Source organism: Kitasatospora sp. NPDC033851 (assembly GCF_055576085.1).
Genome location: NZ_JBVIRL010000003.1, coordinates 425,054 through 479,764 on the forward strand (window position 1 = coordinate 425,054; position 54,711 = coordinate 479,764).

Sequence of the window (54,711 nt, forward strand, 5' to 3'; positions counted from 1 at the left end):
CCCGGCGGGCCCAGCCCACCGCAACCCCGGGGGGGACCCCCCACGGGATGAGGGGGGGGTCCCCCCCACGGCATTACGGGGGGGGGGCCCGCTGGTGCCCCGGGCGCCCCCCCCCTCCGGGTCGGTGCCCGGACCTGTCCGCCTTACCTGCCGGAGGCCGGGACGGTGCCGAGGCGGCCGGCCTGGAAGTCCTCCATGGCCTGCTGGAGTTCGCGGTGGCTGTTCATCACGAACGGTCCGTACCAGGCGACCGGCTCGCGGATCGGCAGGCCGCCGAGCAGTACGACCTCGAAGTTGGGGTTGCGGGAGTCCTGGTTCTCGTCGGCGCGCAGGGTGATCGAGTCGCCGTCGCCGAACAGGACCGCCTGGCCCCTGTGGAACGGGCGCCGCTCCTGGCCGGCCGAGCCCTTGCCCGCCAGGCCGTAGGCGAGGGCGTTGAAGTCGGAGCGCCAGGGCAGGGTGACCTGGGCGCCGGGGCTCACCGAGGCGTGGATCATGGTGATCGGCGTGTGGGTGGCACCGGGTCCCTGGTGGCCGTCGAGCTCGCCGGCGATCACCCGGAGCAGGGCGCCGCCGTCCTCGGTGCTGAGGAGCTTGACGCTGCCGCCGCGGATGTCCTGGTACTTCGGGGCGATCATCTTGTCCGAGGCGGGCAGGTTCACCCACAGCTGGAGGCCGTGGAAGAGGCCGCCGGACATCACCAGCGACTCCGGCGGGGTCTCGATGTGCAGCAGGCCGGAGCCGGCCGTCATCCACTGGGTGTCGCCGTCGGTGATGACGCCGCCGCCGCCGTGCGAGTCCTGGTGCACGAAGGTTCCGTCGATGATGTAGGTGACGGTCTCGAAGCCGCGGTGCGGGTGCCAGGGGGTGCCCTTGGGCTCGCCGGCCGCGTAGTCCACCTCGCCCATCTGATCCATCATGATGAACGGGTCGAGGTACTTGGTGTCGATCTTGGCGAAGGCGCGGCGGACGGGGAAGCCCTCGCCCTCGAAGCCCTCGGGGGCGGTGACCACGGTGCGGACCGGGCGGGCGCTCGTGACGGCAGCGTCCGGCGTGGTGACGCGGGGAAGGGTCAGCGGGTTGTCGACGGTCACGGCGGGCATGTCGGCCTCCTTCGAGGGGGGTTCTTCGGCCTACGTGCACGAGGTTAGTTCAATCCTCAACAACAAGCAAGTTGAAAATTGAACTATGTAGGGACGGAGGAGCGCGGGCTCCTCTTCCTTACAGGGTGGACTAGCCGTACATCCGGCGCATGGTGAAGTCGACCATCTGCTCGACGGCCTTGGCGTCGAACACCATCCGGTGCTCGCCCTCCATGTCCAGCGCGAAGCCGTAGCCGGTCGGCAGCAGGTCCAGGACCTCGGCGCCGGTGACGGTGAAGTGCTTGGAGTCCTTGCCGGCGTAGCGGCGCAGCTCCTTCAGCGAGCTGAACATCGGGATCACCGGCGTCGGGGTGTTGTGCAGTGCGAGGAAGCCGGGGCGTTCGCCGCGCGGGCAGTGCACCTTCGAGGTGATGAAGATCGCCTGGAAGTCCTCGACCGCCATCGAGCCGGTGGTGAAGGCCCGGACCGCGTCCGCCAGCGAGGGCGGGGAGGGTTCGGGGTAGAGCGACTGCTGGTCCGTCTGTGCCTGCGCGCCGTAGGCGTCCGGTCCGGGCATGCCGTTCATGCCCGGCTGCGGTCCCGCCTGCTGCTGGTAGGGGTCGCCCGGGTATGCGTTCTGGTCATATCCGTACACACGGACAGGCTAGCGGGAGCGCACCCGCCCGCGCTGGCGCCGATCCTGACAAGGAGTGGTCGCCGGGACTGTGGGACGTGACCACGTTCATAGCGGATTCACCGTCGAGGGCTTGCCCAAGTTACCGCTGGGTAGCATCATGATGCCTACTGGTGGGTACGGGACGCCGGAACGCGGCGGTCTCCCGGAAGCGACGAACCGGAGAAAACGGCCATGGGTCACTACAAGTCCAACCTGCGTGACGTGGAGTTCAACCTCTTCGAGGTGTTCGGCCGCGAGCAGGTCTACGGCACCGGACCGTTCGCGGACATGGACGTCGAGACCGCGAAGAACATCCTCAGCGAGATCTCGCGCCTGGCCGAGAACGACCTCGCCGCGTCCTTCACCGACACCGACCGCAACCCGCCGGTCTTCGACCCGGAGACCAACACCGCGCCGATCCCGGCCGCGTTCAAGAAGAGCTACCAGACCTTCATGGACGCCGAGTGGTGGCGCCTGGGCATCCCGGAGTCGATCGGCGGCCAGGTCACCCCGAACTCGCTGATCTGGGCCTTCGCCGAGCAGATCCTCGGCTCGAACCCGGCCATCTGGATGTACTCCTCCGGCCCGGCCTTCGCCGGCGTCATCGCCGAGGAGGGCACCGAGGCGCAGCTCGAGGTCGCCAAGCGGATGACCGACCGCCTGTGGGGCTCCACCATGGTCCTCACCGAGCCCGACGCGGGCTCCGACGTGGGCGCCGGCCGCACCAAGGCGATCCAGCAGGAGGACGGCTCCTGGCACATCGAGGGTGTGAAGCGCTTCATCACCTCGGGCGAGCACGACATGTCCGAGAACATCATCCACATGGTGCTGGCCCGCCCCGAGGGCGGTAAGCCGGGCACCAAGGGCCTGGGCCTCTTCATCGTCCCGAAGTTCGACTTCGACTGGGAGACCGGCGAGCTCGGCGAGCGCAACGGCGTCTACGCCACCAACGTCGAGCACAAGATGGGCCTCAAGGCCTCGAACACCTGCGAGATGACCTTCGGCGCCAAGCACCCGGCCAAGGGCTGGCTGCTCGGCGACAAGGTCGACGGCATCCGCCAGATGTTCAAGATCATCGAGTTCGCCCGCATGATGGTCGGCACGAAGGCCATCGCCACCCTCTCCACCGGCTACCTGAACGCGCTGGAGTACGCCAAGGAGCGCGTGCAGGGCGCCGACATCTCGCAGTTCCTGGACAAGACCGCCCCGCGCGTCACCATCACCCACCACCCGGACGTGCGCCGCTCGCTGCTCACCCAGAAGGCCTACGCCGAGGGCATGCGCGCGCTGGTCCTGTTCACCGCGTCCACCCAGGACGACATGATGGCGGCCAAGCTGCGCGGCGAGCAGGACGAGGCCGCCGAGCGCCTGAACGACCTGCTCCTGCCGATCGTCAAGGGCTACGGCTCGGAGAAGTCCTACGAGCAGCTCGCCCAGTCCCTGCAGACCTTCGGTGGCTCCGGCTACCTGCAGGAGTACCCGATCGAGCAGTACATCCGCGACGCCAAGATCGACACCCTGTACGAGGGCACCACCGCCATCCAGGGCCAGGACTTCTTCTTCCGCAAGATCGTCAAGGACGGCGGCCAGGCGCTCACCGCGCTGTCCGAGCAGATCCAGAAGTTCCTCGGCTCCGCCGCCGGCGGCGACGCCCTGGCCGCCGAGCGCGAGCTGCTCGCCAAGGCCGCGGGCGACCTGGAGGCCATCGTCGGCAAGCTGCTCGCCGACCTGACCTCGGTCGAGCAGGACGTCAAGAACATGTACAAGGTGGGCCTCAACACCACCCGCCTGCTGATGGTCTCCGGCGACGTCGTCGTCGGCTGGCTGCTGCTGCGCCAGGCCGTGGTGGCCCTCGCCAAGCTGGAGGCCGGCGCCTCGGAGAAGGACATCCCCTTCTACCAGGGCAAGGTCGCGGCGGCCCGCTTCTTCGCCAAGAACGTCCTGCCGACCGTCACGCCGCAGCGCGTGATCGCCGAGGGCATCGACAACGAGATCATGGAGCTGGCGGAGGAGGCCTTCTAAGGCCTTCCTGCACCTTCTGACTGCCTGACGAAAACCCTCACACCGAAGGGCCCGGCTGCCACCGGGCCCTTCGGTGTGTCCCGGCCCTTTTCCCGGGCGCTTTCCCCGGGCGCTTTTCGCCGGTGCTTTCCTCCGTGCTCTTCCTCCGTGCTCTTCCGCGGTGCTTTGCTGCGGTGCTCTCCCCGGTGGCCGTCGGCTTCACGGCCTGCTGACCGTACGCGACCAGGGAGTATCCGCCCGGCGGGCGGCGCGTGTTGCGGGTCGTTCACGGTTGTGTCCGGGTTGAGAGCTTCCGAATGCCCTGTCCGTGTACGGGCATATGCTCAACGTGCGAAGTCGACTCCCCATCCGGCTTCGGCCCTCCCTCAACCCAGGAGCAGTATGTCGACCGCCGCCCGCCAGGCTTTTTTCGACCGGACGCACAGCGACGATCTGATCGCGTTCCTCGGCACCTCGCCGTCCCCGTACCACGCGGTCGCGAGCGCCGCGGAGCGGCTGGAGAAGGCGGGCTTCCGGCAGGTCGCCGAGACGGACGCCTGGGACGGCGCCGCCGGCGGGCGGTACCTGATCCGCGGCGGCGCACTGATCGCCTGGTACCTGCCGGAAGGGACGGGCCCCGAGACCCCGTTCCGGATCGTCGGCACCCACACCGACTCGCCCAACCTGCGGGTCAAGCCGCTGCCTGACACCGGCTCGGCCGGCTGGCGGCAGGTCGCCGTGGAGATCTACGGCGGCGTCCCGCTGAACACCTGGCTGGACCGGGACCTCGGCATCTCCGGCAGACTCGCGCTCAAGGACGGCACCGCCCGGCTCGTCCAGTTGGACGAGCCGCTGCTGCGCGTGCCGCAGCTCGCCATCCACCTGGACCGCCAGGTCAACGAGGGCATGAAGCTCGACAAGCAGCGCCACCTCACCCCGATCTGGGGCCTCGGCCCGGTCGACGAGGGCTCCCTGATCTCCTACGTCGCCGAGCGGGCCGGCCTGGCCGCCGCCGACGTGGTCGGTTGGGACCTCATGACGCACGACGTCCAGCCCGCCTCCTACCTGGGCCGCGACCGCGAACTGCTGGCCGGCCCGCGCCTGGACAACCTGCTCTCGGTGCACGCCGCCACCGCCGCGCTCGCCGCCGTCGCCACGGCCGACGGCGCCGCCGAGCTGCCGTACATCCCGGTCATGGCCGCCTTCGACCACGAGGAGACCGGCAGCGAGTCCGACACCGGCGCGCAGAGCCCGCTGCTCGGCAACGTCCTGGACCGCACGATCCACGCCCGCGGCGGCACCCCGGAAGACCGCGTCCGGGCGCTCGCCGGCACCGTCTGCCTCTCCTCGGACATGGGCCACGCCGTCCACCCGAACTACAGCGAGCGGCACGAGCCGGGCCACCACCCGATGCCCAACGGTGGGCCGATCCTCAAGGTCAACGTCAACAACCGCTACGCGACCGACGGCGTCGGCCGGGCGGTGTTCGCGGCCGCCTGCGAGAAGGCGGGCGTGCCGTGGCAGACCTTCGTCTCCAACAACGCGATGCCCTGCGGAACGACGATCGGCCCGATCACGGCGGCGCGCCTGGGCATCAAGACCGTGGACTGCGGCATCGCGGCGCTCTCCATGCACTCGGCGCGCGAGCTGTGCGGCGCGGAGGACCCGTACCTGCTGGCGAGCGCGATCAAGGCCTTCCTGGAGGGCTGAGCACCTCCGGTACGACAGGGGCCCGGCTTGCGAGCCGGGCCCCGTGTCGTCCGGTCGTCCGGGCCCCGTGTCGTCCGGGGGCTACTCCATCCCGGCCAGGACCAGCGGGAGGCGGCGGGCACCGCCGGCGACCAGCTTCACCGGCACGCCCCAGTCCTGCTGGTGCACGTGGCAGGCCGGGTACTCGATCTCCGGGTCGTCGTCGCAGGAGGCCGCCATCGCCGAGACGTGCAGCACGCCCTCGGCGACCTCGTCGGAGAGCACCAGCTCCCGGGAGAGGTCGCTGTCCGCGCCCCCACCGGAGACCAGCAGCTCCGGCGGGGTCGCGCTGACCAGCAGCCGGGTGGACGGGCCGTAACGCTCGTCCAGCTTCTGGCCGCTCGGCGCCGAGAAGACCACGTCCAGCCGGAAGGCGCCCGGCGCGACCTCGGTGGCCGCGCGCTGGGTGCGGTGCGCCACCGACTCGACCCGCACCGCCTCCTCCGGCAGCCGCAGCCTGGTCAGCCGGTGCCGGGCCGACTCGACCACCACGATGTCGCCGTCCACCAGCACCGCCCCGGAGGGCTCGCGCAGGTCGGTGGCCAGCGTGCTGACCTCGCCGGTCGCCGGGTCGTAGCGGCGCAGCGCGTGGTTGTAGGTGTCGCTGACGGCCACCGAGCCGTCCGGCAGCACGGTGACGCCCAGCGGGTGCTGGAGCAGGGCCTGGTCGGCCGCGCCGTCGCGGTGGCCGAAGTCGAACAGGCCGGTGCCGACGGCGGTTTGGACCGTCTTGGTTTCACGTGAAACCGAACGCAGCGCCGAGGTCTCGGAGTCGGCGACCCAGAGCCGCTCGCCGTCCGCGGAGACCGCGAGGCCGGACGGCTGGGCGAACCAGGCCTCGGCGACGGGCCCGTCCACCAGACCCTCGTTGGTGGTGCCGGCCGCGACGCCGACCTCGCCGGCCGCCGGGTCGTACGCCCACAGCTGGTGCACGCCCGCCATCGCGATCCACACCCGGCCGTCGAACCAGGCGACGTCCCACGGCGAGGAGAGGTCCACCTCGCGGGCCGGGCCCTCGGTGGGCGAGCCCTGCCACCACTGGCGGCCGGTGCCGGCCAGCGTGGTCACACTGCCGTCGGCCAGCCGCAGGCCGCGCAGGGCGTGGTTGACGGTGTCGGCCACGACCACGTCGTACTCCGAGCCCTCCGGCAGCAGCGCCAAGCCCTGCGGCTCGCTGAACCGGGGGCTGCTGCCGTCCACCAGGCCCCGCTGCCCGTCGCCGATCCGGCGCACCACCGTCTCGCCGTCCTCGGCCAGCTCCACCAGCGAGTGATGGCCGGAGTCGGCGACCAGGAAGTGCCCGTTCGGCAGCCGCACCGCCTTGCCGGGGAACCTGAGATCCCCCGCGGTCGGCTCCGGCGCCACGTACGGGCCGTCGCCACGGCGCAGCGTGCCCTTCGCGGCGTGCTCGGCCTCCAGCTCCTCGACCAGGCGGGCGATCGCGTGGGCGTGCCCCTCACCGGCGTGCTGGGCGACCACGTACCCCTCCGGGTCGATCACCACCAGCGTCGGCCAGGCCCGCACCGCGTACTGCTTCCAGGTGGCCAGCGCCGGATCGTCCAGCACCGGGTGGTGCACCTCGTACCGGGCGACGGCGTCCACCACGGCCTGATGGTCGGCCTCGTGCACGAACTTCGGCGAGTGCACCCCGACGATCACCACCGTGTCGCGGTGCTTCTCCTCCAACTCCCGCAGCTCGTCCAGGACATGGAGACAGTTGATGCAGCAGAAGGTCCAGAAGTCCAGGACGGTGATCTTGCCCCGGAAGTCGGCGAGCGTGAGCTCCTTGCCGCCGGTGTTCAACCAACCGCCTGCCCCGACCAGCTCGGGGGCGCGTACACGTGCACGAGATGCCATAACCCCATCAAACCGCATCGCACCTGCCCGCATTCCGGAGCGGGCGGACCCCTGCGTCACAACCTCACCGGCGGGTGAGGTCGGCCTGCCAGCGGGTTTCGCCGTCCTGGGTGCGGGCGGTGGGGTGCAGGCCGAGGGCGGTTGCGACCCTGGCGGAGGCGTGGTGGTCGGGGTGGATGTGGGCGACGGCGGTGGTGACGCCGGCGGCGGTGAGGTGGTCGAGCAGAGCGCGGGTGGCCTCGGTGGCCAGGCCGCGGCGCTGCCAGGGGGTGCCGACCACCCAGGCGAGTTCGGCTTCGTCGGGGCGGACGGTGGCCTGCACGTAGCCGAGGAGGGCGCCGTCGGCGCGCAGCCGCAGGACCCAGTTGCCCCACTGCTCGGCCGGGTCGGGGGAGCCGGCGGCGAGCCGGGCGCAGCGGGCGTGCATCTCCTCCGCGGTGGCCGGGCGGCCGCCGGTGAAGGCGTGCAGGGCCGGGTCGGCGAGTGCGGCCGCCAGTTCCTCGGCGTGCTCCGGGGCGATCGGCAGCAGGTCGAGGCGCTCGCTGTGCAACGGGACGGCGGTGGGGTCGGGGTGCATGGCGGTATTGAACGCGACCGGATGCCGCCGTGCGACGGGGTTTCCGGCGGGTGCTTCGTGGCGGTGCTTTTCGGCGGGCGGGGGAACAGGGTCGAATGGGGCCGACGTCAACACGGAGGAGGTTCCGCGGTGCGGTATCTGGTCAGGGAGAAGCTGTTCGCGGTCGGCGACGACTACTGGATCGAGGACGACCAGGGCCACAAGGCGTACCTGGTGGACGGCAAGGTGCTGCGGCTGCGGCACACCTTCGAGCTGAAGGACGCGCACGGCCGGGTGGTCGCGGTGGTGAAGGAGAAGATGCTCACCGTCCGCGACGCGATGAAGATCGAGGACGCCGAGGGCGAGGTGATCGCGACCGTCCGGGAGAAGCTGTTCACCCCGTTCCGCGACAAGTACCTGGTGGACCTGGCTTCCGGCGGCGAGCTGAAGATCCACGGCAACCTGATCGACAAGGACTACCGGGTCGAGAACGACCACGGCGACGAGCTGGCCCGGATCAGCCGCAAGTGGTTCCGGATCCGGGACACCTACGGGGTGGAGATCGCCGACGGCGCGGACACCGGCCTGCTGCTGGCCATCGCGGCCTGCGTCGACCACCTGGTGCACGAGGAGGACTGACCCGTCCCGCTTTCCGGATCCCCGGTCCGCCTCTCACCCGTGTGGGGTATCTTTTGCCAACCCTTGACCAGGCCGGTCAGGGGCTCTGACCAGCCGGTCGGGGCGTACGGCGAGGGCGGACCGGGGGCTGGAACCACGATGAACGACATCCTGCACGGGCTCGGCGCGGCGGCGGCCTACGGCGCCCTCGGGGTGGTGCTGCTGCTCCTCGGCGTCGGCCTGGTGGACCTGCTGACGCCCGGCAAGCTCGGCCACCAGATCTGGGTCGAACGCAACCACAACGCCGCGGTCCTGCTCAGCTCCGCGCTGCTCGGCATCGGCGGCATCGTCTTCACCGCGATCATGTACACCTACGCCGACTTCGCCAAGGGTCTGGTCTCGACGGCCTGTTACGGCCTGCTCGGGCTGGTGCTGATGGCCCTCGCGTTCTGGCTGGTGGACCTGCTGACGCCCGGCAAGCTCGGCGCCGTCCTGGTCGAGCCGGAGCCGCACCCGGCGGTGTGGGTGTCGGCCAGCTGCAACATCGCGGTGGCGGCGGTGGTGTCGGCCGCGATCGCGTAGCGGAACGGGAAAACACCGAACGGGAAAACGCGGGACGGAAGGCGCGGGGCAGGTCAGGCCGGGTACGGCGCCCGGCCCAGGACGTGCTCCCGTCCCCAGTCCCCCAGCGGCCCCAGCGCCGTGTTGAGGCGGCGCCCCGCCTCGGTCAGCGTGTACTCGACCCGGGGCGGCACCTCGTCGTACGCCTCCCGGTGCACGATGCCGTGCGCCTCCATCTCGCGCAGGTGCGCGGCCAGCACCTTCTCGGTGATCCCCGGCAGCAGCCGGCGCAGCTCGCCGAAGCGGCAGCTCGGGCGTTCGCCCAGGGCCCAGAGGATCGACACCTTCCACTTGCCGCCGATCACGTCCATCGCGGCGTCCGTCCCACAGATGTACGCCCCCGGCCTCGGCACGGTCGCCATGCCCACCCCTTCCGAACCCCTCGACCTGGATGCTCACTTCAGGGTAACCACCCACTTCGAAGTGCGTACTTGATCGTTCCCGGGGGCGGCGCGGAGGCTGACTCCCATGACGAACGAGCTCCTTGAGAACGCTCCCGAGACCGCCCCCGAGAATCCGTCCGAGCACGCGGTCAGGACCCCGCTCACCCTGCTCGGCCTCGGTGCCATGGGCACCGCACTGGCCGACGCCTGGCTCACCGCCGGGCATCCGCTGACCGTCTGGAACCGCACCGCCGCCCGCGCCGACGCGCTCGTCGGCCGCGGTGCCACGGTCGCCTCCACCGCCGCCGAGGCGGTCGCGGCGAACCGCCTGGTCGTCGTCTGCCTGCTCGACGACGCGTCCGTGGACGAGGCGCTGGCCGGCGTCGACCTGGCCGGCAAGGACCTGGTCAACCTGGTCACCAGCACCCCCGGGCAGGCCCGCACCCGCGCCGCCTGGGCCGCACGGCACGGTGCCCGCTACCTGGACGGCGGGATCATGGCCGTCCCGCCGATGATCGGCGTCCCGGCGGCCGGGCCGTACGTCTTCTACAGCGGCTCGTCGGAGCTGTTCGAGGAGCACCGGGCGGCCCTCGCCGCGCCCGCCGGCACCCGGTACGTGGGCGAGGACGCCGGGTACGCGGCCCTGCACGACGTGGCGCTGCTCAGTGCGATGTACGGCATGTTCGCCGGGGTCGCGCACGCCTTCGCGCTGTTCCGCGGCGAAGCCGTCGCGCCGGGCGACCTCGCGCCGCTGCTCGGCGACTACGTCACCGCGATGACCCGGACCATCGCCGGCACCGCGGTGCAGCTGGAGAGCGGCGACTACACCAAGGGCGTGGTGTCCAGTCTGGCGATGCAGGTGGCGGGCAAGGGCACGCTGCTGCGCACCGCCGAGGAGCAGGGGGTGAGTGCCGAACTGTTGGAGCCGTACTTCCGGTTGATGGAGCGGCGGTTGGAGGTCGGCAGCGGCGAGGAGGACCTGACCGGGGTCGTCGACCTGCTGCGACGGTGAAGGCCGGCCGGTAACGTACCGGCATGGCAGACCTTGAAGAACGCGCCGACGTCGTCGCGTCCGGCTCACGGCAGACCGGGGCGGGGGTGCTGGTCCGACCGCGCCGCGGTGACGACCTGGCCGACTGCGTCCGGGTGCTGGGCGACGTCCACAGCGCCGACGGCTACCCCGCCGACTGGCCCGACCGCCCCGCCTCCTGGCTCACCCCGGACGGCCTGCTCGCCGCCTGGATCGCCGAGTCGGACGGCCGGCTCGCCGGCCACGTCGGCCTCGCCCGCAGCGCCCCGGGCGACCTCGCCCCCGCCCGGTGGAGCCACCGCACCGGGGGCCGCCCGGAGCTCACCGCCGTCATCGGCCGCCTCTATGTCGCCCCCGGGGCGCGCGGCCACCACATCGGCGCCCGCCTCCTCGCCTGCGCCGTGACGCACGCGCGGGCGCTCGGCCTGCACCCGGTCCTCGACGTCCTGGCCACCGACACCGCGGCCGTCGCCCTCTACCGCCGTCTCGGCTGGGCCCACCTCGGCAGCGCCGACCAGCAGTGGCCCTCCGGCCGTACGGTCACCGTCCACTGCTTCGCCGCCCCGAGGGGATAGCGCCGGACCCCGCTCACCCGCCCGGCCGCGAGGGCCGGGCGGGCCGGGCGGGCCGGAGCGGCGCGGGGACGGGTCAGGCGGCCGGGCGGTCGGGGGCGGGGCGGCGGCGGAGGGCGGGGGTGGTGAGGGACGGGGCCTGCCAGGCGCCGTCGGCCTGGTAGAGGTCGGTGCCGGGCGGGACGATGGCGTCGATGCGGTCGAGGGTGGCGTCGTCCAGGACCAGGTCGGCGGCCTTGAGCGCGGATTCGAGCTGCTCCATGGTGCGCGGGCCGATGATCACCGAGGTGACCGCCGGGTGGGCCGCGGGGAAGGCGAGGGCCAGCTCGGGCAGGGTGCGGCCGAGCTCCTCGGCGAGGGCGGTGAAGGCCTCGACGGCTTCCAGCTTGGCGGCCGTGGTGGGCAGCGCCGGGTCGAAGCGGCCCGGGTTGATGGCGGCGCGGCCCTGGGTGAGGTCCACCGGGCGGCCCTGGCGGTAGCGGCCGGTGAGGAAGCCGCCGGCGAGCGGGCCCCAGGTCAGCGCGCCCATGCCGAGCCGCTGGACCACCGGCAGCACGTCGCGCTCGACGCCTCGGGCGAGCAGCGAGTACGGCGGCTGCTCGGTGCGGAAGCGCGGCAGGGCGCGGCGCTCGGCGATGTGGTGGGCGTCCACCAACTGCTCGGCGGGGAAGGTCGAGCAGCCGAAGGCGCGGATCTTGCCGGCCCGGACGAGGTCGCCCAGGACGGACAGGGTCTCCTCGATGTCGGTGGTGTGGTCCGGCCGGTGGATCTGGTAGAGGTCGATCCAGTCGGTGCGCAGCCGGCGCAGGCTCTCCTCGACCTCGCGGACGATCCAGCGCCGCGAGTTGCCGCCCCGGTTGCGGCCCTCGCCCATCGGGAAGTGCGCCTTGGTGGCGAGCACGATCTCGTCGCGGTCGCCGCGCGCGGCCAGCGCCTTGCCGACGATCTCCTCGGACTCGCCCGCCGAGTAGATGTCGGCGGTGTCGATGAAGTTGATGCCCCGGTCGATCGCGGTGTCGATGATCCGGGCGCAGTCGTCGTGGTCGGGGTTGCCGATGTGGCCGAACATCATGGTGCCGAGGCAGTGGGCACTCACCTCGATGCCGGTGCCGCCGAGGACGCGGTAGCGCGTGGTCGTGCTCCCCCTGGTGGTGGGTCGGTGGTGCGTCAGTGGTGCCTCGGAGGCTAGGAGTTGGAGTGCGCTCCAAAGCAAGGGCGTCGCGCTCTCGTCCCCGCCGGGATCCCTCCGGCGGGGGAGCCGGATCCCCGTGCGGGGGGAGGCCCGGGCCCGGTGGTGCGGGCGAGCCTGTCGGCATGACGAGGAATGACGGATGGGCGGTCGCGGCCTGGGGCGTCGGCTACGCGGGCTACGGACTGGGGTGTGCGCTGACCGGGACGGCGCTGCTCGGTGTGCGCGGACTGGGGTGGGTAGTCGCCGGGGTCGGGGTGGCGGCGCTCGCGGCGGGGGTGGCGGTGGTGCGGCTGCGGCCGTCGGCGGGGCTCAGGCGGCTGCTGTGGCTGTTGTGCGGGCTGGCCGCGGTGGCGGCCTTCAGCCTGCTGATGGACGTGGTGACGCTGCTGTTCGGGCAGGGCGTGGACAGTGTCCCGGACACGGTGCACCGCGCGCTGGCGGCGTCCGGGGCGCTGCTGCTGGCCCGCACCGCCCGTACCCGGCGGCCCGACGGTGCCGTGCGGAGGACGGCACCGGCCCCGTCGGCGGCTCCCGCGACCGTCCAACTCGCGGCCTGGGCGGGGACCCTGGCCTTCGTGCCGTACGTGGTGATGAAGCTGATCTGGGCGCTCGGCGGCACTTTCGCGGGGGTCAGCGGCGCCGAGATGTACGCCGGGTACGTGCGCAACGGCTCCTCCGGGCTCTGGCTGGCGCTGGAGTCCTGGGGGCTGGACGGCACGGTGCTGCTGGCGGCGATCGGGGTGTTCCTGCTGTGGGGGCTGGTGCGGCCGTGGGGGCAGGTCTTCCCGCGCTGGACGCTTCCGCTGCGCGGCCGCCGCGTCCCGCGCTGGCTGCCGCTCACCCCGGCGCTGCTGGGCGCGGCGACGCTGGCGCCGTACGGGCTGGTCGGCCTCGGCTATCTGGCGCTGTGCGGTACGGGGGTGATCGGCATCCGGCAGGGCGAACTGGCCACGCCCGAGCAGGCGCTGCAGGTGGCGTGGGTGGGGATCTGCGCCTTCGCCGGGTACGGAGTGGCGCTGGCGCTGGCCGCCCGCTCGTACTGGCGGCGGACCGGCGGCTGAGCGGGGCGCTCTTCGGCGCCGGGTGTTTCGGTTTGCTGGGGTGGCAACAAAGCTTGCCGTTGTGGGGAGGGTGGTCGCAGCCTGGCGGTGGAGGTGAGCGCCATGCGGATGGGCGTGGCGGCCGCCTTCGCGCCGGACCGCGACCTCGCGCAGGAGGATCCCGGACGGGCGGTCGCGACCCTGCGGGACCGGCACGGCCGCGCGTCCGGCGCCGCGGTGCCCGCGTGAGCGGGGAAGCTTTCGTCAACCACGAACGGAGAGACCGGACATGACCTCGCAGCAGCAGCACCAGAAGCAGCACGGGCACGGGCACGGGCATGGCCACGGCCACGGGAACGTCCCCGCCGCCGACTTCGACTGGGACGCGCTCGCCGCGCACCTGGAGCAGGAGGCCGACCTGCGGGCCGCCGCGGTCACCGAGGCCGGGCGGTGGCTGTCCGGCCTGCACGGCAACGGGACGGGCGGGACGGACGGGACGGCCGGGCCGGACGGCACCGTACGGAGGGTCCTCGACGTCGGCAGCGGCCCCGGGGTGATCGCCGGACTGCTGGCGGATGTCTTCCCGGCGGCCGAGGTGGTGGCCGTCGACCAGTCGGCCGCCCTGCTGGAGCGCGCCCGGACCCGCTCCGGCGGCCGGCTGGGCACCCAGCAGGCCGATCTGCCCGCCGAGTTCGACAAGCTCGGCGAGGCCGACCTGATCTGGTCCGGCAACGCGATCCACCACCTGGGCGACCAGCAGGCCGCGCTCGCCTCGCTCGCCGGGGTGCTGCGGCCGGGCGGCCTGCTGGCCGTTGCCGAACGCGGCCTGCCCGCGCGCTACCTGCCCCGGGACTTCGGCCTCGGCCGGCCCGGATTCCAGGCCCGGCTGGACGCGGTCCACGAGGACGGCTTCAGCGCCATGCGGGCCGAACTGCCGGGCAGCACCGAGGAGATCGAGGACTGGCCGGCCATGCTGAAGCGCGCGGGGCTGACCCCGAGCGGCACCCGCACCTTCCTGGTCGACCGGCCCGCCCCGCTCGACCGCCCGACCCGCCGGTACCTGCACACCCAGCTCCGCCGCCTGCACGACCAGCTCGCCGACAGCCTCCTCCCGGAGGACCGCGGCACCCTCGAGGCCCTCCTCGACGAGGAGGCCCCCACCGGCATCCTCCGCCGCCCGGACGCCTTCTACCTCTCCGCCATGACCGTCCACACGGCCCGCAAGCCCTGAGGTCCGGGGGCCGGGCGGTGCCGCCGCCCGGTCCCGGGCCCCGTGCTCAGAGGGCCTGGCCGAGGGTGCGGCCGGGGCGGCGCCCCCGGGATACCGTCGGGGCATGACAGCGAGCGAGCAGCGCTTCGTCGTGGTGACCACCACCCACGAGAGCGAGGAGCGGGCCCGGGCCCTGGCGTCCGCCGTGGTGCGGGAGCGGCTGGCGGCCTGCGCCCAGGTGTACCCGGTGCGGTCGGTGTACTGGTGGGAGGGCGAGGTGCGGGACGCCGAGGAGTGGCGGATCGACCTCAAGACCCGGGCCGAACTCGCCGACCGGCTGGGCGCGTTCGTCGCCGAGCGGCACACGTACGAGACGCCGGAGGTGATCGCCGTGCCGGTGGTGGCCGGCAGCCCCGGCTATCTGGACTGGGTGGCCGGGGAGACGGCCGGGTAGCGCCGGATCAGGGCGCGACCTCCGGGAACGCGCAGGGCCCGGAGGGTCGCCTCCGGGCCCTGGCCCGCGGTACGGTCCTCAGCCCTTGGGGCCGGTTCGGCCCTTGGGCCGGTTCAGCCCTCGGAGCCGCCGAAGCGCGCCGTCCAGGCCGCCAGGTCCTCGTCCGTGATCTTGGCGAACAGCACCGGCGGCACCGTGAACGCCGTCCCGGCCGGCACCAGGTCCAGTGCCCGAGCCTCCTCCGGGCCGACCCAGGCGCGGGTGGCGGCGGGCGAGTCCGCGGGCAGTGCGAAGGCCCCGCGCATGGCCGCCGCCGCGGTCGGGATGAACGGCTCGGACACCACCGCGTACAGGTGGATCAGGTTCATCGCCGTGCGCAGGGTGAGCGCCGCCGCGTCCGGGTCGGTCTTCACCTGCCGCCAGGGCGCCTTCTCGTCCAGGTAGGCGTTGCCCGCGCTCCACAGCGCGCGCAGGGCCTGCGCCGCCTTGCGGAAGTTGAGCGCGTCCAGCTGGGCCTCGTACTCGGCGAGCAGCCCGGCGACCTGCTCGCCGAGGCGCTGCTCGGCCTCGCCCGCCGGGTGGCCGCCCGGGACGTCGTCGCCGAAGCGCTTGCGGCTGAAGGACAGCACCCGGTTGACGAAGTTGCCGAGGGTGTCGGCGAGGTCCTTGTTGACCACCGAGGCGAAGAGGTCCCAGGTGAAGCTGGAGTCGTCCGACTCGGGCGCGTGGGCCATCATGAAGTAGCGCCAGTAGTCGGCCGGGAGCAGCTCCAGCGCGACGTCGCTGAAGATGCCGCGCTTCTGGCTGGTGGAGAACTTCCCGCCGTAGTACGTCAGCCAGTTGAAGGCCTTGACGTAGTCGACCTTCTTCCACGGGCGGCGCGAGCCGAGGATCGTCGCCGGGAACATCACCGTGTGGAACGGGACGTTGTCCTTGCCCATGAACTCGGTGTACCGGACGGTCGCGTCGGCCTCGTACCACCAGGACTTCCAGTCCCGCGGCTGCCCGGCCGGGGCCGCGTCCGCCCATTCCTTCGTGGCGCCGATGTACTCGATCGGGGCGTCGAACCAGACGTAGAACACCTTGCCCTCGGCAGCCAGTTCGGGCCACACGTCGGCCGGCACCGGGACGCCCCACTCCAGGTCGCGGGTGATCGAGCGGTCCTGCAGGCCCTCGGTCAGCCACTTGCGGGCGATCGAGGAGGCCAGCACCGGCCACGTGTCGCCGTGGGCGCCGACCCAGTCCTCGACCTCCTCGGTCAGCTTCGACTGGAGCAGGAACAGGTGCCTGGTCTCCCGGACCTCCAGGTCGGAGCTGCCGCTGATCGCCGAGCGGGGCTCCAGCAGGTCGGTCGGGTCCAGTACGCGGGTGCAGTTCTCGCACTGGTCGCCGCGCGCCTTGTCGTAGCCGCAGTGCGGGCAGGTGCCGACGATGTAGCGGTCCGGCAGGAAGCGTCCGTCGGCGTTGGAGTACACCTGGCGGATCGAGCGCTCCTCGATGAAGCCGTTGCGCTGCAGCTCGCGGGCGATCTCCTGGGTGATCTCCCGGTTCTGCGGCGAGGAGCTGCGGCCGAAGTGGTCGAAGGAGAGCCCGAAGCCGTCGTACACCGCCTTCTGCGCGTCGTGCGCCCGGGCGCAGAACTCGGCGACCGGCAGCCCGGCCTCCTGGGCGGCCAGCTCGGCGGGGGTGCCGTGCTCGTCGGTGGCGCAGATGAACAGCACCTCGTGGCCGCGCTGGCGCAGATAGCGGGAGTAGACGTCCGCCGGGAGCATGGACCCGACCATGTTGCCCAGGTGCTTGATCCCGTTGATGTACGGAAGGGCGCTGGTGATCAGGTGCCGAGCCATCCTCGGATGCTCCGATTTCTCCCGCACGCGCACCCCCACCCGGAGTGCTGTGCCAGGCGCAGGGGTCCACTGTGGGCTGCCAAGCCTACCGCCGGCGCCGGCCCGGACGGCTGCGGTCAGGGCCGGGTGAGGTCGCCGTACCGGTCGAACTCCCCGGCCTTCACCCCGCGGACGAAGGCGGCCCACTTGCGCGGCGTGGTCCGTACGACCACCTCGGGCTGGTCCGACTCGCGGATCTCCACCAGCCCGCCCGCCGCCCTGACCTCGACGCAGTCGGTGCTCTCTCCGCTGGCCGAGGCCTTGCGCCACCTGCTCATGAGAAGTCTTTCAGTAAGGTCCGGATGAAGTCCCAGGACTCCTCCGGCCCGAGCGCGATCATCGCGGTCCTCTCCTTGATCCGGCGGTAGGAGTCCAATTCCTCTGCGGAGTGCACGAACTTCGGCCCGTGAGAGAGATCGATCTGGACGGTGTCGAGCTCCGGGACCGGCCCGCGGGCGAGGTACAGGCTCTCCCCGGACCCCGTGTAGGTGGGGACGCTGAACGGGATCACCCGGATCTCCACCCCGGGCCGCTCGGAATTCTCCGCCAGGCTCTGCAACTGGTCCCGCAGTACTTCCGGACCGCCGAACTGCATGCGCAGGGCGGACTCGTGCAGGAATGCGCTGTACGGCTTCGGACGGTCGACGAAGATCTGCTGGCGCCGAATCCGGAATGCCTTCCGAACCTCCGCCTCCTGCCGGTACTGCGGGGGGAGACGCTCGAACACCGCGGCGGCGTACGCCGGGGTCTGCAACAGGCCGGGGATGAACGTGCTGTTCAGGATGGACAGGGAGGCCGCGTGGTGCTCCATCTCCGCGATGTCGATGATCCCGTTCGGCAGCCGGCCCCGGTAGCTGTCCCACCAGTACTTGCGCCGGTCCTGCGTCATCGCGAGCAGCGCGTCGAGGTACGGGCCGTCCTCGCAGCCGCAGGTGTGTGCCCAGGTCCGCAGCCGGTCCGCGCTGATGCCCGATTTCCCGTTCTCCATCTGGGAGATCTTCGGCAGGTCGGTGCCGATGGTGGCGGCCAGCGTCTTGGGCGTGACGCCCACGCGTTCGCGCATCCTGCGCAACTCGATCCCGAGGCGCTGCTGGCGTACGGTCGGCGACAAGCGGGGTGGCATGTCTCTCTTCTCCGGATCGCGGCTTCGGTCGATGCTTCCGGTGAAGTGTGCCGCGCGTACCGGGCCCTAGCTACCGAAATGGGGGATACCCCACGATGGAGTGAACGTTCTCCCGCTCGGTAGCAACTCTGGCACCCTGACCCTAGGGTCGTCCGTGTCACTCGCTGACTTGTTGTCGCCTAAACAGTCGTCAATCAGCCGTAATTACACACCAGATGCATGGTCACGGCGCCCGACATCACCGACCGGAGACAGCCATGCCCCTTCCCTCGCCTCTCCGTATTCCCCGCCATCCCCGTCCTTCCCGCCGCATTTCCGTATCCCGGTGAATGCGCTTCTCGTCGTCGCATTGTCCGCACTCCTCCTCGCCGTCCTATTCGTCGGCTGGCTGGTCTGGCTGGTCAACATCCAGCCCCGCGAACCCCGCCCGGCGAAGCGCGGCATCGCGGCCGGCCATTCCGTCACCGGAGAACGGAAATGACAGCCGGCCCCGCCCGGCAGGCGGGACCGGCGCCGTTCCTCAGCCGCGCGAAAGGCGCTCCGTCAGGCGGGACTTGGCGGTCGGCCACTCGTCGGTGAGCATCGAGAAGTAGGCGCTGTCCCGCCAGGTGCCGTCGGGGAGGTGGCGGTGGCGGCGGTGGACGCCCTCGAACCGGGCGCCGAGGCGCTGGATCGCGTTGCGGGAGCGCTCGTTGCGGGAGTCGGTCTTCCAGAAGACGCGTCCCATGCCCAGGTCCTCGAAGGCGTGGGTGAGCAGCAGCAGCTTGGCCTCGGTGTTGACCGCCGTGCGCCAGACCGAGCGGGCGTACCAGGTGCCGCCGATCTCCACCAGCTCGTTCGCCGCGTCGGCGTCGTGGTAGCCGGTGACGCCGACGGCCTTGCCGCTCGCGAGGTCGACGGCGGCGAAGTACACCGACTCCCCGGTGGCCGCCTCCGCGAGGCGGGCGTCGAGGAACGCGCCCAGCTCCTCCTCGGTGGCGGGCGTGTGGGTGGGGACCCAGCGCCAGACCTCGGGGTCGTGGCCGACGGCGGCCCAGAGCTCGGCGAGGTGGCGGCGTTCCAGCGGCTCCAGACGGATGTGGCGGCCGGTGAGGGTGATGGGTGCGGGCAGCTTCGCGGTCATGATCCGAACGTAGCGCCGCTCTGCACTAGATGCAATAGATATTTGAACTAGTGCAATGCATCGGCGGATGGGCAAGCGAAAGGGCCCTGCGGGACGGATGTCCCGCAGGGCCCTCGACGCGATCAGGCTCAGATGAACGAGTTGATCTCGATCGTCTCGTACCGGCCCGGGCCGACGCCGATGGCGGAGATCGGCGCGCCCGACATCTCCTCCAGCGCCTTCACGTACGCCTGGGCGTTCTTCGGCAGGTCGGCGAAGGTCTTCGCCTTGCTGATGTCCTCGGTCCAGCCCGGCAGCGTCTCGTAGATCGGCTTGGCGTGGTGGAAGTCCGACTGGTTGTAGGGGAGTTCCTCGACCCGCTTGCCGTCGATCTCGTACGCGACGCAGACCGGGATCTGCTCCCAGCCGGTCAGGACGTCGAGCTTGGTGAGGAAGAAGTCGGTGAGGCCGTTGACCCGGGTCGCGTAGCGCGCGATGACCGCGTCGAACCAGCCGCAGCGGCGGTCGCGGCCGGTGGTGACACCGCGCTCGCCGCCGATCCGGCGCAGCGCCTCGCCGTCCGCGTCGAACAGCTCGGTCGGGAACGGGCCGGAGCCGACGCGGGTGGTGTAGGCCTTGAGGATGCCGATGACCCGGTCGATCTTGGTGGGGCCGATGCCGGCGCCGGTGCAGGCGCCGCCCGCGGTCGGGTTCGACGAGGTCACGAAGGGGTACGTGCCGTGGTCGACGTCGAGCAGGGTGCCCTGGCCGCCCTCCAGCAGGACGACCTTGTTCGCCTTCAGCGCCTCGTCGAGGACGAGGGTGGTGTCGGCGAGGAAGGGCTTGATCTTCTCCGCGTAGCCCAGGTACTCCTCGACGACCAGGTCGGCGGGGATGGTGCGGCGGTTGTAGAGCTTGACCAGGATCTGGTTCTTGTCGTGCAGCGCCGCCTCGATCTTCTGGCGCAGGATCGACTCGTCGAACAGGTCCTGGACCCGGATTCCGACGCGGTTGATCTTGTCCGCGTAGGTCGGGCCGATGCCGCGGCCGGTGGTGCCGATCCGGCGCTTGCCGAGGAAGCGCTCGGTGACCTTGTCCAGGGTGCGGTGGTACGGCGTGATCAGGTGGGCGTTGCCCGAGACCAGCAGCTTGGAGGTGTCGATGCCGCGGTCGTTCAGTCCGGCCAGCTCGGAGAGCAGGACGGCCGGGTCGATCACGACGCCGTTGCCGATGACCGGGGTGACGTTCGGGCTGAGGATTCCGGAAGGAAGCAGGTGCAGGGCATACTTCTGGTCGCCGATGACCACCGTGTGACCGGCGTTGTTGCCGCCCTGGTAGCGGACGACGTAGTCGACGGAGCCGCCGAGGAGGTCGGTGGCCTTCCCCTTGCCCTCGTCCCCCCACTGAGCGCCAACGAGCACGAGTGCCGGCACAGGCGTACACCCCTTCCGGTTGGGGCATCCTGCGTAGGCCGCAGTCTGCCCCGAGATAGACGAAGCCCCTGGCGCAATGGCGCAAGGGGCTCTTGCACCGAGAGATTACCTGAGGAAGGACCGGTCGTGTCGTCCCTGTCCACGCCTGCATCCGGCGGTCCCGAGCCGCTCCTGCTGCTCCTCGACCCGGTGGCCCGGCAGACCGACGGCGAGTCGGTGCGGATCGCGAAGGACGTGCTGTGCGGGGGCGCGGACGTCAAGGTGGTCTATCCGGAGAGCCCTTCCGAACTCGACCGGGTGCTTTCGCACCGGGGGCGGCGGCGACCGGTGGTGATCGGTTCCGATCTCGCCTTGCAGCGGGTGCTGCAGGCGCTGCATCGGCAGCGTGAGCTGGGCACGGAACCGGTGGGGATGGTTCCGGTCGGTCGTACGGGGGAGCTGTCGACGGCCCGTGCGCTCGGGGTGCCGTCGGAGCCGGTACGGGCCGCGCGGGCGGTGCTGTCGGGTGCGCCGCGCCGGCTGGATCTCCTGGTGGACGACGGCGGCGGGGTGGCGCTGGGCGGGGTGCGGATCATCGGCGGGGGCGCGCGCCGACTGGTGAGCCGTACGGGTGGCTTGCGTTCGCTATGGGCGAAACTGGCTGCGGCCGAGCAGGCGAACGCACTCACCCCGGAGAGCGCCGACCACAGCCCCCGGGTCCGGGTCGAGGCCGACGGCCGGCTGCTCGCGGACGTCCACCGACCGGTCCGGCTGGTCCAGGTCTCCCTGCCGTCCGGCGCCTCGGACGGGACGGGCGAGATGGAGATCGTGGTCCGGGCCTCCGGCGCCCTGGTGCGCGCCCGGGCGGCGAGCGTCTCGGTGGTCGGCAGCGGTTTCGGCTACGAGGCGGACGGCCACCCGGTCGGCCCGGTCCGCGCCCGGACCTGGACGGTGCACCCGGGCGCCTGGGGCCTGCTGCTCCCGGCGGCGTGAAGCCGGCGTGAACGGCGGGTGAGCAGGCTCACGTTCGGCCGTGCCCCGACACCCGCCGCTCCGCACACGGAAATCCCCAACAGGCGCGAACCACAAGGCCAACCGCCGCCCGCCGGAATTCCGGCACACCGAAATCCCCACCCCGTAAGGGGTTTTGTCTACGCGCGTTACTCCTCGACCGTCCGACAATCCCGGCATCCCGGGTTCCGGAAGCGTCCGCCAACTGCCCTAGACTCGAAGGCGTGCCACGTGGTGACGGAAGACTCAACCACGATCTTCTTCCCGGTGAGAAAGGCCCCCAGGACGCTTGCGGCGTCTTCGGTGTCTGGGCTCCCGGCGAGGAGGTCGCCAAGCTCACGTTCTTCGGCCTTTACGCCCTGCAGCACCGCGGTCAGGAATCCGCGGGCATCGCAGTGAGCAATGGCTCCCAGATTCTCGTCTTCAAGGACATGGGACTCGTCTCCCAGGTCTTCGACGAGGCCTCCCTGGGGTCGTTGCACGGGCATATCGCCGTCGGACACGCCCGCTACTCGACCACCGGTTCCTCGGTCTGGGAGAACGCCCAACCGACTTTCCGGGCGACCGTGCACGGTTCGCTGGCCCTCGGGCACAACGGAAACCTGGTGAACACCGCCGAACTGGCGGCCATGGTCGCCGAACTGCCCGGCGAGGAGCACGTCTCGCGCTCCGGCCGGGCCGCCGCGACCAACGACACCGACCTGGTGACGGCGCTGCTCGCCGGCCACCCGGACCTCTCCATCGAGGAGACGGCCAAGGTCGTGCTGCCCAAGGTCAAGGGCGCGTTCTCGCTCGTCTTCATGGACGAGCACACCCTCTACGCCGCCCGCGACCCGCAGGGCATCCGCCCGCTGGTGCTCGGCCGGCTGGAGCGCGGCTGGGTGGTCGCCTCCGAGACGGCGGCGCTGGACATCTGCGGCGCCTCCTTCATCCGTGAGGTCGAGCCCGGCGAGCTCATCGCCATCGACGAGAACGGCATGCGCAGCTCCCGCTTCGCCGAGGCCAAGCCCAAGGGCTGCGTCTTCGAGTACGTCTACCTGGCCCGCCCCGACACCTCCATCGCCGGTCGCAACGTGCACCTCTCCCGCGTGGAGATGGGCCGCCGCCTGGCCAAGGAGGCCCCGGTCGAGGCCGACCTGGTGATAGCGACGCCCGAGTCCGGCACCCCCGCCGCGATCGGCTACGCGGAGGCCAGCGGAATCCCGTACGGCTCCGGCCTGGTGAAGAACGCCTACGTGGGCCGCACCTTCATCCAGCCCAGCCAGACCATCCGTCAGCTCGGCATCCGCCTCAAGCTCAACCCGCTGCGCGAGGTCATCGCGGGCAAGCGCCTGGTGGTCGTGGACGACTCGATCGTCCGCGGCAACACCCAGCGCGCGCTGGTGAAGATGCTGCGCGAGGCCGGCGCCGCCGAGGTCCACATCCGGATCTCCTCGCCGCCGGTGAAGTGGCCCTGCTTCTTCGGCATCGACTTCGCCACCCGCGCGGAGCTGATCGCCAACGGCATGACCATCGAGGAGATCGGCCGCACGCTCGGCGCCGACTCGCTCTCCTACATCTCGATCGACGGCATGATCGAGGCCACCAAGCAGCCCAAGGACAAGCTCTGCCGGGCCTGCTTCGACGGCGAGTACCCGATGGAGCTGCCGGACCCGGCGCTGCTCGGGAAGCTCCTGCTGGAGGCCGAGATCAAGGGCGGCCAGCAGCAGCCGGCCGTCCGCGGCAAGCCGACCAGCGGCAGCGACCTGGACGGCGTCCAGTCGCTGCTCGGCGGGGCGGGCGCGGCCGACGCGCTGCGCCGCCCGTAAGCGTTCCACGGTGGGGTCCCGCGAACCGGGGCCCCACCGCCGTTCCGCCCCCGATGTTCCCGAACACCCCCCAGAGTTCCCGAACACCCCCCAGACCCGAGAGGGCCGCACCGCAGTGACCAGCAACCAGAACGGCGCCACCTACGCCGCCGCCGGTGTCGACATCGAGGCGGGCGACCGCGCCGTCGAGCTCATGAAGCAGTGGGTGAAGAAGGCCAACCGCCCCGAGGTGGTCGGTGGTCTCGGCGGCTTCGCCGGCCTCTTCGACGCGTCCGCCTTCAAGAACTACGAGCGGCCGCTGCTGGCCTCGGCCACCGACGGCGTGGGGACCAAGGTGGCCATCGCCGCCGCCATGGACAAGCACGACACCATCGGCCACGACCTGGTCGGCATGGTCGTGGACGACCTGGTGGTGTGCGGCGCCGAGCCGCTGTTCATGACCGACTACATCTGCGTCGGCAAGGTCGTCCCGGAGCGGGTCGCCGCGATCGTCAAGGGCATCGCCGAGGGCTGCGCGCTGGCCGGCTGCGCCCTGGTCGGCGGCGAGACCGCCGAGCACCCGGGCCTGCTGGGCCCGGACGAGTACGACGTGGCGGGCGCCGGCACCGGCGTCGTGGAGGCCGACGCGCTGCTCGGCGCGGACCGGGTCCGGGCCGGCGACGTGGTGATCGCGATGGCCGCCTCCGGCCTGCACTCCAACGGCTACTCGCTGGTCCGCCACGTGCTGCTGAACGAGGCCGGCTGGAAGCTGGACCGCAAGGTCGAGGAGTTCGGCCGCACGCTCGGCGAGGAGCTGCTGGAGCCGACCCGGATCTACTCGCTGGACTGCCTGGCGCTCACCCGCGCCACCGAGGTCCACGCCTTCTCGCACGTCACCGGCGGCGGCCTGGCGGCCAACCTGGACCGGGTCATCCCGGCCGGCCTGCACGCCCGCCTGGACCGCGGCACCTGGACCCCGCTGCCGGTCTTCCGGACCGTCGCCGAGGTCGGCAACGTGGCCACCCTGGAAATCGAGAAGACGCTCAACATGGGTGTCGGCATGGTCGCCGTCGTCCCGCCGCACTCGGTGGACGCGGTGCTGTCGATCCTGGAGGACCGCGGCGTCGAGGCCTGGCTGCTCGGCGACGTCGTCGAGCGCACCGACGAGCACGAGGGCGGCGCGGCCCTCTACAACGCCTACGAGGGCTTCCGGGCCTAGAGCGGCCCAAGACCGGCCTGAGCAGGCTCGGCGACGACGAGAGGGCCCCTCCGGCGTACCGGAGGGGCCCTCTCGCGTTCCACGGGCACCGCTCGACGAGCGGGCCCGTGCACCGTTCGGCGGAAAGCCCGTGCGGCTCGGGCGACACCCGGCGGGCGGCCGGTGTGCCTGCCCGTGCGCGGGAACGCCGAAGACCGGCCCGGCGCCCTGGGCGCCTGGACCGGTCCGGTGAAGCCGGCTGGTTACGAGCGGCGGGAGGCCTGCGAGGCCCCGGCACCCGGCTCGTTGTCGTCCTCGTCGTCGAGGTCGGCGTAGCGGGCGGCGTATTCCGCGTACGGGTCGTCGTCCTCCTCCTCCTCCTCGATCGGCTCAGGGTCGATCGAAGCGGTGGACGGTGATACGCCCAGCTCGTTGGACAGACGGTTAGCGTCGAACCCGCCGCTGTTGTACTTCAGCTCGCGGGCGACCTTCGTCTGCTTGGCCTTGGCCCGGCCGCGCCCCATGGGTCGACCCCCTCAACGATGGGGCTCACGGCCCCGAGTCTGACACGTGTTCATGATCAGGACCGGTCTGCCCGAATGGGAGGACCGTCCCTTGGAGCATTAACGGTACCTGTTTCCGCCGCTGGACGGTACGTCGTCGGTGTGACGTGGCGCGCACCGACCGCACCCGAGGCCAGGTCTTCCCAGGTCAGGGGAGGTTTTGCGGCGATTTGCGCGCTGTCCAGAGGTGTCTTCGGTCCGTCGTTCCAGGACCGATTATCCCCCCTAGGGGGACCTCGGATCACCCGTTCGGGCGGAGAAGTGAGAATCCGGTTCCACATCGTGATGCGCGGGGGGCCGCGGTGGCAGCCCCCCGCGCAGCCGGGGTCCGGTGACGGCGGCCGGATCAGCCGCGGCGGGCGCCCGGAAGCAGGACGGTGCGCAGCGCGCTGATCTCGCGCATCCGCTTCTCGGCCAGGCGGTCGGCGGCGACCGCCGGCGGGACGCCGTCGGAGGCGGCCCGGGTGAAGATCTCCAGGGTGGTGTCGAAGATCTTGGTGGCCTTGTTCTTGGCCCGCTCGAAGTTGAAGCCCTCGATCTCGTCGGCGACCTGGATGACGCCGCCGGAGTTCACCAGGTAGTCCGGCGCGTAGAGGATGCCGCGGTCGGCGAGGTCCTTCTCGACGCCGGCGTGGGCCAGCTGGTTGTTGGCCGCGCCGCAGACGACGGCGGTGCCGGCCTCGCCGAGCGCCGCGACCACGGCGTCGGTCAGGGCGCCGCCGAGGGCGCAGGGGGCGTAGACGTCCAGCTTGGCCTGGAGCAGGGCGGCGGTGTCGGCGACCACCTCCACGTCCGGGTGGGCGGCGCGCACGCGGTTGACGGCGGCCTCGAAGGGGTCGGTGATGACGACGGTGGCGCCGTCCGCGATCAGGTGGCCGACCAGGTAGTGGCCGACCTTGCCGACGCCGGCGACGCCGACCCGCTTGCCGCGCAGGGTCGGCTGGCCCCAGCGGGCCTGGGCGGTGGCGCGCATGCCCTGGAAGACGCCGAAGGCGGTCAGGATGGACGAGTCGCCGGCGCCGCCGTGCTCGGGCGAGCGGCCGGTCACGAACTCGGTCTCGCGCGCGATGACGTCCATGTCCTGGACGTAGGTGCCCACGTCGCAGGCGGTGATGTAGCGGCCGCGCAGGGACTCGACGAAGCGGCCGTAGGCCCGGAGCATCGCCTCGTTCTTGTCCTTGTTCGGGTCGCCGATGATGACGGCCTTGCCGCCGCCGAGGTCCAGGCCGGCCAGCGCGTTCTTGTAGGACATCCCGCGGGACAGGTTCAGCGCGTCCTCCAGCGCCGCCTCCTCGGAGGCGTACGGGAAGAAGCGGGTGCCGCCGAGGGCCGGGCCCAGGGCGGTGGAGTGGATGGCGATGATCGCCTTCAGGCCCGAGCTGCGGTCGTGGCACAGCACGACCTGCTCGTGGCCGTCGCCGGGGGCGCCGTCCTGTTCGGTACGGAAGATCCTGCTGAGCACGCCGGGTGCGGGGTGCGTTGCGGGGGTCTGTACGTCGGTCACTGTGGTGACTCCAGTATCGAAGGCCCGCTGCTGTGGTGCGGGCGCCTAGGGCGAAGCGTAGTCGGGTGGGCGCCGCCGATCCGCCCTCTTGTCCGAGCTTGTGCCGGTTGTCCGAGGGGTGAGACAGGAGGGGGTGCGCGGTGTGGGCGCGAACTGTTCGGGGTCGCGCCCTCCCGGGCCCGCGCGGCGCGTGCGACCATGCAGGACGTGACCGTCGTACGTACTTCCGTACAGCCGCCCTACGCCGCCCACCTGCGGGTCTACGAGCCGCTGGCCGCGTACCCGGAGCCCGAGCGGGCGCGCTGGCAGGCCTACGCGGCGGAGCGCGGGCCGGACGCCGGGGCGGCGGCGCAGCCGGTGGCGGCGGCGGTGCTGGAGGAGCAGCGGGAGGCCCTCGCGGAGCTGGTCGCGCGCACGCCCCGGGCGCTGCCCGAGCGGGAGAGCGGGCGGGCCTACCTGCGGGTGGTGGACGGTGTCCTGTACGTCTGCCCGTGGGCGACCAGGCTGCGCAGCTGGCAGGCGCTGGAGGAGTTGCGGACCGGGCCGGTGGCGCTGCTGGACACCGCGCTGCCGCCGGCGACCCGGGAGGCCGCGGAGGCGGACCGGGAGCGCTGGCGGGCCGAGCACCCGGACGCCCGGCCGTGGATCCTCACCAGCCGGTGGGAGGTGCCGGTGCGCTGGTTCCTGCCGTTCGGGGACGAGGACCGCTGCTTCCTGCCGGGGGAGGCGGGCGCGGCAGGGGGCGCGGGGGAGCGGGGCGCCCGGCCGGCGTCGCTGTTCTACCTGGTGCCGATGGCGCAGGCGCGCCGGAGGGTGGCGCGGGCCTACCGGGCGCTGCGCGAGGCGGTGCCGGACGGGGAGCTGGTGCGGGGGGCGGAGCGGATCGGGCGGTGGCTGGAGGAGTTCCATCCGCGCTCGCTGGTGGAACTGGACTATGGGGGCCTGGTGCATCTGCTGGGGCCGGACCGGTTGTTGGCGGACCGTTCGGCGGGGGAGCTGGAGGAGGGGCTGCGCGCGCTGCGGGCCGGGGACACCGCGGAGGCGCTGCGCGTGTACGGGGAACTGACGGCGCGGTGGCGCCGGGTGCTGGCGCTGCGGCACGCGAACTGACGTCCGACCGCCCGTGTATGACTGTAAGAGTCCTGAGGGGCGCCCCACCCATGACCAAGGTCCCGGTTCGGGTCAATAGCTGTCGAACGTGACACTACTCACCGTTGACGCGAACTTACCCCTATGTGCAAAAATGGGACAACCAGCCCAACTTCACGTGAGCGTGCCCACTTTTGGGTGGTTCTGGAGTCGATGCGTGCTTTGTGGGGAAACGGAGGGTCTGGCCCCTCCGTAACCGGACGTCATCGTCGCGTGACTGTCCGTTATGGGGTGGTCCATTGCCATCCGTCGGCCTTGAACCCGTGAGGGGTCAATTTTGGCGGTTTGGTCGATAGGGCTGGACGGATGGTGTAGTTGTAGACACCAGGACAAGCCGTTCGTCCTATAACCGACTCGGCCCGTCTATGCCATTTCGGGCATCGCGGGCCAAGGTGCAGAATTTGAAGGATAGAACCGCCCTGGTTCGGTTCTCCCGAGGAGGCCGCTCATGACCGCTCGTACCCCTGATGCTGAGCCGCTGCTGACGCCGGCAGAGGTTGCCACCATGTTCCGCGTGGACCCGAAGACGGTCACCCGCTGGGCCAAGGCGGGCAAGCTGACGTCGATTCGCACGCTCGGCGGTCACCGCCGTTACCGTGAGGCGGAGGTGCGCGCCCTGCTTGCCGGGATTCCGGCTCAGCGCACTGAGGCCTGATAGGCCAAAGGCTCTTTAAAGGGGCCGCTTACCGGACTCCGCCGGGTCCGGTAAGCGGCCCCTTTGTCGTGTTCGGCTCCGGGTGGCCGGTACCGGTCGGCCGGTCGGAATGTTGAACTCCGGATAACGATTTGATGCGCATGATGCGGGGGGGAAATACAGTGAATAGCTGTACAATTTTACATATTAAATTAGTGGTGTTCGGATAGGTCCGCCCCGGGGCCGGCCTTCGGGGAACATGAGTGACGACCGTCACGCGGGCTGTCGCTTGAGGTCCGGACCCGGCCGGGGTAGGGAGCCGGACGGTCAAACGCAAGAGGCCCGGAACCTGACGGTTCCGGGCCTCTCGGTACGGCGATCCTGACGGGACTTGAACCCGCGACCTCCACCTTGACAGGGTGGCGAGCTAACCAACTGCTCCACAGGACCAGAGTGTTCTGATCTCGTTCACTCGCTTGCGCTGCGAACAAGACAGATCGTAGCCCATGGTGGGCCTCCAGGTCGAACTGGCTCCTGAAGGCCCACCCGCAGCTCAGAGCGTCGCCCTGGCCGCCTCCATCGCCTTCATGATCCGCTTCTCCGAGACCGGGCTCGGCGTGCCCAACGACTGGGCGAAGAAACTGACCCGCAGCTCCTCGATCATCCAGCGGATGGCCCGCACCTCCTCGGACGGCTGCCGCCCGGCCGGCACCGCCGCCAGCAGCTCCCCGTACGCCTGCTGCACCTGCTGCACCTTCAGCAACTGCTGGGCGTCCCGCTGCGGATGGTTGGGCAGCGCCTCCAGGCGGCGGTCCACCGCCAGCAGGTAGCGCTTCAGGTTCGGCAGCCGCTGCCAGCCGGTGGCGGTCACGAAGCCCGGGTGCACCAGCGAGGCCAGGTGCAGCCGCACGTCGTTCACCGCGTTCAGCAGCACCGGGCTGCTCACCGACTTCAGCCGGGTCGAGGCCTTGTGGAAGGCGATCAGCGCGGTGGCCGTCTTCAGCGTGGTGTCCGCGGACAGCTCGTACAGGTCCGTGCGCACCTTCTCGTGCAGCTTGCCGAAGGCCGCCTCGTCCCAGGCCGGGCCGCCGGCCTGGGACATCAGCCGGTCCGTCGCGGCGGACACGACGTCCTCGAAGAGCGCGGCGATCGAGCCGTGCGGGCTGTGCGAGAGCGCCAGCTTCGCCTGGTTGCCCAGCCGGCCCTGGATCGACTTGGCCGGGGAGTTGGTGGTCAGCATCAGCAGCCGCCGGGTGCCCTCCCACATCGCCTGCGCCTGGGCCTCCGGGGTGTCGAACAGCTTGATGCCGACCGCGCTGCCCTCGTCCACCAGGGCCGGGTAGGCGCGCAGCGCGTGGCCGCGCGAGCGCTGCTCGAAGGTGCGCTGCAGGACCGGCAGCGACTCCGGCCACGCGGTCAGCCCGCTCTGCTCGATGCCCTGGCCGGACGCGGCCGAGGACAGCGTCTCCTTGAGCTTCGGCTTGAGCCTCAGCCGCAGCTCCTCCAGGTCCTTGGACTCGGCGAGCTTGCGGCGCCCGTCCACCACCCGGAAGGTCACCTTGAGGTGGTCCGGCACCCGTTCGTCGTCCCAGGCCTCCGGCGGCACGGTGACCGCCGTCAGCCGCTTCAGGGCGTGCTCCAGCGCCGGGAGCAGCCCCTCGGCGGAGCCGAATGTGCCTGCAGACTGGCGGTCCTTCACCCCGCGCAGCGCCGCCTTGGCGAAGTCCGGCGCGGGCACGAAGTTGCGCCGGATCGCCTTCGGCAGCGACTTGATGTACGCGGTGACCAACTCCTCCCGCAGACCGGGGATCTGCCAGTCGAAGCCCTCCGCGGTGACCTGGTTGAGCACCGGAAGCGGGATGTGCACCGTCACGCCGTCCGCGTCGCTGCCCGGCTCGAACTGGTAGGTCAGCTGGAAGCGCAGCTTGCCCTGCTGCCAGTGGTCCGGGTAGTCGGCCTCGGTGACGCCGTCGGCGGCGTCGTTGATCAGCATCGACTTCTCGAAGTTCAGCAGGTCCGGCTGCTCGTGCCGGGCCTTCTTCCACCAGGAGTCGAAGTGCCGGGTGGAGACGATCTCGTCGGGCAGCCGGGAGTCGTAGAACTCGAACAGGGTCTGGTCGTCCACCAGGATGTCCCGGCGGCGCGCCCGGTTCTCCAGCTCCTCGACCTCGCCGAGCAGCTTGCGGTTCTCCGCGAAGAACTTGTGGTGGGTCTCCCAGTCGCCCTCGACCAGCGCGTTGCGGATGAACAGCTCGCGGCACAGCTCCGGTTCGATCTTCCCGTAGTTGACCTTGCGCTGGGCGACGACCGGCATCCCGTAGAGGGTGACCTTCTCGTACGCCAGCACCGCGCCGGCCTTCTTCTCCCAGTGCGGCTCGCTGTAGCTGCGCTTGATCAGGTGGCCGGCCAGCGGCTCGACCCACTCCGGTTCGATCTTGGCGTTGATCCGGGCCCAGAGCCGGGAGGTTTCCACCAGCTCGGCCGACATCACCCAGCGCGGCGGCTTCTTGAACAGGCCGGAGCCCGGGAAGACCGCGAAGCGGGCGCCGCGCGCGCCGCCGTACTCGCGCTTCTCCACGTCGAACAGGCCGATGTGGGAGAGCAGGCCGGCCAGCAGGGACTGGTGGATCCGGTCGGCGTCCGGCTCGGCGTCCGGATGCGGCTCCTCCATCGTCACGCCCAACTGCTTGGCGACCGTGCGCAGCTGGGTGTAGATGTCCTGCCACTCCCGTATCCGCAGGTAGTTGAGGAACTCCGCCTTGCACATCCGGCGGAACGCCGAGGAGGAGAGCTCCTTCTGCTGCTCCCGGACGTACCGCCACATCGCCAGGTAGGAGAGGAAGTCCGAGGTCTCCGAGGTGAACCGGCGGTGCCGGTCGTCGGCGGCCTGGCGCTTCTCGGCGGGGCGCTCGCGCGGATCCTGGATGGAGAGCGCGGCGGCGATCACCATGACGTCGCGGACGCAGCCGTTGCGGTCCGCCTCCAGCACCATGCGGGCCATCCGCGGGTCCACCGGGAGCTGGGCGAGTTTGCGGCCGAGCTGGGTGAGGCGCTTGCGCGGGTCCTTCTCGTCCGGGTCCAGCGCGCCCAGCTCGTGCAGCAGGTGGACGCCGTCCTTGATGTTGCGCGAGTCCGGCGGGTCCAGGAACGGGAAGGCGGCGATGTCGCCGAGACCGGCCGCGGTCATCTGCAGGATCACCGAGGCCAGGTTGGTGCGCAGGATCTCGGCGTCGGTGAACTCGGGGCGGGAGAGGAAGTCCTCCTCCGAGTACAGCCGGATGCAGATGCCGTCCGACGTCCGGCCGCAGCGGCCCTTGCGCTGGTTGGCGCTGGCCTGGCTGATCGCCTCGATCGGGAGCCGCTGCACCTTGGTGCGGTGGCTGTAGCGGGAGATCCGGGCGGTGCCCGGGTCGATCACGTACTTGATGCCGGGGACGGTGAGCGAGGTCTCGGCCACGTTGGTGGCCAGCACGATCCGGCGGCTGCCGGAGCGCTGGAAGACCCGGTGCTGCTCGGCCGAACTGAGCCGGGCGTACAGCGGCAGGACCTCGGTGTTCCGCAGCTTCAGCCGGTTGAGGGCGTCGGCGGTGTCGCGGATCTCGCGCTCGCCGGAGAGGAAGACCAGGATGTCGCCCGGGCCCTCGGCCTGCAGCTCCTGGGCGGCGTCGCAGATCGCCTGGACCTGGTCCCGGTCGCGGTCGGCCTCGTCCGGCTCCTCGGCGTCGTCGTCGAGGACGGGCTGGTAGCGGACCTCCACCGGGTACGTCCGGCCCGAGACCTCGACGATCGGGGCGTCGCCGAAGTGCCGGGCGAAGCGCTCCGGGTCGATGGTCGCGGAGGTGATCACGACCTTGAGGTCGGGGCGCCGGGGGAGCAGCTGCTTGAGGTAGCCGAGGATGAAGTCGATGTTGAGGCTGCGCTCGTGCGCCTCGTCGATGATCAGGGTGTCGTACTGGCGTAGATCGCGGTCGGTCTGGATCTCCGCGAGCAGGATGCCGTCCGTCATCAGCTTGACCAGGGTGTCCTGGCCGACCTGGTCGGTGAACCGGACCTTCCAGCCGACCGCCTCGCCCAGCGGGCTGTTCAGCTCCTCCGCGACCCGTTCGGCCACCGTACGGGCGGCGATCCGGCGCGGCTGGGTGTGGCCGACCAGACCGCGCACGCCGCGGCCGAGCTCCAGACAGATCTTCGGGATCTGGGTGGTCTTGCCGGAGCCGGTCTCGCCCGCGACGATCACCACCTGGTGGTCCCGGATCGCCGCCAGGATCTCGTCCTTCTTCTGGCTGACCGGCAGCTCCGCGGGATACGTGATCGGCGGAACGGCGCGCCGGCGCTGCTCGACCAGCAACTCGGCGCGGTCGATGTCGGCGGCGATCTCGGCCGCGACCTTCTGCCGGGCCTCGGCCTTGCGGACCCGGCGGGCCCCCTCCAGGCGGCGCCCGATCCGCACCTCGTCGCGCAAGGTCAGCTCGGGCAGGCGGGCGGCCAGCTCACCTATTCCGGGACCCTCGGCGGGGACGGGGGCGGACTGGACTGCGGGAGAACTCACTGCGGGCATCCCTCTAGGTTCGCAAGGAGGCACGGCGGAGCGCACCTCGGTTTTCGAGCCCCTCCAGTGTCACAGCCGCCGACGGCGAATCGCGAACGGCGGGCAACGGTCCGCGGCCGTTGCGGGCTCTGGGGGTTTGAGGAGGTGCTCATGGGAGCCCAGAAGACCGCACGGGACGAGGAGTTCCGGGCGTTCGCCGGCAGCGCGTGGTCGCGGCTGTTCAGGACGGCCTACCTGCTCGCGGGGGACCGGCACGGCGCCGAGGACCTGGTCCAGCAGGCCCTGGAGCGGGCGTACGTCGCCTGGGGCCGAGTGCGCGCGGCCGACGACCCGCCCGCGTACGTCCGCCGGATCCTGGTCAACGAACACGCCCGGCGGTTCCGGCGCAGACCGGTCGAACAGCTCGTGCACGCCGTCCCGGACCGGGCCGCACCGGCCGGGGCCGACCCGGACGACCGGGCCGCGCTGCTCGCCGCGCTCGGCGCACTGCCGCCGCGCCAGCGCCAGGCCGTCGTCCTGCGCTACTGGGAGGACCTCACCGAGACCCAGACCGCGGCGGCCATGGGCTGCTCGGTCGGGACGGTCAAGAGCCAGGCGGCCCGAGGGCTCGCCAAGCTCCGGCAGGCCTCCTCACTCAGCGGACTGACCACCATCGGAGGCGGAAGATGAACAAGGAGTCGATGACCGGGGGCCCCGCGGGCGCCGGGGACGACGCGGCGGAGGCCGCGCGGGCCCTCGGCGAACTGGCCGGGAGCGTCGACATCGGGACGGTGCCGTACGACCGGCTGCTCAGCGGAGGGCGGCGCCGGCTGCGCCGCCGGCGGCTGCTGACCGCCGGCGCGGCCGCGGTGCTGGTCGCGGCGGTCGTCGGCGGCGGGGCGGTGCTCGGCGAGCGCGGCCGGCAGGCGGTCTCCTCCGTGGCGGTGGCGGCCTCGGCGTCCGGCTCGGCCCCGGCTTCCGCGGCGGCCACCCCCACCGAGCCCGCGCGGGACCCGTTCACCCCGATCCGGGTCAAGGTCGGCGAAGGCACCGCCAACGGCCACACCTGGCAGGCCTGGGCCGCCCTGTGGCCGGCTGCCCCCACCAAGGAGGACGCCTACCGGCAGGAGGAGCTGCGCTGGGAGGACCGGCACACCGCCATCCCACAGCTGCCGAAGATGACGAACGGCGAGGTCGACCGCCACTGGCGGGCCGACCTGGACGAGGTGAACCTCTACCTCACCCTCGACGGCCGGCGGCAGGTGGACGACACCGTGCACCAGACCGCCGTCCCTGGGAAGCCGGGCGCCGGGTCCGCCCCCGGGTCCGTCCCCGCCTCCGCCTTCTCCGGCGGCGGGGCGATGCTCGGCGCCAAGGGCGGGGAGCTGGGCGCCTCGCCGGTGGTGGTCGCCGGAGTCACGCCCGAGGTCGCGAAGGTCGTGGTCACCTGGCAGACCGGCGGCTCCACCGAGGCGGTGCCGGTCGCCGTCGGCGACTCCACGACCCGCTGGTTCGCCATCCCGAAGAAGCCGGGCTCGGACGCCAGGACCTTCACCCTCTACGCCGCCGACGGCACGGTCCTCGGCACCGACGACAACTGGTTCCGCACGTCCTGAGCCGCCCTCCGCCGTCCCGGACCGCCCGCCTCGTCCGAATTGTCGGTGCCGTGCGGCACAGTGGCCCCGATCGACCTGATGTGCCGTCAAGGGTCGGAGAGGTGCCGACCGATGGGCAACACCACCGGGTTCCACCCGAAGCGGCTGAGCCGGATCCCCGAGGTCCTCGCCGGGCACGTCGAGCGGGGCGGGGTGCCTTGCCGCTGCTGGTCGTCGAGGGCGGCGAGGACCGGATCCCGGGCGTCACCGCCGCCACCGCCCTGGCCGAGCACGCCCCCGACGCCGAGCTGCTCCTCGTCCCGGACGGCAACCACCTGCTCGGCCCCGCCCTGCCGGACTGGCTCGCCACCACCGCCGACCGGCTCACCGCGCGGCTGACCGCACGGCTGACCGGCGGGATGCCCGTCGGCCGAGCGAGGTGAGGGCGAAGAGGAGGCCGCCGGCCAGGAAGAACGGCTCGTAGCCGAAGGTCGCGAACCGGGCCATCGCGTCCAGCTCGGCGCCCGACCGGCTGCCGACGGCCAGGGCGATCCAGTCGGGCACGGACGGCGCGGCGTGCAGCACCAGCAGCGCGGTGGTGCCCCACAGCGCACCGGTCAGCAGCCGCGCCGGCACCCGCCCGCCCCACCGCCGCACCGGCGCCAGCGCCACCGCCGCAGCCACCGCGCACAGCGGGATCGCGATCACGTCGATCACCAGCAGCGGCGTGCTGCTCCACACCGAGCGGCCCTCCGGCAGCCCGAGCCGCCCGTCGGCCAGCCAGTACACGTGCACCAGCGCGAAGGCCACCGCCCAGCCCGCCGCCACGTACCCGGCCCCCGCCGCCACCCGGTTCCAGCCCGTGTCCCTCGTCGTCTCCATGCCCCCACGGTCCCGCCCCGCCCCACCCCGACGGATCGTCCCGCCGGTGGTTCCCCCTCCCCCTGCGGGGGGATCTCGGGCGGCGCGGGGCCGGTACGGCAGCAGGCCGTCGGTGGCCGGCTCGAAGCCGAAGGGGTCCGGGACGCGCAGCGTCTCCCCGAAGCCGATGTCCTCGCGCCGGTGGTGGCGGGTGGCGTCCGGCCTGCTGGAGAAGGGCCGACGTCGGGCGGGATCAGATCGGTGTTCTCGCCGGGTAGCAGCCCGTGGCCGGGCCTGCGGAACGACGAAGCCCCCGTAGCGAATTCGCTACGGGGGCTTCCCGGTTGTGGCCAGGGCCGGGGTCGAACCGGCGACCTTCCGCTTTTCAGGCCAAGCCGGGGCGTCGAGATGCCCAAGTTTGGGTGATTCTCTCGTCCGCGGAAGGCTGCCGTCGGACGCCATCGTTCGGGGCGGTTGGCGTCAGCGTTGGCGTCAACCGTAGTCACACACCGCAGTCCGCAGCTTCTGCTCCGGCACCGGGAGGTCCGCAGCGTAGAGGCTCGTCAGCACCGCCCGCAGCCCGGCGGGGTATTCCTCAGAGAGCATCGAGCCGAGCCAGCCGAAGGGGAGTACCGCCTCGCCGATGCGCGGAACGGCCTCGAACAGCGCGTCGAGGAGGCGTTCGGGGTCCTCCAGCACGCGCGCGTTCTTCTTGACGGGCACCAGGCGGCCGCCGGTGACCCGCAGCAGCCGGGCCGCCTTGGCCCATTCGACCAGCAGGTTCAGGTGGTACAGCTCCTGGCTGGACTTGGTCTTGAATGTCCTGTCACCGATGGCCGGGTCGATGGCGTCGCCGGTCTCCAGAAGAGCGACGACCGGCATTCCCGCTAGGGTCGCCGCGATGAGCGAGTACCAGTACTACGAGTTCCTGGCGATCGACCGGCCGCTGACCAGCGACGAGCAGGGGCAACTGCGGTCGCTGTCCACCCGGGCCCGGATCACCGCGACCAGCTTCACCAACGAATATCAGTGGGGCAACTTCCGCGGCGATCCTCGGCGGATGGTGGAGCAGTACTACGACGCCCACCTCTACCTGACCAACTGGGGCACCCATCAGGTGATCCTGCGCCTGCCCAAGGGGCAGCTCCCGCTGCGGGCGGTGGAGCCGTACTGCTTCGACGAGTGCGTCGAGGCATGGACGACCAAGACCCACCTCGTCCTGGACCTGCGCAGCGAGGACGAGAGCGGAGACTGGGACGAGGGCGCCGAGGACTCACTGGGTGCCATCGCCGGGGTGCGGGCCGAGCTGGCCGCCGGGGACCACCGTGCCCTGTACCTCGCATGGCTGTCCGCCATCGGCGCCTGGGCGCTCCAGGAGGACGACGAGGAGGCCTACCGGGAATCGGTCGAGCCCCCGGTCCCGGCCGGGCTCGACCGGCTCACCGCCCCGCAGCGAGCGCTCGCGGACTTCCTGCGCGTCGACGCCGACCTGCTGGCGGTCGCCGCCCAGGCCAGCCCGCCGGCCCCCGCACCTCGGAAGAGGCCCGGGAAGAAGGAGCTGGCGCCGCTGATCGCCGCGCTTCCCGAGAAGGAGAAGGACGACCTCCTGTTGCGCCTCGCGCTGGGGGACGAGCCTCAGCTGGGAGCCGAACTCCTGCGCCGCATGCGCGGCGAACCGGCTGCCGCGACCGTGCACGGCGGAGGAGGAGCGGTGAACCACGCACGCTGGCAGCTGGCTAGGGACAAGCGCGCGCTGCACGGGGAGTTCGAGCCCCCCGCAATCGTCGCCGAGCGAGAGCAGATCCGTCTGGCCATGGCACTCGGTCAGCTGGTCTACGACCGGCGCACCCAGCTGGGCCTGAACGAGGATGAGCTGGCGATTCGCCTCGGTGTCACCGCCGACGAGGTGGAACACCTCGAGGTTGGGGGAGTCCTCCCGGTCACCTCCGAGTTGCTGCTCCGGATTGCCGCGGCTCTGGAGGTGTCCGTGGACGTCCACCTGGCGACCTCGGGCACGGCAGTCAGCTTCGCTGCTCGCGCTGCCTGAGGGGAAGCCATGGACTACGGGCAGCAGCTGTCGGCCGCTCTACGCGAGAGACGAAGGCAACTGGGAATCTCCCAGGCCGAACTCGCCCGGCGGGCCGGCATGACGCAGCCCGGCATCTCCCGCGTGGAACTGGGGGAAACCACCCCCACCCTCCCCCTCCTGGCACGGCTCGCCGAAGCGCTGGAGGCGGACCTCGACATCCAGCTGGCCCCGCTGGACGGAAGGACGACGATGCGCTTCGTGCCGCGTCGGCGCGCCGACGCGGCGTGAAGCGGGGTTGGCAGCGTTGAGTCAAAGACGAGGATGGCTCCGCGAGGAGTACCGGCACCTGCCCGGCCTGCTGCGCCGACTCGACCACCGGGCTCTCCGTGGTTGACGCCAGGCACTTCGCCGAGGGACCACCGTCCGCCGGGGGCACCTCGGGGTACCTCCCGGCCGAAGGCCGGGGGAGAGGGCGTCAACGGATGCCCTAGCCCACTTCGGTTCGCGTCGGCGTCAAGCGACGGTGGAAGGTCCCTGGTTCAAACCTCTGGCCCCATCCCCGCTGGCGATTCACTACGCTTGGCGCGGTGAAAGCAGCACGAAGTCTCGCGATCTGGCTGGCCGACCGTACTCCTTCGCAGCTGACCGAACTGCTGGAGCAGCGCGAACTGCCCTACGCGGCAAGGGTGGCGAGCCTGACCGACCTGGCCGGCCACCTGCTGACGGATGCCTCGACGGCCCTGGGGCTGAGCGAGATCAACCTCGGGGATCTTCAACTGCTGGTCGCTGTGGCGACCCTGGCCGAACGGTTGCACGGTCCGCTACCGGCCCTCCCGCCCGCTCATCACCTGTTCATGGGCTACGGCGGCCGTTCACCACGGCTCGACGCGCCTGCGGTCGACCCGGCCGACCGGTCCGTGCCCCGGGACCAGCTCTTCCGATTCCTGCAACTCGACGGCGGGGGCCGGTCTGCGGCCGGGGCCGCGCTGTCCCGGCTGACCGAGCGGGCGCTGGTACTGCCCTCGTCCGGAAGCAGGGTCATTGTTCCGATCCTGGTCCACCGCCAGGCGGGTGAAGGCGACGGTTACGGCCGGCCCGCCGAACAACTGCTCACCGAGGCCTTCAACGCTCCGGAGATCCACCGCATCGCGCAGGGGCTGGGGCTCGCGAAGGCGCGGACTCGGGACGAGGCGCAGCGGCAGATCGTGGACGTGCTCAGGGACGCGAAGCGCGTGCGCGCCATGGCCGCCGAGGCGCCGCCCGCGGCCTTGGACCTGCTAGACAAACTGGTCCCGGGCCCGCCACTGCTGCGTACGCACTGCTTCGTCTCCCGGTACGGCGGCTTCTACCCGGGCTCCGGAGGCAAGTTCACCTTCCGGGAAGGCGGCTCGGGAGATCCCGGCACGGACTGGCTGGCCGCCCGCGGCCTGGTCCTTCCGGTGGATGAGGACCTGGCGGAACTGCCGCGCGAGGTGGCCGACGCGTTGCGCGACCACGATCGCGCGCCGAGCTACCAGTCTGCCCCGCCCCCGGTCGAGGGCACGGTGGAGATCCCAGGTGGTGCAGTCGAGAGCCAGGCGCAGGCGGCCTTGGCCGAGGCGGCCTCCCGGGTCGAGCTGATGCTTCGTCAGGTTGCCGCGCAGCCACTCGCCGTGCGTAAGGCGGGCGGAATCGCAGTCCGGGACACCCGTCGGCTGGCGAAGGCGGTCGGCATGTCGGAGGAACGGGCCCGGCTGTGGCTCGACCTGGCGAACAACGCGGACCTGATCACCCCTTGCGCCGCGGAACCGGAGGCCCCGGCAAGAGGACGGGGCCGCGCGCGTCGGCCGGAATCCCCGCCACCTGCCCGGATGCTGCCCACCGAGCGGTACGACGAGTGGTTGGCGGCCCCACCGGCTCAACGGCTGCTGCCGCTCGTCGCCACCTGGGCGGTGGTGCCCGAGGTATTCAGCCACTGGCCGGACGAGAACGACACCCCGGTCGCGCTGGTCACGCCGGAGGACGGCGAGGCCGTCGATCTGCGCCATGCCGTGCTGGAGGCTCTGGCCACCCTCCCGGCCGGGCGCGGAGTCCCCACCGGCAAGTCCGCCCGCGCGCGGGCGACCGCTCTCGCCGGCCTCAGCGCCACGGCGGCCTGGTTCCGCCCGACCGCCCTCGCCCAAGGGCCGTGGGAGGCTGAGCGGGTCGAGGCGACCCTGGCCGAGGCGGAGCTGCTCGGGGTCGTCGCCCACGGAGCGCTGACCCCGCTCGGGCACGCCGTGCTCGGGCTCCTGAGGGCGGGGGCGCACCGCCACTTCCCCGCCGTTCCTGGCGCGGGGCCGGCGCTGCACGACCGTCCTGCTCTGGACGAGGCGGTCCGGCAGTTGTCCACTGCCCTGGACGCGCTGCTGCCCGCGCCGCAGACCACTGCCCGGTTCCAGGCGGACCTTACGGCCGTGGTCGCCGGAGCTGCCGCACCAGAGCTGACCGACCTGCTGGCCGCCTGTGCGGACCGGGAGTCGGAGGGCCATGCCGTGGTGTGGCGGATCACCCCGGCGGCGGTCCGCCGGGCGCTGGACTCCGGACTGGACGCCGCCGACCTGCTGGCTCGGCTGGCCGACGTCTCCGCGGGCGGGCGGCCGCTTCCGCAGCCCCTGGAGTACCTGATCAAGGACACCGCGCGGACCCACGGCCGGATGCGAGTGGTGCGCTCCGCCTGCTGCATCCGCTCCGACGACGAGGCACTGGTGTCGGAGCTCGCCGCGGCCCGTGTGCTCTCCAAGCTCGGTTTGCGCCGGATCGCACCGACCGTGCTGATCAGCACGGCCGAGCCGGAAGCGACCCTTACTGCGCTTCGTGCCGCCGGCTACGCCCCCGTGCTGGAGGCGGAGACCGGGACTACGGTCATCGAGAGGGCCCGCCAGGAACGCGGTCCCAAGCGCATGCCGTCACTGTCCGCAGCACGACCGCGCCACGGCAAGGGGCCGAGCACCGCATCGGCGCTGGCGAGCGCGCTGCTGGCCGACCGCTGACCAGGGGATCGCCCGAAGCCCTCGGGCAGGGCGATGTGCGTCGTGCCGTGGCGGTGAAGTCGCTTCGGAGCTCCCAGACCCGAGGTGGGAGCTCGGCACGCCGGGCGCGTTGAACCGGCAGCGAGGGCAGTGTGTCAGTGGCCCTCGGTCCAGAACTGCTGGAGTCGCGCGATCGCCTGGGCCTTGTCCAGCTCGGCGACCTGGTCCTCGGTGAGTCCGGCGCGGCTGATCAGCAGGTGGACCAGATCTGCGGGAAGTGTCTCGCGTGGTGGCTCAGGCGCGCCTCGACCGGGAGGCGTGCCTTCCAGGACACAGGGCCAGAACACGTCCTCCGTCACATCCAACTGGTCGCGGAGGATGTGTGCCCACATACCGGCGCCGTACGCGGTGCGGTCCACCGGATGAGACACTCGGGTGCGCAGGACGCGCCCGGCGGCAAGCCCGAGTTCGTAGGTCACGTGATGGGTGCCGGCGCGGCCACGGGCGTCCCGTACGCGGCCCCAGCCTTCGATCTTGCAGAACTGCTCGTGTCGTTCGCGTGTCGGCTGAGGCCAGGTCACTTCGCGGCTCCGAGTAGCCAGTCGCGGAGCTGGGTGTCGTCGCTGAGGCCGATGAGCTGGACCAGGCCCCAATTGCCGCGGTGATTCGGCGCGTTCAGGAGACGGTCCTGCCAGTCCTCCGCATACTCGCGCAGCGCGTCGACCATCTCGTCGATGGCCTCATCGAATGTGCCGCCGTCCGCGGCGACCGGCAGGCCGGGGAAGAACACCGACCAGCCGCCGCCCTCGGCGACCACCTCGGCCTTGGAAGGGCACAGCAGAGTGAGAGCGTGGCGCAGCCGCCCCGCGTCGACCACGGCCGCGTACCCGGTGTCTCGGCGAACGGTCGCGACCCGGCCTTGCCCCGCCGCGTCCAGCAGGTCCTTCAGATGTGCTCGGGCTTCGGTATAGCTCTCATAGTGGACCGCTGTCATGGGAAGCCTCCTCGTCCGAGGGCCAGGGTCGCCCTCCGGTGGAAGTACGTCAAGTACGTCACGTACTCACTGGGCTGGTGAGGGGAGTGACCGTCCGCTGCGCCGTTGGCGTCAAACAACACGAAAATGCCCCCGAAGCGATCTGCTTCGAGGGCATCGTGCCTGGTCAGGCTATGTGGCCAGGGCCGGGGTCGAACCGGCGACCTTCCGCTTTTCAGGCCGCGTGAGACCGCCAGCTGTGGTCGTTTAGTCCGGGGAGAGAGTCCTCGACTGTGTTACGCCGTCCGGCATCGTGCGTTGCTGTTGGCGTACGGGTTGGAGTACGCCAGGTTGTTGCTGCAGTGATGGTCGGGAGTCAGTTTTCAAGCAGGTCCAGTGCCATCTGAGCCGCCCGGAGGAACTCGCTTTCCTCCCGGGAGCTCTGTGTGATGAGCGGGCGGAGCAATTCGTCCATTTCCATGGTCGGGTCGTTGAAGGTTTCATGGCACGTAGCGGTGATGCGTGTCAGTGTGGCGAGCATGCCATTTGCCAGGTTTCCCACCTGCTCAGGGCCCTCTAGCCGTACTGCTGCCAGCGCAATGGCAGCGGCGTCTTGCTTCTCGTTCACTGCTTCGAACCTTTGGACAGCCGTCTCAAGGGTGCTGACGCTCCGCTCAGCTACAGGTCGGATCTGCCGGTGGGCCCAGTGCACCTCTTGAATCGCGACGATGAAAGCTGTGTAGGCAGCCTGCCTGTGCTCGCGGCGCCACTTGTGATGCTCAGCTACCAGTTCACGACGATGCGTTTGCGCCCGCGCCTCAAGCTCCAGCTCCTGCTGCCGGGACAGAGCTTCGTTCTTTCGTCTCTCGTTTCGGGCTGTCAATGCGCCGGTGAGAGCACTGCCGGACAAGGTTCCAAACACGCCGACAAGCGACAGCCATAGCGACGAATCCATGAGAAGTCAGTGTTCCATGACCTTCAGCGGGAGAGGCGGGAACAGGGTATCTGCGATGAGTTGCATCGACTCCACGATCGCGACGGCTCCAGCGCCAGCTAGCTTGGTCGCCTTGCCGGGCTTGTTGGCATAGCCGATCGTAGAGACACCTGCCGCTGTCCCAGCCTCAACATCCCGGGCCGCATCGCCGATGAAGATGCAGTGCTCCGGTCCGGTGCCTGCGGCTTCCATAGCTTCGAGCAGGAGGCGCGGGTTTGGCTTCATGGAGGAGGGGTCGCTCGGGGCGCGCCCGAAGACGCCCGCCACGTACCCGTCGAGACCGTGCTCGGAGAGGTATGTCTCGATGGCCACGCCCGCGTTGTTGCTGACGATCGAGACCAGCCGACCGGAGCGGGCACAGGCGTGCAGAACCGATTCTCCGCCCGGGGTCGGCCGACCAACCTGGACAGCTTCGGTCTCCAGAGCGGTCAGCGCGGCGTCCGTGCTCTCTGTGAGGTCTGGCTGGGCATCGGAGATCAGCCGGAGCAGGGCGAGAGGGTCGCTCTCGTCCTCGGCCGCGGCCGGGGCCTGCGCGCCGGTGGCGAGCCAGCCCTCACGGAGTCGCCGCGCGACGTCTGGGGCGGGGAAACCAGCGAAGACCGAGCACACCGGGCCGTCGAAGTCGAGCAATACGTGCTTCACCGGCCGGAGCACATCGGCGAGCTGCTGAAGCGTGGTCGTCATGGCTGCCGCTCGTAGGCGATCGTGCTCCACACGCTGTCGAACCACATCTGGGCCTGCTGGACGTACTGCGATCCGAGCGAGGCGTCATCCGGGCCGGCGGCGTGGTGGAACAGGGTGGTGTCCTTACCCGTCACGTCGTAGAACGTGTGGTCCGTGCCGTCCACCGCGATGGTCCGCTCACGCAGCGGATAGAAGCCGAAGAAGGCTTCCGAACGGTTCAGGATGTACAGCTTGAACAGGCTGGATGCCCGGTGCACCCTGACCTGAACACTCGCCGACTGGACCAGCCCCAGCTCTGCCAGCACCTCGACTGAGTGGGCGATGCCCCCGGCGTTGGTCAGCGCGATGTTCCGGGCCCGCTCGCGAAGCGCCACCTCGTCCTTGAGTCCGTCGACCAGCACGGGGACGGCCATCGGCTGTGTGGTGTCCGGCAGCAGCAGGCGCACGGTGATGGACTCCGGGGTGAGCCGACCGGACCGGACCTTGTCCAGCGGCTCCTGTAGCGCGTTGTGCAGCGTCTCGCTGGAGAAGCCGGCGAAGTCCAGAGTCACCTGCTGCTGCTCGAAGGCCGCTTCGAGGTGGGGCCGGAGCCCGACCGGCCGAGAGGTGCGCTCCCGGACGAACGAGCCGCTTCCCTGGCGGGTCACGATCAGTCCCTCGGTCCGGAGCAGGTCCAGCGCCTTGTCGACGGTGCCGCGCGCCACGCCGAAGTGCTTCGCCAGCTCGGGGCCGGAAGGAAGTTTGTCGCCGGTCTCGAAGCCGGGTTTCTTGGTGAGGATCGAGGCCCGCAGAGAGCTGCTGACCTGCTGATACGGGGGGCGCGAGTCATCCGGGTCTAGGGCCATGCGCCAATGCTAGGGCAGGTGCCCAACAGACGCGAGAGACCCAGCTCTCTTGACCTGCCTAGGCAGGTTGTCTATGTTGTGGGTGTCGGAAGCGACGACGGAAGGTCGCAGACGGCAAGGGCCTTCTTTGGCCTGCTCTGACCTGCGGAAATGCCTGAAGCGGCGCTCAAACCGCCAAGTCCGTACGCCGCTTCAGGCCCCACTGAGGGGAGTTCCATCATGCCTGCAATGCTCACCAGCCAGCGAGTTTCCACCGGTGCCCTCCTGGCCGGCGTGGACATGTTCGGGGAGAAGGACCCGTCCGAGACGGCGCCGCGCGTGGCGATCCAGCTCACGCTGAGCCCGTCGTTCGCGGAACTCCTGGGCCTGCTGGTCTTCAACGTCTGCGAGCTGGGCGAGGAGGAGGCCGCCGACGACGCGGCCGTCATGGAGACCGTCCGGTACGAGCTGGGCAGCTCCGCCCACACGGCGATCACGGACCACGCCCACCTGGCGATGGACTACTACACCGGCCGCCGTCCGCACCCGGCCCCGGCCTACGTGCGGGCCCTGGGCCACGCCGTGACCCGGGTGTTCGGCGTCGCGTCGGACGAGCCGTTCGCCGCCCGGGAGGGCGCCGCCCGTGGGTGGGTGAGCGTCCCGGCCGGTGTGCTCCCGGCCGACCACTGCGCGGTCTGAGCGACCCGACTCCGGGTGAGCGCTCACCGACGCTCACGGGCGCTCACCAGCCGCTCACCCGACCGTCCGGCGGCGCCCGTTTCAACCCCGGTCGGCCGACTTTCAGGCCCGCCCGCGAAGCGGTGAACACCCGAGTGTTCACCGCCGCTCACGGAAGCGTTCCCGGCGCTACCCGCCGACCGTTCCCGGTTCCCGGGAAGCGCTTCCCGCCTTTTACCCCCAAGCATCGGTCGCCTTCTGACCAGCGGTCACGACCCGACCGACAGCCGACCCGTTCACCGGTGAACCTCCCGGCCGTTCACCGGTGAACGCCCCGACTCCCAGCCCGACTCCCGACTCTTGAGGAGTAGCTGTGACCAGCCTCAACGGGGCCGACTCCCGCCCCCAGGAACCTCCACCACCTCGACCTGAAATCCGGGTCGCCGCCGCTGAAACGGCCGTCCCCGGGCCTGAAACGGGCGCCGCCGTGAGCGCCGACCGATCGGCCGTGAGCGCCGTTCAGCCGGATGTTCACCGCCCCGTTCACCCCGCCCCTGAAACGTCCGCCCGTGTGGTTGAAGCGGTGCCCGGTGGACCTGAAACGGGCCCGCCCGTGAGCGGTGAACGCCGCGTCGTGAGCACCGGTGAGCGCCCGGTGAACACCCCCGCCGCCGGTGCCCCTGAAACGCCCGCCCGTGTGGTTGAAGCGGACCCGGACGCGGTTGAAGCGGCGCCGATGCCCGACCCGATCACCCTGCCCGCTCCGGTGCGGGACGCGCACCGTGCCACCGCCCGGTGGGCCGCCGGTCGCTTCCTGCTGGCTCTTAAGAGGGTCAGGCCCGCCGTGGTGTTCGACCGGTGGGGACAGCCGGTCGGCATCCCCGACTACGGCTCCCCCGCCTTCGCCGCCCTCCCCGAGGGCGACCCGCGCCGCGAAGCCGCGCTCATCACCGCCGCCGAAGCCTGGCGCCAGCAGGCCGAGCACGTCCCGGAGTTCATCCACGCCGGACTGCGCACGGACCTGGTGCTGGGCGAGCAGGCCCGCGCCGAATGGGTGGCCCAGGACGAATCCGCCTGGAAAGACCTCGTGCGCACGGTGCGGGCCTGGTCCAACCACCCGACCGCGCTGGAACTGGCCGAACGCCGCACCCGCGCCGCCGAAGCCGCCCAACGGCCCGTGGTGGCCTCTTCCGCCTGGCCGCCGGTCGCGATCCCCGGACAGCCCGGATGGCACCGCCACCGGCTCCCGGACGGCCGCCAGGCCGACCTGCCCGACACCAACAGCCTTGCGGAGAGCGCCTGATGCCCGTCGAACTCCACCTCGCCACCGACGCGTTCGGCCGACCACAGACCCGCCCGAACCCGATGTACGACCCCGCGCCCGGGATCGACCGACCCTCGCGGCCGGGCCCGGTGCCCGACCCGGAGGTGTTCTGCGGCTGGGTCGGGGACACCGTGCGCGACCTCGACCCGACCACCGAGGCCGACCCGGTCGGCGTGCTGGTGAACCTCCTGTCCGCCGGCGGGGCCGCGATCGGCCCGGGGCCGTTCATGTGGATCGGCAACGACCGCCACCCCGCCCTGATCTGGGCGCTGACGGTCGGCGCCACCGCCGCCGGTCGCAAGGGTGCGGGCACCAACACCGCCAAGCGGCTGTTCAAGGCCGCCGTGCCGGACTTCATCGCCTGCAACATGCGCTCCGGCCTGTCCTCCGGCGAGGGGCTGATCGAGATGGTGCGCGACGGCGACGGCGACAAGGACCCCGGCGTCCTCGACAAGCGCCTGTGGGTGGTCGAGTCGGAGTACGGCGTCACCATGGCGCGGGGACGGCGCGAGGGCTCGTCCCTGAGCGGCATCCTGCGCCAGGCGTGGAACGGCGAAGACCTCGGCGTCATGAACCGCGACGCGCTGCACGCCACCGCCCCGCACATCGCGGTCATCGGCCACATCTCGCCGCGTGAGCTGCGGGCGAAGATGCAGGACGCCGAGATGGCCGGAGGCACCTACAACCGCTTCCTGCCGGTCTTCGTCCACCGCAACCTCCTCGACCCGGACGGCCAAGGCGCCCCCGACGAGCTGATCGACAACCTCGCCACCGCCTGGAAGACCGTCCTCACCGACGCCCGCCGCGTCGGGGAGGTCCGCCTCGACGAGCAGGCCGCCCAGCTCTGGCGTGAGGAGGTCTACCCGGCCCTGTGCGGGGACGAGGCCGACGAAGGGCCGATCGCGGAGTTCACCGCCCGCGCCGCCCCCTACGCCAAGCGCACCGCCATGGTCTACGCCCTCCTCGACCACACCGACCACATCAAAGAGGCCCACCTGCGCGCCGCCTGGGCCCTCGTCCGGTACGCCCGCGCCAGCGCCGCACACATCCTCGGCCCCACCGCCGCCGCCAGCACCGGCGACCCGCACCTGGACAAGCTCGTCCACGCGGTGAAGACCGCCGGGGCGGGCGGAATGACGCAGAGCCAGGTGCAGGTGCTCCTGAAGCGGCTCAACGCCACCCAGCGCGCCGACGTCACCGCCCGGCTGTGCCAGTTGCCCGGGTTCGCCGCCGCGCAGCTCTCCACCGGCGGACGCCACCAGACCGTCTACATCTACGCCCCTCCCGACTGACAGGCGGTCCGGAAAGGCCGGAAAGGCCGGAAAGCCCTCTGACCAGCGCAAACGCCTGGCGGAAAGTGGTCCGGAATGGTCCGGAAGGTCGTCCGCGATCCCCCGACCCCGAACCTCCCGGACCCTTTCTGGACCATTCCGGACCACTTTCCGCCACGCAAAACCCCAGCTCAGACCCCTTTCCAGCCTTTCCGGCCTTTCCGGACCACCCCCGGGGACAACCTCCGCCGCCCCGGGGCCCTCCGGCCGGACCGACCGTCAGGTGACAGGCGCCAGTCAGTGACTCGCACCCGGGCCCGATTTCCCCAGGTAACGCGCCCGCGAGAGCGACAGGCACCGCCTGTCACCCCCGCTGGCACCTGATCTTGAAGCCTCTGGCACCCCGCAGAACGGAGCCCCGCGATGCCTCGCACGCCCGCCGCCCGCCCCGCCCGGCCGTCCAGAAAACTGGACACCCCACCGGCCACCACGACGCCCCGCGCCCGCTCCCCACCAAGCCCCGGCCGCCCTCGGACGGCCGCCCGGCCTAGCATCGCCCCTCGCTAGACCTAGCGACCCCGCTAGCGAGCAAAACCGGCAGTGACCAGCCGCCTAGCACCTAGCGCCCCCGCCGGCCGAACCCCGCCGCCCGCCCGAACCGGGCCCCGCACCCCTCCAGCCCCCGCTAGGAGTCACCGGGCACCGTCGCCCGGATCTCCCCCCACCCACCCCCCACCCACCTCCCAAGCCCTCCCCCACCCGCTCAGGGCCCGAAAGCGGCCTCCCGGCCGGGTGGGGGGTGGGTGGGGGGAGATGGGGACCGCCCCGGGCGCTCACGCTCCGCGCTCACTTTCATCACGCCGCTCCGTGAATCCGGGGCCCCAACGTACGCGTGCACGCGTACGCGCGAAAGGCTCCCGACCACCACCCAGCGTCACGAAGGCCCGGCACCGCGACCGTCAGGCCCCGGGTGTCAGAAACCGTCTGACGCCCCTGACGCCCAGATCCCCGGGTAACGCGCACGCGCGCGCGAGGAACCCCCGTCTGACACCCCTTCTGACGCTCCTGACACCCCGCGCTGACGGTCCTGACACCCCGCGCTGACGGTCCTGACACCCCGCGCTGACGGTCCTGACACCCCCTCCGGCGCCGTTTCTGACGCGCCTGACACCCCCGACCGACCACCCGAAGGCCCGCTCTGACGGTCCTGACGCCTCTGACACCCGCCCTGACACCCCTGACGCCACTACCCACCGCAACCGCCTGATCGGCCCGACCACCGCCCGCCCGACCCACCTGTCACCTGTCGCCTGTCACCTGTCGTCCCCACCCCAAAACGGGCCCCACAGCCCCGAAACCCCCCTTTGACCTGCGCCTTACAGGCGACAGACAGGCGACAGGTGACAGGTGACAGACAGGCCACACGACAGGTGAGGCGACAGGGCAGACGACAGCCCACCCGCCCCGGAGGAGACCTTGGCCAGCCCGCCCGCCGAAGCGCTCACCGTCCCCGAAGTCATGGCCGCGCTCCGGCTCGGCCGCAGCAAGGTCTATGACCTCTTCCGCTCCGGCGCCCTGCCGAGCTTCACCATCGGCCGCGCCCGCCGCGTGGCCGCCGACGACCTCACCACCTACATCCGCACCCAGAGCAGGAGCCTCTAATGGCCAAGCGCGCCAACGGCGACGGCAGCATCACCCGCATGACGAACCGCGACCTCTACCACGGCCGTGTCTACGTGACCACGACGTCCGGGAAGGTCAAGCGCATCTCCGTGTACGGCAAGACCCGTGACGAGGTACGCGACAAGATGACGGAGCTTCAGGCTCAGAACAACCAGGGAATCCCGACGCCCGACACCAACGCCAAGATGGAGGAGTACCTGACGTACTGGCTGGCCACCGTGGTGAAGGTGAACCGCCGGCCGAAGACCTACCAGGGGTACGAAAGCGTCGTTCGAGTGCACCTGATTCCCGGGCTCGGCACCAAGAAGATCCGGACCCTCCGGGCCGCCGACGTCCGGAAGTGGCTGGCCAGTGTCGCGACCGCGTGCCAGTGCTGCAAAAACGAGTGGGACGCGGCCCGGCCGAAGCCGGAGTGCTGTGCCGCGGGGGAGTGCTGCGAGACCAAGCTGTCCCGCCGCATGGTGCAGTCGATCCACTCCGTCCTGCGGAACGCTCTGGAGAACGCCGTCCGGGAGGAGCTGATCCTGAGGAACGTCGCCAAGCTGGTGCAGGTCCCCACACCCGACTACGGCACCGGGAAGGGCCTCACCGTCCCGCAGGCCCGTCTGCTCCTGAAGGCGGCCAGCACGGACCGCCTGCACGCCCTCTACGTCCTCGCCCTCGCCATGGGTCTGCGGCGCGGGGAGCTGCTGGGCCTGCACTGGGCGGCGGTGGACCTGGAGCGCGGGACGCTCATCGTGTCCAGCAACCTCCAGCGGGTGGACGGCGCCCTCCAGATCGGCCCGACCAAAACGGCGTCCTCACTGCGGACGCTCCCGCTCCCGCCGCTCGTTCTGGCGGCTCTGCGGGCCCACCGCGAGCGGCAGGCTCAGGAGCGGGTGGCGGCCGGCGAGCGGTGGAAGGACACCGGTCTCGTGTTCACCAGTCGGATCGGGACGCCGATCGAGCCGGACAACCTCCGGCGGAGCTGGTACCCGCTCCGGGATCGGCTCGGGCTCTCGCTCCGGTTCCACGACCTCCGCCACACCTGCGTGACCCTGCTGCTGGACCTCGGTGTCCCGCCGCACATCGTCCGACAGATCGCCGGGCACAGCGATATCGGCGTGACGATGAAGGTCTACGCCCACGCGTCCCTGGACGAGCAGCGGAAGGCCCTCGGGTCGCTGAGTGACAAGCTCGGCTGAGCCGTTGGCGTACCGGTTGGCGTACGGGACATGAGAACGGCCCCGGAGAGTGATCTCTCCGGGGCCGTTTTGCCTGTTCAGGCGTTTGTGGCCAGGGCCGGGGTCGAACCGGCGACCTTCCGCTTTTCAGGCGGACGCTCGTACCAACTGAGCTACCTGGCCGTACTGCACCGTCTCTTGCGAGACGAGCGATCCCGACGGGACTTGAACCCGCGACCTCCACCTTGACAGGGTGGCGAGCTAACCAACTGCTCCACGGGACCTGGTAGTGGCGAACCACTAAGGTCTTGCGGCACTGCACTTTACTACGGTACTGCGTGCCCCCAACGGGATTCGAACCCGTGCTACCGCCTTGAAAGGGCGGCGTCCTGGGCCACTAGACGATGAGGGCTTGCGGCCTGTCCCGCTGTTTCCAGCGTTCGGGGACGTCGAGAAGCATATGGGATGTCGGGCGGAACGCCAAAACGGGTTTCGGCCGGCCGGTGGAGCGGGGGCGGGGCGGGGCTGCGGAGGGGGTCAGGACCAGCCGAGCTCGTCGAGTTCGTGGTCGTCGAAACCGAAGTGGTGGGCGACCTCGTGGATCACGGTGGTGCGGACCTCCTCGACCACCTGCTCGCGGGTCTCGCAGTGGCGGAGGGTGGGGCCGCGGTAGATCAGGATGCGGTCGGGCAGGACGCCGGCGTACCACTCACCGCGTTCGGTGAGCGGGGTGCCTTCGTAGAGGCCGAGGAGTTCGGGGTCGCTCGGGTCGGGTTCGTCCTCGACGAAGATCGCGACGTTGTCCATCATGGCCGCGAGCTGCGGGGGGATCTGGTCGAGCGCATCGCTGACCAGCGTCTCGAACTCTTCCCGGGTCATCTCCACCGGATCATTGTCGGGTCTGGGGTGACGGTGTGCCAGGTGGCGGAGGCCGGTGTTTGATGGGGCTATGACGACCTCGGAGGGCGCGTTGGACGGCACGGTGGACGGTCCGCCCCGGACGCCGCCGCCGGTCGCGGCCCGGGTGCCGAACCGGCCGCCGGTGTTGCGCGGGCAGGGGCCCGCCGTGGCGGCGGTCGCGGCCGGCGGGGCGATCGGGGCGGTGGCCCGGTACGCGGCGGGGCTCGGCTGGCAGACCGGGCCGACGGCCTTCCCGTGGACGACGCTGCTGGTCAACGTGGTCGGCTGCGCGGTGATCGGGGTGTTCCTGGTGGTGATCACCGAGGGGCGCCAGGCGCATCCGCTGGTGCGGCCGTTCTTCGGCACCGGAGTGCTGGGCGGGTTCACCACCTTCTCGACGTACGCGGTGGACGTCCGGCGGCTGCTGGAGGCGGGCCGGCTCGGGCCGGGGTTGGCGTACCTGGGGCTGACGCTGCTGGGCGCGCTGGTCGCGGTGTGGGCGGCGGCCGGGCTGACCCGGCGTCTGATCCACCGCGCGGTGCGCCGCGGAGCCGTGCGGGGCGGCGCCGCGACCGGCGGGGGCGCGCGGTGACCCGGCTGGGCGGGCCGGCGCTGCGGCTGACGGTGCTGGTCGGCGAGAGCGACCGGTGGCACCACCGCCCGCTGTACAGCGAGATCGTGCACCGGGCGCGGGCGGCCGGGCTGGCCGGGGCGAGCGTGTTCCGGGGGATCGAGGGGTTCGGGGCGTCGTCGCTGGTGCACACCACGCGGCTGCTGTCGCTGAGCGAGGACCTGCCGGTGGCGGTGGTGATCGTGGACGAGGAGGAGCGGGTGCGGGCGTTCCTGCCGCAGCTGGACGGACTGGTGGCGGAGGGCCTGGTGCTGCTGGACCGGTGCGAGGTCGTGACCTACACCGGGCGCGGCCCGGACGGGCGTTCGGGTGACGGCGCGGGTGGCGGCTCGGGCGAGGGTTCGGACCGGGGGTCGGGCGAGGGTTCGGGTCGGGGGGAGTCGGCGGGGTGAACTGGCTGCTGGTGGTGGCGGGCGCGGTGGTCGGCGCGCCGATGCGGTATCTGACCGACCGGGCGGTGCAGTCCCGGCACGACTCGGTGTTTCCGTGGGGGACCTTCACGGTGAACGTGGTCGGCTGCCTGATCCTCGGGACGGTGACCGGCGCGGTGGCGGCGGGTGCGGCGTCCTCGCGGGTCCAGCTGCTGCTGGGGACGGGCCTGTGCGGTGCGCTGACCACGTATTCGACCTTCTCGTACGAGACGCTGCGGCTGGCCGAGACCGGTGCCGGGCGGTTCGCGCTGGCGAACGTGGCCGGCAGCGTGGTGGCCGGGCTGGCCGCGGTGTACGCCGGGGCGGAGCTGGCCTCGGCGCTCTGGGGCTGAGGTTTCGGGGCTGAGGCTTCGGGGCGGATGCTCCGGGGCTGAAACTCCGGGGCTGAGGCGGCGCCCTCGGCGGGAGACCGGGGGCGAACTGCCGCCCTGCCCGTGTCCCGCCGGGCCGGGCGCGCGTTGGGCACCGAAAGCGGCCGCGCGTGAGTGGGCGGCCCGGGTGGGGCGGTAGAGAGGGACCTCGGTGGCTTCGGTGCGGGCGGTTCGGGCAGGACGAGCGGTTCGGGCAGTGCGAGCGGCGCGGGCGGTGCGGGCGGTGCGGGTGCGGAACACGGCGGTGCTGCGCTCACGGGCGGTGCGGGCGGCGGCGGTGCTGACGGTGGCCGGAATGGGGCTGACCGGGTGCATGTCGGTGGGCCCGGCGGCGGAGGAGAAGCACGGCGGGGTGGCGCCGGTCGGGCAGGCCGGTGCTGCGGCCCGGCCGGGGGCGACGGGCGGGCCGTCGGCCTCGCCGGGGGCCGGGCACCCGGGCGGTGTGTCGGGGCGCCCGGAGCGGCCGGGGGGCCCGCAGGCCGAGAACGCGCCGGGCGGGGCCACGGCTTCGACGCCGGGCGAGGTGGCGCCCGGGGCGAGTGGCACGGTGACCGGAGTGGTCCCGGTGCCGGGGGCTCCGGCGGGTGCGCCCGGTGGTGGTTCGGCGGGCGCGGTGGACACCAGCCCGGCGCCGCACCCCGGCGGCGGCGCGTCGACCGGCTCCGGCGGCACGACGGGCTCCGGCGGGACGGGCGGCACCGGCGAGCCCCGCTCCGGCGGTTCGGCGGGCTCCCCCTCGGCCACCCCGAGCAGCCGCCCGTCGAGCACCCCCGAGCCCGAGCACACCTCGCCCGCCGCGACCGTCCCGCCGGGCCCGGAACCCTCGTCGGGCAGCTCCGGTTCCCCGGCGCCGAGCCCGCGCGCCGCCGGGCACTAGCGGTGGGCGCCGGGGGTGGGCACTGGGGGATCAACCAGGGCATTTGCCTCCGCCCCCCCGGGTCCTCTATGGTGGTAGATCGTTCGTTTGATTCATTTGACTGGCGCCCTAATTCATCTGGCGCCCTTGGCGCGTTCCGGCGATCCGTGGCTGACCGCATAGAGGCGGTTGTGAAACAGAACCCCGGACTTTGGCGCGTGCCACTTCCGGAAGGTTTTGCATGTCTCTCGTTGACGACGCCCGCTTCGCCATGCCCGCGAACGAGGCCGCCGCCGATGTCACCGACACCATCGACACCATCGACACCGCCGCGGACGAGGTGATCGCCGAGGCCGTGGAGGCCACCGAGGAGGCGGCCGCCGAGCCGACCCTCACCTTCGGCGACCTGGGCCTGCACGACGACGTCGTGCGCGCCCTCGCCAAGCGCGGCGTCACCACCCCGTTCCCGATCCAGGCCGCGACCATCCCGGACGCCCTGGCCGGCAAGGACGTGCTGGGCCGTGGTCGTACCGGCTCCGGCAAGACCCTCAGCTTCGGCCTGCCGCTGCTGACCCGCCTCGCCGACGGCGAGCGCACCAAGCCCAAGCACCCGCGCGGCCTGATCCTGGTCCCGACCCGCGAGCTCGCCATGCAGGTGGCCGACGCCCTGGAGCCGTTCGGCTCGGTGCTCGGCCTCAAGCTCAAGGTCGTCTGCGGCGGTACCTCGATGTCGAACCAGATCTACGCGCTGGAGCGCGGCGTCGACGTCCTGGTCGCCACCCCGGGCCGCCTGCGGGACCTGCTGAACCGCGGCAGTGCCAAGCTCGCCGACGTCCAGACCGTCGTGCTCGACGAGGCCGACCAGATGGCGGACATGGGCTTCCTGCCCGAGGTCACCGAGATCCTCGACCAGGTGCCGGCCGGCGGCCAGCGCCTGCTGTTCTCCGCCACCCTGGAGAACGAGATCGACACCCTGGTCAAGCGCTACCTGAAGAACCCGGTCACCCACGAGGTCGACCCCTCGGCCGGCGCCGTCACGACCATGACCCACCACATCCTCGTGGTGAAGCCCAAGGACAAGGCGCCGATCACCAACGCGATCGCCGCCCGCAAGGGCCGCACGATCATCTTCGTCCGCACCCAGATGGGCGCCGACCGGGTCGCCGAGCAGCTGATCGAGGCCGGGGTGAAGGCCGACGCGCTGCACGGCGGCATGACCCAGGGCGCCCGTACCCGTGTCCTCGGCGACTTCAAGGACGGCTACGTCAACGTCGTCGTCGCCACCGACGTCGCCGCCCGCGGCATCCACGTCGACGGCATCGACCTGGTCCTGAACGTGGACCCGGCCGGCGACCACAAGGACTACCTGCACCGCTCCGGCCGCACCGCGCGGGCCGGCCGCTCCGGCGCCGTCGTCACCCTGGTGCTGCCGCACCAGCGTCGCGGCATCTTCCGCCTGATGGAGGACGCGGGCGTCGACGCCAGCCGCCACATCCTGGACCACGCCTTCGACGC

54 protein-coding genes and 4 tRNA genes (1 of these 58 running past the window's edge) are annotated in these 54,711 nt (G+C 71.4%); 32 read left to right on the forward strand and 26 right to left on the reverse strand.

The genetic code is table 11. The features are described from left to right. Positions 1–143 precede the first annotated feature (143 nt). Both ACZ51D_RS08715 and ACZ51D_RS08720 read right to left on the reverse strand, forming a co-directional pair. Complete coding sequence (locus ACZ51D_RS08715; protein WP_360497937.1) at positions 144–1,103, reverse strand: pirin family protein; 960 nt, start codon at positions 1,101–1,103, stop codon at positions 144–146. A 130-nt stretch (positions 1,104–1,233) separates the two neighbouring features. Beyond that, the gene (locus ACZ51D_RS08720) at positions 1,234–1,737 is read right to left on the reverse strand and encodes an SseB family protein (RefSeq protein ID WP_396288965.1); all 504 of its coding nucleotides are present in this window, start codon (positions 1,735–1,737) and stop codon (positions 1,234–1,236) included. A 213-nt stretch (positions 1,738–1,950) separates the two neighbouring features. Here ACZ51D_RS08720 and ACZ51D_RS08725 point away from each other — a divergent pair, with 213 nt between their 5' ends. Together ACZ51D_RS08725 and ACZ51D_RS08730 are read left to right on the forward strand one after the other, a co-directional pair. Further along, on the forward strand, positions 1,951–3,780 hold the full coding sequence (locus ACZ51D_RS08725; RefSeq protein ID WP_465661677.1) for an acyl-CoA dehydrogenase: 1,830 nt from the start codon (positions 1,951–1,953) through the stop codon (positions 3,778–3,780). Between the two features lie 381 nt (positions 3,781–4,161). Further along, entirely contained in the window at positions 4,162–5,469 is a 1,308-nt protein-coding gene (locus ACZ51D_RS08730) for a M18 family aminopeptidase (protein WP_360497933.1), read from the forward strand. 81 nt (positions 5,470–5,550) lie between these two features. Here the strand turns inward: ACZ51D_RS08730 and ACZ51D_RS08735 are convergent, their stop codons facing one another. Beyond that, a complete protein-coding gene (locus ACZ51D_RS08735; RefSeq protein ID WP_465615681.1) occupies positions 5,551–7,365 on the reverse strand; it encodes an NHL domain-containing thioredoxin family protein in 1,815 nt (604 codons plus the stop codon). Between the two features lie 64 nt (positions 7,366–7,429). Further along, positions 7,430–7,942 carry a GNAT family N-acetyltransferase gene (locus ACZ51D_RS08740; RefSeq protein ID WP_465661680.1) on the reverse strand — a complete coding sequence of 171 codons (513 nt, stop codon included), beginning with the start codon at positions 7,940–7,942 and terminating at the stop codon, positions 7,430–7,432. Positions 7,943–8,071: 129 nt separating this feature from the next. On the opposite strand from ACZ51D_RS08740, the gene ACZ51D_RS08745 reads away from it, so the two are divergent. After that, the gene (locus ACZ51D_RS08745; protein ID WP_360497927.1) at positions 8,072–8,560 is read left to right on the forward strand and encodes an LURP-one-related/scramblase family protein; all 489 of its coding nucleotides are present in this window, start codon (positions 8,072–8,074) and stop codon (positions 8,558–8,560) included. 138 nt (positions 8,561–8,698) lie between these two features. Further along, positions 8,699–9,121, forward strand: a complete 423-nt coding sequence (locus tag ACZ51D_RS08750) for a DUF350 domain-containing protein (protein WP_360497925.1) — start codon at positions 8,699–8,701, stop codon at positions 9,119–9,121. A gap of 53 nt (positions 9,122–9,174) precedes the next feature. On the opposite strand, the gene ACZ51D_RS08755 is transcribed toward ACZ51D_RS08750, so the two are convergent. Continuing rightward, positions 9,175–9,522 (reverse strand): winged helix-turn-helix transcriptional regulator, encoded by a 348-nt coding sequence (locus tag ACZ51D_RS08755; RefSeq protein WP_360497923.1) that lies wholly within the window; start codon positions 9,520–9,522, stop codon positions 9,175–9,177. A gap of 106 nt (positions 9,523–9,628) precedes the next feature. Between ACZ51D_RS08755 and ACZ51D_RS08760 the strand changes: the two genes are divergently transcribed. Then, positions 9,629–10,555 (forward strand): NAD(P)-dependent oxidoreductase, encoded by a 927-nt coding sequence (locus ACZ51D_RS08760; RefSeq protein WP_465615685.1) that lies wholly within the window; start codon positions 9,629–9,631, stop codon positions 10,553–10,555. A 23-nt stretch (positions 10,556–10,578) separates the two neighbouring features. Next, the gene (locus ACZ51D_RS08765; protein ID WP_465615687.1) at positions 10,579–11,148 is read left to right on the forward strand and encodes a GNAT family N-acetyltransferase; all 570 of its coding nucleotides are present in this window, start codon (positions 10,579–10,581) and stop codon (positions 11,146–11,148) included. Positions 11,149–11,221: 73 nt separating this feature from the next. Here ACZ51D_RS08765 and ACZ51D_RS08770 read toward each other — a convergent pair whose 3' ends face one another. Beyond that, a complete protein-coding gene (locus ACZ51D_RS08770) occupies positions 11,222–12,217 on the reverse strand; it encodes an aldo/keto reductase (RefSeq protein WP_465615873.1) in 996 nt (331 codons plus the stop codon). Positions 12,218–12,459: 242 nt separating this feature from the next. Between ACZ51D_RS08770 and ACZ51D_RS08775 the strand changes: the two genes are divergently transcribed. The 4 genes from ACZ51D_RS08775 to cutA all read left to right on the forward strand — a co-directional run bounded on the left by ACZ51D_RS08775 (position 12,460) and on the right by cutA (position 15,041). Next, positions 12,460–13,398, forward strand: coding sequence for a hypothetical protein (locus ACZ51D_RS08775; RefSeq protein WP_465615689.1), 939 nt, complete (start codon positions 12,460–12,462; stop codon positions 13,396–13,398). 93 nt (positions 13,399–13,491) lie between these two features. Beyond that, positions 13,492–13,626: a hypothetical protein gene (locus tag ACZ51D_RS08780; protein ID WP_465661682.1), complete on the forward strand. Its 135-nt coding sequence runs from the start codon at positions 13,492–13,494 to the stop codon at positions 13,624–13,626. Between the two features lie 40 nt (positions 13,627–13,666). Continuing rightward, entirely contained in the window at positions 13,667–14,608 is a 942-nt protein-coding gene (locus ACZ51D_RS08785; protein ID WP_465615693.1) for a class I SAM-dependent methyltransferase, read from the forward strand. 103 nt (positions 14,609–14,711) lie between these two features. Then, positions 14,712–15,041 (forward strand): divalent-cation tolerance protein CutA, encoded by a 330-nt coding sequence (gene cutA, locus ACZ51D_RS08790; RefSeq protein ID WP_360497911.1) that lies wholly within the window; start codon positions 14,712–14,714, stop codon positions 15,039–15,041. Positions 15,042–15,154: 113 nt separating this feature from the next. Here cutA and metG read toward each other — a convergent pair whose 3' ends face one another. From metG to ACZ51D_RS08805, 3 genes are all read right to left on the reverse strand, one after another. Beyond that, the gene (gene metG, locus ACZ51D_RS08795) at positions 15,155–16,888 is read right to left on the reverse strand and encodes a methionine--tRNA ligase (RefSeq protein ID WP_465615695.1); all 1,734 of its coding nucleotides are present in this window, start codon (positions 16,886–16,888) and stop codon (positions 15,155–15,157) included. Between the two features lie 116 nt (positions 16,889–17,004). Next, positions 17,005–17,205, reverse strand: a complete 201-nt coding sequence (locus ACZ51D_RS08800) for a DUF397 domain-containing protein (RefSeq protein ID WP_360497907.1) — start codon at positions 17,203–17,205, stop codon at positions 17,005–17,007. Beyond that, positions 17,202–18,050 (reverse strand): helix-turn-helix domain-containing protein, encoded by an 849-nt coding sequence (locus ACZ51D_RS08805; protein ID WP_360497905.1) that lies wholly within the window; start codon positions 18,048–18,050, stop codon positions 17,202–17,204. Before ACZ51D_RS08805 ends, ACZ51D_RS08800 begins: the two co-directional genes overlap by 4 nt. A gap of 349 nt (positions 18,051–18,399) precedes the next feature. Here ACZ51D_RS08805 and ACZ51D_RS08810 point away from each other — a divergent pair, with 349 nt between their 5' ends. Then, on the forward strand, positions 18,400–18,531 hold the full coding sequence (locus ACZ51D_RS08810) for a hypothetical protein (protein ID WP_465661684.1): 132 nt from the start codon (positions 18,400–18,402) through the stop codon (positions 18,529–18,531). Between the two features lie 39 nt (positions 18,532–18,570). On the opposite strand, the gene ACZ51D_RS08815 is transcribed toward ACZ51D_RS08810, so the two are convergent. Both ACZ51D_RS08815 and ACZ51D_RS08820 read right to left on the reverse strand, forming a co-directional pair. Next, entirely contained in the window at positions 18,571–19,173 is a 603-nt protein-coding gene (locus tag ACZ51D_RS08815) for a GNAT family N-acetyltransferase (protein ID WP_465615698.1), read from the reverse strand. 128 nt (positions 19,174–19,301) lie between these two features. Beyond that, positions 19,302–20,585, reverse strand: coding sequence for an adenylosuccinate synthase (locus tag ACZ51D_RS08820; protein WP_465615700.1), 1,284 nt, complete (start codon positions 20,583–20,585; stop codon positions 19,302–19,304). A gap of 126 nt (positions 20,586–20,711) precedes the next feature. Between ACZ51D_RS08820 and ACZ51D_RS08825 the strand changes: the two genes are divergently transcribed. The 3 genes from ACZ51D_RS08825 to purM all read left to right on the forward strand — a co-directional run bounded on the left by ACZ51D_RS08825 (position 20,712) and on the right by purM (position 24,581). Then, positions 20,712–21,557 carry a diacylglycerol kinase family protein gene (locus ACZ51D_RS08825; protein WP_465615702.1) on the forward strand — a complete coding sequence of 282 codons (846 nt, stop codon included), beginning with the start codon at positions 20,712–20,714 and terminating at the stop codon, positions 21,555–21,557. A gap of 242 nt (positions 21,558–21,799) precedes the next feature. Continuing rightward, entirely contained in the window at positions 21,800–23,383 is a 1,584-nt protein-coding gene (gene purF, locus ACZ51D_RS08830; RefSeq protein WP_360497895.1) for an amidophosphoribosyltransferase, read from the forward strand. A 115-nt stretch (positions 23,384–23,498) separates the two neighbouring features. Further along, entirely contained in the window at positions 23,499–24,581 is a 1,083-nt protein-coding gene (purM, locus tag ACZ51D_RS08835; protein WP_360497893.1) for a phosphoribosylformylglycinamidine cyclo-ligase, read from the forward strand. Between the two features lie 242 nt (positions 24,582–24,823). Here the strand turns inward: purM and ACZ51D_RS08840 are convergent, their stop codons facing one another. Together ACZ51D_RS08840 and ACZ51D_RS08845 are read right to left on the reverse strand one after the other, a co-directional pair. Then, complete coding sequence (locus tag ACZ51D_RS08840; protein WP_360497891.1) at positions 24,824–25,084, reverse strand: DUF3073 domain-containing protein; 261 nt, start codon at positions 25,082–25,084, stop codon at positions 24,824–24,826. 385 nt (positions 25,085–25,469) lie between these two features. Continuing rightward, positions 25,470–26,627 (reverse strand): Glu/Leu/Phe/Val dehydrogenase dimerization domain-containing protein, encoded by a 1,158-nt coding sequence (locus ACZ51D_RS08845; RefSeq protein ID WP_465615705.1) that lies wholly within the window; start codon positions 26,625–26,627, stop codon positions 25,470–25,472. A 207-nt stretch (positions 26,628–26,834) separates the two neighbouring features. On the opposite strand from ACZ51D_RS08845, the gene ACZ51D_RS08850 reads away from it, so the two are divergent. Together ACZ51D_RS08850 and bldC are read left to right on the forward strand one after the other, a co-directional pair. Beyond that, entirely contained in the window at positions 26,835–27,737 is a 903-nt protein-coding gene (locus ACZ51D_RS08850) for a DUF8083 family protein (protein ID WP_465615707.1), read from the forward strand. Between the two features lie 487 nt (positions 27,738–28,224). Continuing rightward, positions 28,225–28,431 carry a developmental transcriptional regulator BldC gene (gene bldC, locus ACZ51D_RS08855; RefSeq protein WP_014137253.1) on the forward strand — a complete coding sequence of 69 codons (207 nt, stop codon included), beginning with the start codon at positions 28,225–28,227 and terminating at the stop codon, positions 28,429–28,431. A 355-nt stretch (positions 28,432–28,786) separates the two neighbouring features. Here bldC and ACZ51D_RS08860 read toward each other — a convergent pair. Both ACZ51D_RS08860 and hrpA read right to left on the reverse strand, forming a co-directional pair. Beyond that, a tRNA-Asp gene (locus tag ACZ51D_RS08860) sits at positions 28,787–28,860 on the reverse strand. Between the two features lie 103 nt (positions 28,861–28,963). Further along, positions 28,964–32,968 (reverse strand): ATP-dependent RNA helicase HrpA, encoded by a 4,005-nt coding sequence (gene hrpA / locus ACZ51D_RS08865; RefSeq protein ID WP_465661686.1) that lies wholly within the window; start codon positions 32,966–32,968, stop codon positions 28,964–28,966. Between the two features lie 141 nt (positions 32,969–33,109). Here hrpA and ACZ51D_RS08870 point away from each other — a divergent pair, with 141 nt between their 5' ends. The 3 genes from ACZ51D_RS08870 (at position 33,110) to ACZ51D_RS08880 (ending at position 34,976) form a co-directional block, all read left to right on the forward strand. Next, complete coding sequence (locus tag ACZ51D_RS08870) at positions 33,110–33,628, forward strand: SigE family RNA polymerase sigma factor (protein WP_360497885.1); 519 nt, start codon at positions 33,110–33,112, stop codon at positions 33,626–33,628. Between the two features lie 11 nt (positions 33,629–33,639). Next, a complete protein-coding gene (locus ACZ51D_RS08875; protein WP_465661688.1) occupies positions 33,640–34,554 on the forward strand; it encodes a hypothetical protein in 915 nt (304 codons plus the stop codon). A gap of 197 nt (positions 34,555–34,751) precedes the next feature. Beyond that, positions 34,752–34,976 (forward strand): alpha/beta fold hydrolase, encoded by a 225-nt coding sequence (locus ACZ51D_RS08880; RefSeq protein WP_465661690.1) that lies wholly within the window; start codon positions 34,752–34,754, stop codon positions 34,974–34,976. Here the strand turns inward: ACZ51D_RS08880 and ACZ51D_RS08885 are convergent. Together ACZ51D_RS08885 and ACZ51D_RS08890 are read right to left on the reverse strand one after the other, a co-directional pair. Continuing rightward, positions 34,918–35,415 (reverse strand): DUF3995 domain-containing protein, encoded by a 498-nt coding sequence (locus tag ACZ51D_RS08885; protein ID WP_360497880.1) that lies wholly within the window; start codon positions 35,413–35,415, stop codon positions 34,918–34,920. The genes ACZ51D_RS08880 and ACZ51D_RS08885 overlap by 59 nt on opposite strands. Before the next feature lie 471 nt (positions 35,416–35,886). After that, on the reverse strand, positions 35,887–36,276 hold the full coding sequence (locus ACZ51D_RS08890) for a hypothetical protein (RefSeq protein WP_465661691.1): 390 nt from the start codon (positions 36,274–36,276) through the stop codon (positions 35,887–35,889). A gap of 19 nt (positions 36,277–36,295) precedes the next feature. Between ACZ51D_RS08890 and ACZ51D_RS08895 the strand changes: the two genes are divergently transcribed. From ACZ51D_RS08895 to ACZ51D_RS08905, 3 genes are all read left to right on the forward strand, one after another. Beyond that, complete coding sequence (locus ACZ51D_RS08895; RefSeq protein WP_465661692.1) at positions 36,296–37,441, forward strand: helix-turn-helix domain-containing protein; 1,146 nt, start codon at positions 36,296–36,298, stop codon at positions 37,439–37,441. 9 nt (positions 37,442–37,450) lie between these two features. Next, on the forward strand, positions 37,451–37,711 hold the full coding sequence (locus ACZ51D_RS08900; RefSeq protein ID WP_406113099.1) for a helix-turn-helix domain-containing protein: 261 nt from the start codon (positions 37,451–37,453) through the stop codon (positions 37,709–37,711). Between the two features lie 299 nt (positions 37,712–38,010). Beyond that, positions 38,011–40,434: a helicase-associated domain-containing protein gene (locus tag ACZ51D_RS08905; protein ID WP_465661695.1), complete on the forward strand. Its 2,424-nt coding sequence runs from the start codon at positions 38,011–38,013 to the stop codon at positions 40,432–40,434. A 134-nt stretch (positions 40,435–40,568) separates the two neighbouring features. On the opposite strand, the gene ACZ51D_RS08910 is transcribed toward ACZ51D_RS08905, so the two are convergent. The 5 genes from ACZ51D_RS08910 to ACZ51D_RS08930 form a co-directional block, all read right to left on the reverse strand. After that, positions 40,569–40,994: a cytotoxic translational repressor of toxin-antitoxin stability system gene (locus tag ACZ51D_RS08910; RefSeq protein WP_465615725.1), complete on the reverse strand. Its 426-nt coding sequence runs from the start codon at positions 40,992–40,994 to the stop codon at positions 40,569–40,571. Next, complete coding sequence (locus ACZ51D_RS08915) at positions 40,991–41,407, reverse strand: prevent-host-death protein (protein WP_465615727.1); 417 nt, start codon at positions 41,405–41,407, stop codon at positions 40,991–40,993. Before ACZ51D_RS08915 ends, ACZ51D_RS08910 begins: the two co-directional genes overlap by 4 nt. Positions 41,408–41,762: 355 nt before the next feature. Next, complete coding sequence (locus ACZ51D_RS08920; protein ID WP_465661697.1) at positions 41,763–42,341, reverse strand: hypothetical protein; 579 nt, start codon at positions 42,339–42,341, stop codon at positions 41,763–41,765. A gap of 6 nt (positions 42,342–42,347) precedes the next feature. Next, entirely contained in the window at positions 42,348–43,064 is a 717-nt protein-coding gene (locus tag ACZ51D_RS08925; protein ID WP_465661699.1) for an HAD family hydrolase, read from the reverse strand. Continuing rightward, positions 43,061–43,909 (reverse strand): GntR family transcriptional regulator, encoded by an 849-nt coding sequence (locus ACZ51D_RS08930; RefSeq protein ID WP_465661701.1) that lies wholly within the window; start codon positions 43,907–43,909, stop codon positions 43,061–43,063. The genes ACZ51D_RS08925 and ACZ51D_RS08930 overlap by 4 nt, the downstream gene beginning before the upstream one ends. A 219-nt stretch (positions 43,910–44,128) precedes the next feature. Here ACZ51D_RS08930 and ACZ51D_RS08935 point away from each other — a divergent pair, with 219 nt between their 5' ends. The 5 genes from ACZ51D_RS08935 (at position 44,129) to ACZ51D_RS08955 (ending at position 50,028) form a co-directional block, all read left to right on the forward strand. Beyond that, entirely contained in the window at positions 44,129–44,587 is a 459-nt protein-coding gene (locus tag ACZ51D_RS08935) for a hypothetical protein (protein WP_465661703.1), read from the forward strand. A 715-nt stretch (positions 44,588–45,302) separates the two neighbouring features. Then, entirely contained in the window at positions 45,303–45,869 is a 567-nt protein-coding gene (locus ACZ51D_RS08940; protein ID WP_465661704.1) for a hypothetical protein, read from the forward strand. Then, on the forward strand, positions 45,869–47,182 hold the full coding sequence (locus tag ACZ51D_RS08945) for a DUF3987 domain-containing protein (RefSeq protein WP_465661706.1): 1,314 nt from the start codon (positions 45,869–45,871) through the stop codon (positions 47,180–47,182). Before ACZ51D_RS08940 ends, ACZ51D_RS08945 begins: the two co-directional genes overlap by 1 nt. Positions 47,183–48,637: 1,455 nt before the next feature. Beyond that, positions 48,638–48,823 carry a helix-turn-helix domain-containing protein gene (locus ACZ51D_RS08950; RefSeq protein WP_465661708.1) on the forward strand — a complete coding sequence of 62 codons (186 nt, stop codon included), beginning with the start codon at positions 48,638–48,640 and terminating at the stop codon, positions 48,821–48,823. Beyond that, positions 48,823–50,028 carry a site-specific integrase gene (locus ACZ51D_RS08955; protein WP_465661710.1) on the forward strand — a complete coding sequence of 402 codons (1,206 nt, stop codon included), beginning with the start codon at positions 48,823–48,825 and terminating at the stop codon, positions 50,026–50,028. Before ACZ51D_RS08950 ends, ACZ51D_RS08955 begins: the two co-directional genes overlap by 1 nt. Positions 50,029–50,116: 88 nt before the next feature. Here ACZ51D_RS08955 and ACZ51D_RS08960 read toward each other — a convergent pair. From ACZ51D_RS08960 to ACZ51D_RS08975, 4 genes are all read right to left on the reverse strand, one after another. Continuing rightward, positions 50,117–50,190 (reverse strand) — tRNA-Phe (locus tag ACZ51D_RS08960). A gap of 27 nt (positions 50,191–50,217) precedes the next feature. After that, positions 50,218–50,291, reverse strand: a tRNA-Asp gene (locus ACZ51D_RS08965). A gap of 55 nt (positions 50,292–50,346) precedes the next feature. Next, positions 50,347–50,419 (reverse strand) — tRNA-Glu (locus ACZ51D_RS08970). A gap of 125 nt (positions 50,420–50,544) precedes the next feature. Then, complete coding sequence (locus ACZ51D_RS08975; RefSeq protein WP_316523923.1) at positions 50,545–50,886, reverse strand: metallopeptidase family protein; 342 nt, start codon at positions 50,884–50,886, stop codon at positions 50,545–50,547. A gap of 70 nt (positions 50,887–50,956) precedes the next feature. On the opposite strand from ACZ51D_RS08975, the gene crcB (ACZ51D_RS08980) reads away from it, so the two are divergent. The 5 genes from crcB (ACZ51D_RS08980) to ACZ51D_RS09000 form a co-directional block, all read left to right on the forward strand. Continuing rightward, positions 50,957–51,499: a fluoride efflux transporter CrcB gene (gene crcB / locus ACZ51D_RS08980; RefSeq protein WP_465615728.1), complete on the forward strand. Its 543-nt coding sequence runs from the start codon at positions 50,957–50,959 to the stop codon at positions 51,497–51,499. Next, positions 51,496–51,930 (forward strand): DUF190 domain-containing protein, encoded by a 435-nt coding sequence (locus ACZ51D_RS08985; RefSeq protein WP_465615730.1) that lies wholly within the window; start codon positions 51,496–51,498, stop codon positions 51,928–51,930. The genes crcB (ACZ51D_RS08980) and ACZ51D_RS08985 overlap by 4 nt, the downstream gene beginning before the upstream one ends. Beyond that, on the forward strand, positions 51,927–52,301 hold the full coding sequence (crcB, locus tag ACZ51D_RS08990) for a fluoride efflux transporter CrcB (RefSeq protein WP_465661712.1): 375 nt from the start codon (positions 51,927–51,929) through the stop codon (positions 52,299–52,301). The genes ACZ51D_RS08985 and crcB (ACZ51D_RS08990) overlap by 4 nt, the downstream gene beginning before the upstream one ends. Positions 52,302–52,536: 235 nt before the next feature. Then, positions 52,537–53,217, forward strand: a complete 681-nt coding sequence (locus tag ACZ51D_RS08995) for a hypothetical protein (RefSeq protein WP_465661714.1) — start codon at positions 52,537–52,539, stop codon at positions 53,215–53,217. 220 nt (positions 53,218–53,437) lie between these two features. Continuing rightward, a protein-coding gene (locus tag ACZ51D_RS09000; RefSeq protein WP_360497870.1) for a DEAD/DEAH box helicase crosses the window boundary here: on the forward strand, positions 53,438–54,711 show its 5' portion. Its footprint extends 1,030 nt past the window's final position; 1,274 of the gene's 2,304 nt are visible here — the first part of the coding sequence; it begins with the start codon at positions 53,438–53,440; the stop codon falls past the right edge of the window.

Coding starts and splice junctions, on each gene's coding strand:
- ACZ51D_RS08750 (WP_360497925.1), top strand. CDS start 8,699: ATGAACGACATCCTGCACGGGCTCGGCGCGGCGGCGGCCTACGGCGCC.
- ACZ51D_RS08935 (WP_465661703.1), top strand. CDS start 44,129: ATGCCTGCAATGCTCACCAGCCAGCGAGTTTCCACCGGTGCCCTCCTG.
- ACZ51D_RS08735 (WP_465615681.1), bottom strand. CDS start 7,365: ATGGCATCTCGTGCACGTGTACGCGCCCCCGAGCTGGTCGGGGCAGGC.
- ACZ51D_RS08890 (WP_465661691.1), bottom strand. CDS start 36,276: ATGCCGGTCGTCGCTCTTCTGGAGACCGGCGACGCCATCGACCCGGCC.
- ACZ51D_RS08760 (WP_465615685.1), top strand. CDS start 9,629: ATGACGAACGAGCTCCTTGAGAACGCTCCCGAGACCGCCCCCGAGAAT.
- ACZ51D_RS08730 (WP_360497933.1), top strand. CDS start 4,162: ATGTCGACCGCCGCCCGCCAGGCTTTTTTCGACCGGACGCACAGCGAC.
- ACZ51D_RS08755 (WP_360497923.1), bottom strand. CDS start 9,522: ATGGCGACCGTGCCGAGGCCGGGGGCGTACATCTGTGGGACGGACGCC.
- ACZ51D_RS08725 (WP_465661677.1), top strand. CDS start 1,951: ATGGGTCACTACAAGTCCAACCTGCGTGACGTGGAGTTCAACCTCTTC.
- ACZ51D_RS08805 (WP_360497905.1), bottom strand. CDS start 18,050: ATGCCACCCCGCTTGTCGCCGACCGTACGCCAGCAGCGCCTCGGGATC.
- ACZ51D_RS08785 (WP_465615693.1), top strand. CDS start 13,667: ATGACCTCGCAGCAGCAGCACCAGAAGCAGCACGGGCACGGGCACGGG.
- bldC (WP_014137253.1), top strand. CDS start 28,225: ATGACCGCTCGTACCCCTGATGCTGAGCCGCTGCTGACGCCGGCAGAG.
- ACZ51D_RS08800 (WP_360497907.1), bottom strand. CDS start 17,205: ATGAGCAGGTGGCGCAAGGCCTCGGCCAGCGGAGAGAGCACCGACTGC.
- ACZ51D_RS08895 (WP_465661692.1), top strand. CDS start 36,296: ATGAGCGAGTACCAGTACTACGAGTTCCTGGCGATCGACCGGCCGCTG.
- ACZ51D_RS08770 (WP_465615873.1), bottom strand. CDS start 12,217: ATGATGTTCGGCCACATCGGCAACCCCGACCACGACGACTGCGCCCGG.
- ACZ51D_RS08915 (WP_465615727.1), bottom strand. CDS start 41,407: ATGACAGCGGTCCACTATGAGAGCTATACCGAAGCCCGAGCACATCTG.
- ACZ51D_RS08900 (WP_406113099.1), top strand. CDS start 37,451: ATGGACTACGGGCAGCAGCTGTCGGCCGCTCTACGCGAGAGACGAAGG.
- ACZ51D_RS08875 (WP_465661688.1), top strand. CDS start 33,640: ATGACCGGGGGCCCCGCGGGCGCCGGGGACGACGCGGCGGAGGCCGCG.
- ACZ51D_RS08930 (WP_465661701.1), bottom strand. CDS start 43,909: ATGGCCCTAGACCCGGATGACTCGCGCCCCCCGTATCAGCAGGTCAGC.
- ACZ51D_RS08940 (WP_465661704.1), top strand. CDS start 45,303: ATGCCCGACCCGATCACCCTGCCCGCTCCGGTGCGGGACGCGCACCGT.
- cutA (WP_360497911.1), top strand. CDS start 14,712: ATGACAGCGAGCGAGCAGCGCTTCGTCGTGGTGACCACCACCCACGAG.
- ACZ51D_RS08815 (WP_465615698.1), bottom strand. CDS start 19,173: ATGACCGCGAAGCTGCCCGCACCCATCACCCTCACCGGCCGCCACATC.
- ACZ51D_RS08775 (WP_465615689.1), top strand. CDS start 12,460: ATGACGAGGAATGACGGATGGGCGGTCGCGGCCTGGGGCGTCGGCTAC.
- ACZ51D_RS08955 (WP_465661710.1), top strand. CDS start 48,823: ATGGCCAAGCGCGCCAACGGCGACGGCAGCATCACCCGCATGACGAAC.
- ACZ51D_RS08925 (WP_465661699.1), bottom strand. CDS start 43,064: ATGACGACCACGCTTCAGCAGCTCGCCGATGTGCTCCGGCCGGTGAAG.
- ACZ51D_RS08715 (WP_360497937.1), bottom strand. CDS start 1,103: ATGCCCGCCGTGACCGTCGACAACCCGCTGACCCTTCCCCGCGTCACC.
- ACZ51D_RS08975 (WP_316523923.1), bottom strand. CDS start 50,886: ATGACCCGGGAAGAGTTCGAGACGCTGGTCAGCGATGCGCTCGACCAG.
- ACZ51D_RS08945 (WP_465661706.1), top strand. CDS start 45,869: ATGCCCGTCGAACTCCACCTCGCCACCGACGCGTTCGGCCGACCACAG.
- ACZ51D_RS08885 (WP_360497880.1), bottom strand. CDS start 35,415: ATGGAGACGACGAGGGACACGGGCTGGAACCGGGTGGCGGCGGGGGCC.
- crcB (WP_465615728.1), top strand. CDS start 50,957: ATGACGACCTCGGAGGGCGCGTTGGACGGCACGGTGGACGGTCCGCCC.
- ACZ51D_RS08840 (WP_360497891.1), bottom strand. CDS start 25,084: ATGGGGCGCGGCCGGGCCAAGGCCAAGCAGACGAAGGTCGCCCGCGAG.
- metG (WP_465615695.1), bottom strand. CDS start 16,888: ATGGCTCGGCACCTGATCACCAGCGCCCTTCCGTACATCAACGGGATC.
- ACZ51D_RS08740 (WP_465661680.1), bottom strand. CDS start 7,942: ATGCACCCCGACCCCACCGCCGTCCCGTTGCACAGCGAGCGCCTCGAC.
- ACZ51D_RS08765 (WP_465615687.1), top strand. CDS start 10,579: ATGGCAGACCTTGAAGAACGCGCCGACGTCGTCGCGTCCGGCTCACGG.
- ACZ51D_RS08870 (WP_360497885.1), top strand. CDS start 33,110: ATGGGAGCCCAGAAGACCGCACGGGACGAGGAGTTCCGGGCGTTCGCC.
- ACZ51D_RS08920 (WP_465661697.1), bottom strand. CDS start 42,341: ATGGATTCGTCGCTATGGCTGTCGCTTGTCGGCGTGTTTGGAACCTTG.
- hrpA (WP_465661686.1), bottom strand. CDS start 32,968: ATGCCCGCAGTGAGTTCTCCCGCAGTCCAGTCCGCCCCCGTCCCCGCC.